This window comes from Pseudomonas sp. FG6 (assembly GCF_057809015.1).
The window spans coordinates 1-56,159 of sequence record NZ_JBMDJD010000026.1 but is presented as its reverse complement, the minus strand read 5'-3'; the positions used below and the strand labels follow the sequence as shown (position 1 = coordinate 56,159).

Annotated in this window: 55 protein-coding genes (1 of these 55 running past the window's edge); 32 read left to right on the top strand and 23 right to left on the bottom strand. The window is 62.8% G+C overall.

Going from position 1 to position 56,159, the window contains the following annotated elements; all coding sequences use genetic code 11:
• Positions 1–998 carry the 3' portion of an acyl-CoA dehydrogenase gene (locus ACODSJ_RS17550; protein ID WP_489102929.1) on the top strand. The gene continues 805 nt to the left of window position 1, outside the view, so only the last 998 of its 1,803 coding nucleotides appear in the window; its start codon lies off the left edge, out of view; it ends in the stop codon at positions 996–998.
• A gap of 77 nt (positions 999–1,075) precedes the next feature.
• Here the strand turns inward: ACODSJ_RS17550 and ACODSJ_RS17545 are convergent, their stop codons facing one another.
• Positions 1,076–1,378, bottom strand: coding sequence for a cell division protein ZapA (locus ACODSJ_RS17545; RefSeq protein WP_489102928.1), 303 nt, complete (start codon positions 1,376–1,378; stop codon positions 1,076–1,078).
• Positions 1,375–1,605 carry a hypothetical protein gene (locus tag ACODSJ_RS17540; RefSeq protein WP_489102927.1) on the bottom strand — a complete coding sequence of 77 codons (231 nt, stop codon included), beginning with the start codon at positions 1,603–1,605 and terminating at the stop codon, positions 1,375–1,377. The genes ACODSJ_RS17545 and ACODSJ_RS17540 overlap by 4 nt, the downstream gene beginning before the upstream one ends.
• Before the next feature lie 258 nt (positions 1,606–1,863).
• Between ACODSJ_RS17540 and ACODSJ_RS17535 the strand changes: the two genes are divergently transcribed.
• From ACODSJ_RS17535 to selO, 4 genes are all read left to right on the top strand, one after another.
• Entirely contained in the window at positions 1,864–3,489 is a 1,626-nt protein-coding gene (locus ACODSJ_RS17535; protein ID WP_489102926.1) for a methyl-accepting chemotaxis protein, read from the top strand.
• A gap of 284 nt (positions 3,490–3,773) precedes the next feature.
• Positions 3,774–5,516, top strand: a complete 1,743-nt coding sequence (locus tag ACODSJ_RS17530) for a potassium/proton antiporter (protein WP_489102951.1) — start codon at positions 3,774–3,776, stop codon at positions 5,514–5,516.
• A 34-nt stretch (positions 5,517–5,550) separates the two neighbouring features.
• Positions 5,551–8,913 (top strand): mechanosensitive channel MscK, encoded by a 3,363-nt coding sequence (gene mscK, locus ACODSJ_RS17525; RefSeq protein ID WP_489102925.1) that lies wholly within the window; start codon positions 5,551–5,553, stop codon positions 8,911–8,913.
• Positions 8,914–8,950: 37 nt separating this feature from the next.
• Positions 8,951–10,414 (top strand): protein adenylyltransferase SelO, encoded by a 1,464-nt coding sequence (gene selO, locus ACODSJ_RS17520; RefSeq protein ID WP_489102924.1) that lies wholly within the window; start codon positions 8,951–8,953, stop codon positions 10,412–10,414.
• 174 nt (positions 10,415–10,588) lie between these two features.
• Here the strand turns inward: selO and ACODSJ_RS17515 are convergent, their stop codons facing one another.
• The 3 genes from ACODSJ_RS17515 to ACODSJ_RS17505 all read right to left on the bottom strand — a co-directional run bounded on the left by ACODSJ_RS17515 (position 10,589) and on the right by ACODSJ_RS17505 (position 12,738).
• Positions 10,589–10,990, bottom strand: coding sequence for a helix-turn-helix domain-containing protein (locus ACODSJ_RS17515; RefSeq protein WP_489102923.1), 402 nt, complete (start codon positions 10,988–10,990; stop codon positions 10,589–10,591).
• 398 nt (positions 10,991–11,388) lie between these two features.
• Positions 11,389–11,667: a hypothetical protein gene (locus ACODSJ_RS17510; RefSeq protein ID WP_489102922.1), complete on the bottom strand. Its 279-nt coding sequence runs from the start codon at positions 11,665–11,667 to the stop codon at positions 11,389–11,391.
• Between the two features lie 165 nt (positions 11,668–11,832).
• Positions 11,833–12,738 carry a LysR family transcriptional regulator gene (locus ACODSJ_RS17505; RefSeq protein ID WP_489102950.1) on the bottom strand — a complete coding sequence of 302 codons (906 nt, stop codon included), beginning with the start codon at positions 12,736–12,738 and terminating at the stop codon, positions 11,833–11,835.
• A 202-nt stretch (positions 12,739–12,940) separates the two neighbouring features.
• Between ACODSJ_RS17505 and ycaC the strand changes: the two genes are divergently transcribed.
• Complete coding sequence (ycaC, locus tag ACODSJ_RS17500) at positions 12,941–13,567, top strand: isochorismate family cysteine hydrolase YcaC (RefSeq protein WP_489102921.1); 627 nt, start codon at positions 12,941–12,943, stop codon at positions 13,565–13,567.
• Between the two features lie 116 nt (positions 13,568–13,683).
• Positions 13,684–14,106 (top strand): thioredoxin TrxC, encoded by a 423-nt coding sequence (gene trxC / locus ACODSJ_RS17495; protein ID WP_489102920.1) that lies wholly within the window; start codon positions 13,684–13,686, stop codon positions 14,104–14,106.
• A gap of 150 nt (positions 14,107–14,256) precedes the next feature.
• Here the strand turns inward: trxC and ACODSJ_RS17490 are convergent, their stop codons facing one another.
• The gene (locus tag ACODSJ_RS17490) at positions 14,257–15,027 is read right to left on the bottom strand and encodes a ParA family protein (RefSeq protein ID WP_489102919.1); all 771 of its coding nucleotides are present in this window, start codon (positions 15,025–15,027) and stop codon (positions 14,257–14,259) included.
• Between the two features lie 360 nt (positions 15,028–15,387).
• Between ACODSJ_RS17490 and ACODSJ_RS17485 the strand changes: the two genes are divergently transcribed.
• The 21 genes from ACODSJ_RS17485 (at position 15,388) to queC (ending at position 34,419) form a co-directional block, all read left to right on the top strand.
• Entirely contained in the window at positions 15,388–16,107 is a 720-nt protein-coding gene (locus tag ACODSJ_RS17485; protein ID WP_489102918.1) for a beta-ketoacyl synthase chain length factor, read from the top strand.
• The gene (locus tag ACODSJ_RS17480) at positions 16,083–16,892 is read left to right on the top strand and encodes a lysophospholipid acyltransferase family protein (protein WP_489102917.1); all 810 of its coding nucleotides are present in this window, start codon (positions 16,083–16,085) and stop codon (positions 16,890–16,892) included. Before ACODSJ_RS17485 ends, ACODSJ_RS17480 begins: the two co-directional genes overlap by 25 nt.
• Positions 16,873–17,130, top strand: coding sequence for a phosphopantetheine-binding protein (locus tag ACODSJ_RS17475; protein ID WP_042727925.1), 258 nt, complete (start codon positions 16,873–16,875; stop codon positions 17,128–17,130). Before ACODSJ_RS17480 ends, ACODSJ_RS17475 begins: the two co-directional genes overlap by 20 nt.
• A gap of 12 nt (positions 17,131–17,142) precedes the next feature.
• Positions 17,143–17,397, top strand: coding sequence for an acyl carrier protein (locus tag ACODSJ_RS17470; protein ID WP_030140951.1), 255 nt, complete (start codon positions 17,143–17,145; stop codon positions 17,395–17,397).
• On the top strand, positions 17,394–17,939 hold the full coding sequence (locus ACODSJ_RS17465; RefSeq protein WP_489102916.1) for a COG4648 family protein: 546 nt from the start codon (positions 17,394–17,396) through the stop codon (positions 17,937–17,939). Before ACODSJ_RS17470 ends, ACODSJ_RS17465 begins: the two co-directional genes overlap by 4 nt.
• The gene (locus ACODSJ_RS17460) at positions 17,936–19,615 is read left to right on the top strand and encodes an ApeI family dehydratase (protein WP_489102915.1); all 1,680 of its coding nucleotides are present in this window, start codon (positions 17,936–17,938) and stop codon (positions 19,613–19,615) included. The genes ACODSJ_RS17465 and ACODSJ_RS17460 overlap by 4 nt, the downstream gene beginning before the upstream one ends.
• Before the next feature lie 188 nt (positions 19,616–19,803).
• Entirely contained in the window at positions 19,804–20,538 is a 735-nt protein-coding gene (locus tag ACODSJ_RS17455; RefSeq protein ID WP_489102914.1) for a glycosyltransferase family 2 protein, read from the top strand.
• Positions 20,535–21,479 (top strand): lysophospholipid acyltransferase family protein, encoded by a 945-nt coding sequence (locus ACODSJ_RS17450; protein ID WP_489102913.1) that lies wholly within the window; start codon positions 20,535–20,537, stop codon positions 21,477–21,479. Before ACODSJ_RS17455 ends, ACODSJ_RS17450 begins: the two co-directional genes overlap by 4 nt.
• Positions 21,460–23,004 carry an HAL/PAL/TAL family ammonia-lyase gene (locus ACODSJ_RS17445; RefSeq protein ID WP_489102912.1) on the top strand — a complete coding sequence of 515 codons (1,545 nt, stop codon included), beginning with the start codon at positions 21,460–21,462 and terminating at the stop codon, positions 23,002–23,004. Before ACODSJ_RS17450 ends, ACODSJ_RS17445 begins: the two co-directional genes overlap by 20 nt.
• Entirely contained in the window at positions 22,997–23,422 is a 426-nt protein-coding gene (locus ACODSJ_RS17440) for an acyl-CoA thioesterase (RefSeq protein WP_489102911.1), read from the top strand. The genes ACODSJ_RS17445 and ACODSJ_RS17440 overlap by 8 nt, the downstream gene beginning before the upstream one ends.
• Positions 23,419–24,012 (top strand): outer membrane lipoprotein carrier protein LolA, encoded by a 594-nt coding sequence (locus ACODSJ_RS17435; RefSeq protein WP_489102910.1) that lies wholly within the window; start codon positions 23,419–23,421, stop codon positions 24,010–24,012. Before ACODSJ_RS17440 ends, ACODSJ_RS17435 begins: the two co-directional genes overlap by 4 nt.
• Positions 23,996–26,338: an MMPL family transporter gene (locus ACODSJ_RS17430; RefSeq protein ID WP_489102909.1), complete on the top strand. Its 2,343-nt coding sequence runs from the start codon at positions 23,996–23,998 to the stop codon at positions 26,336–26,338. Before ACODSJ_RS17435 ends, ACODSJ_RS17430 begins: the two co-directional genes overlap by 17 nt.
• Positions 26,332–27,489 carry a cation:proton antiporter gene (locus tag ACODSJ_RS17425; protein WP_489102908.1) on the top strand — a complete coding sequence of 386 codons (1,158 nt, stop codon included), beginning with the start codon at positions 26,332–26,334 and terminating at the stop codon, positions 27,487–27,489. Before ACODSJ_RS17430 ends, ACODSJ_RS17425 begins: the two co-directional genes overlap by 7 nt.
• Positions 27,476–28,723: an NAD(P)/FAD-dependent oxidoreductase gene (locus ACODSJ_RS17420; protein ID WP_489102907.1), complete on the top strand. Its 1,248-nt coding sequence runs from the start codon at positions 27,476–27,478 to the stop codon at positions 28,721–28,723. The genes ACODSJ_RS17425 and ACODSJ_RS17420 overlap by 14 nt, the downstream gene beginning before the upstream one ends.
• 10 nt (positions 28,724–28,733) lie before the next feature.
• A complete protein-coding gene (locus ACODSJ_RS17415; protein ID WP_489102906.1) occupies positions 28,734–29,474 on the top strand; it encodes a class I SAM-dependent methyltransferase in 741 nt (246 codons plus the stop codon).
• Entirely contained in the window at positions 29,471–29,953 is a 483-nt protein-coding gene (locus tag ACODSJ_RS17410; protein ID WP_489102905.1) for a DUF3261 domain-containing protein, read from the top strand. The genes ACODSJ_RS17415 and ACODSJ_RS17410 overlap by 4 nt, the downstream gene beginning before the upstream one ends.
• A complete protein-coding gene (locus tag ACODSJ_RS17405; RefSeq protein WP_489102904.1) occupies positions 29,950–31,146 on the top strand; it encodes a beta-ketoacyl-[acyl-carrier-protein] synthase family protein in 1,197 nt (398 codons plus the stop codon). Before ACODSJ_RS17410 ends, ACODSJ_RS17405 begins: the two co-directional genes overlap by 4 nt.
• Complete coding sequence (locus ACODSJ_RS17400; RefSeq protein ID WP_489102903.1) at positions 31,143–31,610, top strand: hotdog family protein; 468 nt, start codon at positions 31,143–31,145, stop codon at positions 31,608–31,610. Before ACODSJ_RS17405 ends, ACODSJ_RS17400 begins: the two co-directional genes overlap by 4 nt.
• Positions 31,607–32,335 (top strand): 3-oxoacyl-ACP reductase FabG, encoded by a 729-nt coding sequence (fabG, locus tag ACODSJ_RS17395; RefSeq protein WP_489102902.1) that lies wholly within the window; start codon positions 31,607–31,609, stop codon positions 32,333–32,335. The genes ACODSJ_RS17400 and fabG overlap by 4 nt, the downstream gene beginning before the upstream one ends.
• Positions 32,335–33,561 (top strand): beta-ketoacyl-ACP synthase, encoded by a 1,227-nt coding sequence (locus ACODSJ_RS17390; protein ID WP_489102901.1) that lies wholly within the window; start codon positions 32,335–32,337, stop codon positions 33,559–33,561. The genes fabG and ACODSJ_RS17390 overlap by 1 nt, the downstream gene beginning before the upstream one ends.
• 156 nt (positions 33,562–33,717) lie before the next feature.
• Positions 33,718–34,419: a 7-cyano-7-deazaguanine synthase QueC gene (gene queC / locus ACODSJ_RS17385; protein ID WP_489102949.1), complete on the top strand. Its 702-nt coding sequence runs from the start codon at positions 33,718–33,720 to the stop codon at positions 34,417–34,419.
• Positions 34,420–34,462: 43 nt separating this feature from the next.
• Here the strand turns inward: queC and ACODSJ_RS17380 are convergent, their stop codons facing one another.
• Together ACODSJ_RS17380 and ACODSJ_RS17375 are read right to left on the bottom strand one after the other, a co-directional pair.
• Positions 34,463–35,341 carry a queuosine precursor transporter gene (locus ACODSJ_RS17380; protein ID WP_489102900.1) on the bottom strand — a complete coding sequence of 293 codons (879 nt, stop codon included), beginning with the start codon at positions 35,339–35,341 and terminating at the stop codon, positions 34,463–34,465.
• Positions 35,328–35,930: a helix-turn-helix transcriptional regulator gene (locus tag ACODSJ_RS17375; protein ID WP_489102899.1), complete on the bottom strand. Its 603-nt coding sequence runs from the start codon at positions 35,928–35,930 to the stop codon at positions 35,328–35,330. Before ACODSJ_RS17375 ends, ACODSJ_RS17380 begins: the two co-directional genes overlap by 14 nt.
• A gap of 378 nt (positions 35,931–36,308) precedes the next feature.
• Here ACODSJ_RS17375 and ACODSJ_RS17370 point away from each other — a divergent pair, with 378 nt between their 5' ends.
• Positions 36,309–36,596, top strand: coding sequence for a DUF6124 family protein (locus ACODSJ_RS17370; protein ID WP_489102898.1), 288 nt, complete (start codon positions 36,309–36,311; stop codon positions 36,594–36,596).
• Positions 36,597–36,629: 33 nt separating this feature from the next.
• Positions 36,630–36,884, top strand: coding sequence for a hypothetical protein (locus ACODSJ_RS17365; protein WP_489102897.1), 255 nt, complete (start codon positions 36,630–36,632; stop codon positions 36,882–36,884).
• Between the two features lie 170 nt (positions 36,885–37,054).
• On the opposite strand, the gene ACODSJ_RS17360 is transcribed toward ACODSJ_RS17365, so the two are convergent.
• On the bottom strand, positions 37,055–37,573 hold the full coding sequence (locus ACODSJ_RS17360) for a PAAR domain-containing protein (protein WP_489102896.1): 519 nt from the start codon (positions 37,571–37,573) through the stop codon (positions 37,055–37,057).
• Between the two features lie 359 nt (positions 37,574–37,932).
• On the opposite strand from ACODSJ_RS17360, the gene ACODSJ_RS17355 reads away from it, so the two are divergent.
• On the top strand, positions 37,933–42,006 hold the full coding sequence (locus tag ACODSJ_RS17355; RefSeq protein WP_489102895.1) for a dermonecrotic toxin domain-containing protein: 4,074 nt from the start codon (positions 37,933–37,935) through the stop codon (positions 42,004–42,006).
• A 74-nt stretch (positions 42,007–42,080) separates the two neighbouring features.
• On the opposite strand, the gene ACODSJ_RS17350 is transcribed toward ACODSJ_RS17355, so the two are convergent.
• Positions 42,081–42,971, bottom strand: a complete 891-nt coding sequence (locus ACODSJ_RS17350) for a LysR family transcriptional regulator (RefSeq protein WP_489102894.1) — start codon at positions 42,969–42,971, stop codon at positions 42,081–42,083.
• A gap of 147 nt (positions 42,972–43,118) precedes the next feature.
• Here ACODSJ_RS17350 and ACODSJ_RS17345 point away from each other — a divergent pair, with 147 nt between their 5' ends.
• On the top strand, positions 43,119–44,360 hold the full coding sequence (locus ACODSJ_RS17345) for an MFS transporter (protein ID WP_489102948.1): 1,242 nt from the start codon (positions 43,119–43,121) through the stop codon (positions 44,358–44,360).
• On the opposite strand, the gene ACODSJ_RS17340 is transcribed toward ACODSJ_RS17345, so the two are convergent.
• From ACODSJ_RS17340 to gbpA, 13 genes are all read right to left on the bottom strand, one after another.
• A complete protein-coding gene (locus tag ACODSJ_RS17340) occupies positions 44,357–44,815 on the bottom strand; it encodes a type II secretion system protein M (RefSeq protein WP_489102893.1) in 459 nt (152 codons plus the stop codon). The genes ACODSJ_RS17345 and ACODSJ_RS17340 overlap by 4 nt on opposite strands.
• Positions 44,812–45,918 carry a type II secretion system protein GspL gene (gspL, locus tag ACODSJ_RS17335; protein WP_489102892.1) on the bottom strand — a complete coding sequence of 369 codons (1,107 nt, stop codon included), beginning with the start codon at positions 45,916–45,918 and terminating at the stop codon, positions 44,812–44,814. The genes ACODSJ_RS17340 and gspL overlap by 4 nt, the downstream gene beginning before the upstream one ends.
• Positions 45,918–46,763, bottom strand: coding sequence for a type II secretion system minor pseudopilin (locus ACODSJ_RS17330; protein WP_489102891.1), 846 nt, complete (start codon positions 46,761–46,763; stop codon positions 45,918–45,920). Before ACODSJ_RS17330 ends, gspL begins: the two co-directional genes overlap by 1 nt.
• Entirely contained in the window at positions 46,760–47,287 is a 528-nt protein-coding gene (locus ACODSJ_RS17325; RefSeq protein WP_489102890.1) for a type II secretion system protein GspJ, read from the bottom strand. Before ACODSJ_RS17325 ends, ACODSJ_RS17330 begins: the two co-directional genes overlap by 4 nt.
• Positions 47,280–47,654, bottom strand: coding sequence for a type II secretion system minor pseudopilin GspI (gspI, locus tag ACODSJ_RS17320; protein ID WP_489102889.1), 375 nt, complete (start codon positions 47,652–47,654; stop codon positions 47,280–47,282). Before gspI ends, ACODSJ_RS17325 begins: the two co-directional genes overlap by 8 nt.
• Entirely contained in the window at positions 47,647–48,114 is a 468-nt protein-coding gene (gspH, locus tag ACODSJ_RS17315) for a type II secretion system minor pseudopilin GspH (RefSeq protein WP_489102888.1), read from the bottom strand. Before gspH ends, gspI begins: the two co-directional genes overlap by 8 nt.
• A 2-nt stretch (positions 48,115–48,116) precedes the next feature.
• Positions 48,117–48,572 carry a type II secretion system major pseudopilin GspG gene (gene gspG / locus ACODSJ_RS17310; protein ID WP_489102887.1) on the bottom strand — a complete coding sequence of 152 codons (456 nt, stop codon included), beginning with the start codon at positions 48,570–48,572 and terminating at the stop codon, positions 48,117–48,119.
• Between the two features lie 3 nt (positions 48,573–48,575).
• Positions 48,576–49,781 carry a type II secretion system inner membrane protein GspF gene (gspF, locus tag ACODSJ_RS17305; RefSeq protein ID WP_489102886.1) on the bottom strand — a complete coding sequence of 402 codons (1,206 nt, stop codon included), beginning with the start codon at positions 49,779–49,781 and terminating at the stop codon, positions 48,576–48,578.
• A gap of 4 nt (positions 49,782–49,785) precedes the next feature.
• Positions 49,786–51,258: a type II secretion system ATPase GspE gene (gene gspE, locus ACODSJ_RS17300; protein WP_489102885.1), complete on the bottom strand. Its 1,473-nt coding sequence runs from the start codon at positions 51,256–51,258 to the stop codon at positions 49,786–49,788.
• Positions 51,255–53,177 carry a type II secretion system secretin GspD gene (gene gspD / locus ACODSJ_RS17295; protein ID WP_489102884.1) on the bottom strand — a complete coding sequence of 641 codons (1,923 nt, stop codon included), beginning with the start codon at positions 53,175–53,177 and terminating at the stop codon, positions 51,255–51,257. The genes gspE and gspD overlap by 4 nt, the downstream gene beginning before the upstream one ends.
• Positions 53,178–53,185: 8 nt before the next feature.
• Positions 53,186–53,713 carry a type II secretion system protein N gene (locus ACODSJ_RS17290; protein ID WP_489102883.1) on the bottom strand — a complete coding sequence of 176 codons (528 nt, stop codon included), beginning with the start codon at positions 53,711–53,713 and terminating at the stop codon, positions 53,186–53,188.
• An 8-nt stretch (positions 53,714–53,721) separates the two neighbouring features.
• A complete protein-coding gene (locus tag ACODSJ_RS17285) occupies positions 53,722–54,255 on the bottom strand; it encodes a cytochrome b (RefSeq protein WP_489102882.1) in 534 nt (177 codons plus the stop codon).
• Positions 54,256–54,322: 67 nt separating this feature from the next.
• Positions 54,323–55,789: an N-acetylglucosamine-binding protein GbpA gene (gbpA, locus tag ACODSJ_RS17280; protein WP_489102881.1), complete on the bottom strand. Its 1,467-nt coding sequence runs from the start codon at positions 55,787–55,789 to the stop codon at positions 54,323–54,325.
• Positions 55,790–56,159 lie beyond the last annotated feature (370 nt).

Sequence of the window (56,159 nt, the reverse complement as noted above, 5' to 3'; positions counted from 1 at the left end):
TCGGCGATAACGGTGAATGCGTCGGCTACCTGGTGGGGAAACCGCACCACGGCCTGGGCTACATGTTCCAGATGATGAACGAGGCGCGGATCGGCGTTGGCATGGGCGCGGTGATGCTGGGTTACGCCGGCTATCTGTATTCCCTCGAATACGCCCGCGAACGCCCGCAGGGCCGGGTGCCCGACAGCAAGGACCCGACCACCGCCCCAGTGGCGATCATCCAGCACGCCGATGTGCGCCGCATGCTGTTGACCCAGAAGGCCTACGTTGAAGGCTCGTTTGACCTGGGCCTTTACGCTGCGCGGCTGTTCGACGACACCACCACCCTGGAAAGCGAAGCCGAACGCAGGCGCGCCCATGAACTGCTGGACCTGCTGACCCCCATCGTCAAATCCTGGCCCTCGGAGTTCTGCCTGAAAGCCAACGAGCTGGCGATCCAGATTCTGGGGGGCCACGGCTACACCCGCGAGTACCCGGTGGAACAGTATTACCGCGACAACCGCCTGAACCCGATCCATGAAGGCACCCACGGCATCCAGTCCCTGGACTTGCTGGGGCGCAAACTGGCGCAGAACGGTGGCGCCGGGCTCAAGCAATTGATCCGCCTGGTGGCCGGCACCAGCGAACGCGCCCAGGCGTTCGATTCCCTGACGCCCTTGCGCCAGCCGCTGGAAACACTGGTGGCGCGCTTGCAGACCGTCACCCTCGGCCTGCTCGCCGACCTTGCCCAAGGCCAAGTCAACAGCAGCCTCGCCAACTCGGCGTTGTACCTGAAGGTGTTCGGCCACATGGTGATCGGCTGGCGCTGGCTGGAGCAGGCGATTCGCGCCGAGGAAGGGCTGGCCCGCGGGAATCCGGCAGACAGCGACTTCTATAGGGGCAAGTTGCAGGCGGCGCGGTATTTCCTGACGTGGGAAGTGCCGAGTTGTCACCCTGAGCTGGCGATTCTTGAAGCCCGGGATGATACGTGCCTGGGGATGCGCGATGAGTGGTTCTGAGCAGGGGCTTGCAGTGCTACCGCAAGCCCCTCGCGAGCAAGCCCGCTCCCACAGTCAATGGGGCCTGCAGCCCCGCTTCAGGCCTGCTGGATCGTCTTGGAAATCACTTCGACCGTGGCGCTGACCTGCTCTTCATAACGTTCGAGTTCCGCCTTGTGCTGCTTCTGCATTTCGATCTGTTGCGAGCACAGGTTCATGGCCGCCAGTACCAGCAGCCGATCGCCGATCAGCGTCGGGTATTTTCTCTTGGTATCGGCCAGCGCGGCCTTGAGCATCGAAGCAGCGTCCAGCAGGGTCTGTTCCTGCCCGGCCGGCGCCTTGATTGAATAGTCTTCTCCCAGGATCGAGAGGACCGTTACCCCATCGGCTCCGTGCTTCATGCGCTGACAGACCCGTTGCTGGCGCGCTCGATCAGCGCCTGGATGCGGGCAGCGGTGGCGCCGTGCAGTTCTTCCTGTTCCATCAGGCTCAGTTGCAGACTCTCGTTTTCATCCTTGGCCTTGGCAAGTTCCGCGTTCAGGGTTTCATTCACACCGGCGAGAAGACGGTTCTGTTGCACCAGGTCGTTGACCAGTTGCTCCAGCTGACTGAGGGATGCTTCCAACATATTGATTTCCAGGCTTTTCCAAGGGGCGCGTACGATAAAGAAAAGTCATCGCCGATGCCATGGTTAGGGTGGCGGTGCTTCGCTCGCGAGTGGTAGAGACTCCGGACAAGGAATCTGGTTCCTGCCCTTCGTCGTGTCGCAAAACCTTCACTGCGACAAAAATACACAGACCCCTCAAGACTTTAGTCGCATGACCGATAAGTCATTAAGCAACCGTTAAACGCTGCGCACGAACACACTTCCTTCCGGTACTTCCCCATGTCTCTACGAAATATGAACATCGCGCCAAGAGCGTTCCTGGGCTTTCTCCTGATCGGTGCCCTGATGTTGGCCCTTGGGGTGTTTGCCCTGGCACAGATGAGCCAGATCCGAAGCTCCGGTGAAAACATCGTCGACAACAGCGTCCCCAGCCTCAAGGCCCTGGATGAGCTCACCCAGCTCACCCTGCGCGTGCGCGTGTTGTCCTACCGCTTGCTGGTCAACCGTGAAGCGGACATCCAACAGAAAACCGTCGCCCTGCTCGAACAACGCAACCAGCAGATCCGCACGGCCCAGGCAGGGTATGAGAAGCTCATCAGTTCTCCACAAGAGCGAGCCACCTACGATAAATTGGAGCAGTTGCTGGGGCAGTACCGTCAGATCGACGAGCGGATGCGGACCCTGTCGCGCAACAATCAGCTCGAAGAGTTGCGCGCCCTGATCAACAGCGAAGTGTTGGATAACTCCGAGGCGATGAACACTCAACTCGCCCAACTGATGGACATCAACAACCAACAGGCCGATGCGTTCAACGTGGGTGCGGCCAAACAATATTCGGAAGCCTTCAATTGGGTCGTCGTGCTGCTGATCGTTTCCACGGCCCTGACCCTGCTGTTCGCCTGGCTGCTAACCAACAGCATTACCAAGCCGATTGCCAATGCCCTGGGTGCCGCCGAGGAAATTGCCCAAGGTAACTTGACCCGACCGATCATCGTCGACGGCACTGACGAAGCCGGCCGCCTGTTGCGAGCGATGTCGACCATGCAGGAAAAACTGCGTGACACCCTGCAGCGGATTTCCGGCTCGGCCACGCAACTGGCCTCGGCCGCCGAAGAACTCAACAGCGTCACTGACGAAAGCGCCCGTGGCCTGACCCAGCAGAACAACGAAATCGAACAGGCCGCCACGGCCGTCAACGAGATGACCAGCGCCGTGGAAGAAGTGGCCCGCAACGCGGTGAGCACTTCCGAAGCGTCGAGAAACGCCACCACCTCCGCTGGCGACGGCCGCGACCTGGTGCAGGAAACCGTCAGCGCCATCGAACGCATGAGCGCCGATGTGCAAAGCACCGCCACGCTGATCGGCAACCTGGCCGATGAGTCCCGCGACATCGGCAAAGTGCTGGACGTGATCCGTGGCCTGGCCGACCAGACCAACCTGCTGGCCCTGAACGCCGCCATTGAAGCCGCCCGTGCCGGTGAAGCCGGTCGTGGTTTTGCCGTGGTCGCCGACGAGGTGCGCGCCCTGGCCCATCGCACCCAGCAGTCGACCAGCGAGATCGAGCGCATGATCGGCAGCATCCAGAGCGGTACCGGGCAAGCCGTGGACTCGATGCGCAACAGCACCGAACGCGCCGAATCGACCTTGAACATCGCCCGCGGTGCTGGCCTGTCCCTGGACACGATCAACACGGCCATCGTCGAGATCAACGAACGCAACCTGGTGATCGCCAGCGCCGCCGAAGAACAGGCCCAGGTGGCCCGTGAAGTGGACCGCAACCTGGTGAACATCCGCGACCTGTCGGTGCAATCGGCCGCCGGTGCCAACCAGACCAGCGCCGCCAGCGCCGAACTGTCGCGCCTGGCCGTGGACCTGAACAGCATGGTTGGGCGGTTTCATCTTTAAGCGAGGTAACGGTTGATCGCTCATCAACGGTGAGCGTTCAACCCCCTGGCTTTTGTGGCGAGGGAGCTTGCTCCCGCTGGGCTGCGAAGCGGCCCCGTCCTTAAAAGCGACGACTGCTTCGCAGCCGAGCGGGAGCAAGCTCCCTCGCCACGGTATTGCTGCGCTCTTGTATCCCCCATTCCAACCTTTTTTGACAGCATCACATTTCGACAGGTTAGAATCGCTGGCACGCAGACTGCATGGCCAGCCTGCGCCTGCCCTTCAGTTTTTCCGGAGTACTGCCTTTGACCGCGACGACCATCAACAGCCTGTTCTTGATCGGCGCGTTGCTGGTAGGTGCGAGCATCCTGGTCAGTTCTCTTTCCTCGCGCCTGGGCATCCCGATCCTGGTGATCATCCTGGCCGTGGGCATGGTGGCCGGCGTCGACGGCGCCGGCATTCTGTTCGACAACTACGCCACGGCCTACCTGGTCGGTAACCTCGCATTGGCCGTCATCTTGCTGGACGGTGGCTTGCGCACGCGGGTCTCGAGCTTTCGCGTGGCCCTGTGGCCAGCGCTGTCGCTCGCCACGATCGGAGTACTGATCACCACCGGGCTGACCGGGCTGGCGGCGGCGTGGCTGTTCAACCTGAACCTGATCCAGGGCCTGCTGATCGGCGCCATCGTCGGCTCGACCGACGCCGCGGCCGTGTTCTCCTTGCTCGGTGGCAAGGGTCTGAACGAGCGGGTCAGCGCCACCCTGGAGATCGAGTCTGGCAGCAACGACCCCATGGCGGTATTCCTCACCGTCACCTTGATCGGCATGCTTGCCAGTGGCGAAACCGGCCTGCACTGGAGCCTGCTGGGGCACCTGGTGCGCGAGTTCGGCATTGGCTCGTTGCTGGGCCTGGGCGGTGGCTGGCTGATGCTGCAACTGGTTAACCGAATCAACCTGGCCAACGGCCTGTACCCGATTCTCGTCATCAGTGGCGGCCTGGCCGTCTTCGCCCTGACCAACGCCCTGCACGGCAGCGGTTTCCTGGCGGTCTACCTGTGCGGCCTGGTGCTGGGCAACCGCCCGGTGCGCAGCCGCCACGGCATTTTGCACATGCTCGATGGCATGGCCTGGCTGGCACAGATCGGCATGTTCTTGGTGCTGGGCCTGCTGGTCACGCCCCATGACCTGCTGCCCATCGCCCTGCCCGCCCTGGGCCTGGCCTTGTGGATGATCCTGTTCGCACGGCCACTGTCGGTGGTGGTGGGGCTGTTGCCCTTCAAGGCGTTCCATGGCCGCGAGAAAGCCTTCATTTCCTGGGTTGGCCTGCGCGGCGCGGTACCGATCATCCTGGCGGTGTTCCCCTTGATGGCCGGCCTGCCCCACGCCCAGCTGTATTTCAACCTCGCGTTCTTTATCGTACTGGTCTCGCTGCTGGTACAGGGCACCAGCCTGCCGTGGGTCGCCAAGCTGCTGCACGTCACTGTCCCGCCGGAACCCTTGCCGATTTCCCGGGCGGCACTGGAAGTCCATGTCACCAGCGAGTGGGAGCTGTTCATCTATCGCCTCGGCGCGGAAAAATGGTGCATCGGCTCGCCCCTGCGCGACCTGAAAATGCCCGAAGGCACGCGCATCGCTGCCCTGTTTCGTGGCCAGCAACTGCTCCATCCGTCGGGTAGTACGGTGCTGGAAGTCGATGATTTGCTGTGTGTTATCGGCCATGAACACGACTTGCCAGCCCTTGGAAAACTGTTCAGCCAAGCGCCGCAACGGGGCCTGGATTTGCGCTTCTTCGGCGACTTCGTGCTCGAAGGAGACGCCCAGCTGGCAGCGGTTGCGGCCCTGTACGGGTTGCAACTGGACGGCATCGATCCGGACATGTCCCTGGGCCGCTTCATTGCCCAGAAAGTCGGCGGTGCCCCAGTGGTCGGCGACCAGGTGGATTGGAACAACACCCTGTGGACCGTCGCGGCCATGGACGGGAACAAGATCGGCAAAGTGGGCGTCAGATTCCCCGAAGGAAGTCGCCCGGGTCCCGGCTTGTTCCTCTAAACTGCTCCCACTTTCAATTGCTCGACCGGTCTCTATGCCTACCCTGCGCTCCTTTTTCGCCATCGCCCTGCTGGGCCTGAGTCTGCCCGTCTGCCCGCTGCAAGCGGCTGAATTGCCCACCAGCACCTCGGTGCAGGCCAGCCTGGACAAGATCGCCGACCGCAAACTGCCGGAGGCCGACCAGAAAGCCTTGCAGGCCGTGCTGCAGAGCACCCTGACGCAGCTGGGCAACAAGGCCGACTACGAGCAGAAGCTGGCCAGCCTCAAGCAACAACTGGCCACCGCGCCCAAGCAGAACATCGAGAACCAGCGCGAGCTGGCGCGCCTCAAGAGCACCGCCGTGGTGCCGGTGGCGCAACGTTACGCCAACCTGCCGATACCCCAGCTCGAACAGATGCTGACCGAGCGCGCCACCCAACAGAGCGACCTGCAAAAGGCCCTGGCGGACGCCAACAGCCTGATCATCACCGCCCAGACCCGCCCCGAGCGCGCCCAGGCGGAGATCTCCAATAGCCAGACCCGCATCCAGCAGATCAACGCCACCCTCAAGGTCGGCCGGGACGCCGGCAAGCCGCTGAGCAGCGAGCAGCGCGACCAGCTCAACACCGAACTGGTGGCCCTCAATGCGCTGATCCCGCTGCGTCGCCAGGAGTTGGCCGGCAACAGCCAGTTGCAGGACCTGGGCAACGGTCAGCACGACCTGCTGATGGAAAAAATCGCCCGCATGGAGCAGGAAATCCAGGACCTGCAAAACCTGATCAACCAGAAGCGCCTGGCCCAGTCCCAGCAGACGGTGACCCAGCAATCCATCGAGGCGCAGAAAGCCGGAGGCAGCAGCCTGCTGGCGACCGAAAGCGCGGCCAACCTGAAACTCTCCGACTACCTGCTCAAGAGCACCGACCGTCTCAACGAAGTCACCCAGCAGAACTTGCAGACCAAGCAGTTGCTCGACAGCGTCACCCAGACCGACGCCGCCCTGGACGAACAGATCAGCGTGCTCAAGGGCAGCCTGCTGCTCTCCAAGATTCTCTACAAGCAACGCCAGACCTTGCCGCGCCTGAAACTCGACCAGAACCTGGCCGACCAGATCGCCGACATCCGCCTGTACCAGTTCGAGGTCAGCCAGCAACGTGAGCTGCTGAACAATCCGGGCGCCTACGTCGACAGCCTCTTGGCGTCCCAGCCTTCGGAACAAGCCACGCCGCAACTGCGCAAGACCTTGCTGGAACTGGCCCTGACCCGGGTCGACCTGCTGGAGCGCCTGAGCCGCGAATTGAGCGCGGTGCTCAACGAATCCATCACCTTGCAGCTCAACCAGAAGCAGCTGCTCAGCACCGCCCAAAGCCTGCGGGCCACCCTTGAAGAACAGATGTTCTGGATCCCCAGCAACAAGCCGCTGGATTTCGAATGGATGCGGACCGTGCCGAACCGCCTGGAGAAACAGGTCGACTCGCTGCCCTGGGCCTCCAGCCTCAGCGAACTGGCCGACGGCCTGACCCAGCGGCCCCTGCTGTTCCTGCCCCTGGCATTGCTGATCGGTGCACTGCTGTGGCGCCGCAGGAGCCTGTATGCCCGACTCAACAAGGTTCACCAGGACGTCGGGCACTTCAAGCGCGACAGCCAGTGGCACACGCCCCAGGCGATCCTGGTCAACATTCTGCTGGCGATGCCGGTCGCCCTGGCGCTGGCCCTGTGCGGCTACGCCCTGCAGATCGACGCCCGCGGCCAGAACGCCAACCTCGGCGCGGCGCTGCTGCAGATCGGCCTGGCCTGGCTGATGTTCTACACCGCCTATCGGGTGCTGGCACCGGGCGGTGTCGCCGAGCTGCATTTTCGCTGGGAGAAACCCCAGGTCGAATTCCTCCAGGGCTGGATCCGCCGGCTCGGGCTGGTGGTGCTGGCCCTGGTGGCCGTGGTGGCGGTCGCCGAACTGCAACCTTCGGCCCTGGCCGACGACGTGCTGGGCATGCCGGTCGTACTGACCTGCTACGCGCTGATGGCCTGGCTGCTCAGCCGCCTGCTGTTGAGCAGCCCGACCCACCGCAATACCTCGCTGTTCCGCAAGGCCGTCGGGGTCCTGTTCACGGCACTGCCCATCGCGCTGTTCGTGGCGGTGTGCTTCGGCTACTACTACACCGCGCTGAAGCTCAGCGACCGGTTGATCAACACCTTGTACCTGCTGATGCTGTGGCTGGTGATCGAAGCCACCTTCGTGCGCGGCCTGTCGGTCGCGGCACGACGCCTGGCCTACCAGCGAGCCCTGGCCAAGCGCCAGGCCGCCAAGGAGGCCGGTGACGGCGAAACGGTGGTCGAAGAACCGACCCTGGACATCGAGAAGGTCAACGAGCAATCCCTGCGCCTGATCCGCCTGGCCTTGCTGGGCGGCTTCATCGCCGCGCTGTACTGGGTCTGGTCGGACCTGATCAGCGTGTTCTCGTACCTGGACAACATCACGCTCTACGAATACACCAGCGGTACCGGCGTCAACATGAGCATGGTGCCCATCAGCATCGGCGACATGCTCGGCGCGCTGATCATCATCGGCATCACCTTCGCCCTGGCGCGCAACCTGCCGGGTCTGCTGGAAGTGTTCGTGCTGTCGAAACTGAACCTGGCCCAGGGCAGCGCGTATGCCACCACCACGCTGCTGTCCTATGTCATCGCCGGGGTCGGCTTCGTCACCACCTTGTCCACCCTCGGCGTGAGCTGGGACAAACTGCAATGGCTGGTGGCCGCGTTGTCGGTGGGCCTGGGCTTCGGCATGCAGGAGATCTTCGCCAACTTCATCTCCGGGATCATGATCCTGTTCGAGCGCCCGGTGCGCATCGGCGACACCATCACCATCGGCAACCTGTCGGGCACGGTGAGCAAGATCCGCATCCGTGCGACCACCATCACCGACTTCGATCGCAAGGACATCATCGTCCCGAACAAGACCTTCATCACCGGGCAACTGATCAACTGGTCGCTGACCGACACCGTCACCCGCGTGACCCTGAAACTGGGGGTGGACTACGGCTCCGACCTGGACCGCGTCCGCGAACTGCTGCTCAAGGCCGCTCGCGATAACCCACGGGTACTGAAGGAACCGGAACCGATCGTGTACTTCCTGAACTTCGGCGAAAGCACCCTGGACCACGAGTTGCGCATGCACGTGCGCGACCTCGGTGACCGCAACCCGGTGCTGGACGAGATCAACCGCTTCATCAACCGCGAGTTCAAGAAGGAGCACATCAACATCTCCTTCCGGCAGATGGAAATCTATCTGAAGAACCTCCAGGGCCAGGAATACAAACTGGTGCCCGCGGAGCCGGATCAGAAGACCCTCGCGCCCGTGCCCTCGACCGTAGCCAACGTCAAACCGGTGCCCGAACCACCGCAAGATATACTCGACTGATCGCGCCGTGCCCGCAGGCATCGCGCCGGAGACGGCCATGAAAACGCTGGAGACCTTGACCTTCGATAACCGCTTCGCCCGCCTGGGCGACGGTTTCTCGGTCCATGTGCTGCCCGAACCCATCGACAACCCTCGGCTGGTGGTCGCCAGCCCCACTGCCATGGCGTTGCTCGACCTGGATCCGGCCGAAGCCGAAGCCGCGCTGTTCGCCGAGATCTTTGGCGGGCACAAACTCTGGGCCGAGACCGAGCCGCGGGCGATGGTGTATTCGGGGCATCAGTTCGGCCACTACAACCCGCAACTGGGGGACGGCCGCGGGTTGTTGCTGGGCGAGGTGTACAACGCCGCCGGTGAACACTGGGACCTGCACCTCAAGGGCGCCGGCCAGACGCCGTTCTCGCGGATGGGCGACGGCCGCGCGGTGCTGCGCTCCTCGATCCGCGAATTCCTCGCCTCCGAAGCGCTGCATGCCCTGGGCATTCCCACCACCCGCGCCTTGTGCGTGATCGGCTCGGACACCCCGGTGTGGCGCGAGAAGCAGGAACGCGCGGCCATGGTGCTGCGCCTGGCCCCCAGCCATATACGCTTCGGGCATTTCGAATATTTCTACTACACCAAGAAGCCCGAGTTGCAGGCGACCCTCGCCGAGCACGTGTTGAACCTGCACTTTGCCGAGTGCCGCGAGCAGCCGGAGCCGTACCTGGCGATGTTCCGCGAAATCGTCGAGCGCAACGCCGAACTGATCGCCAAATGGCAGGCTTATGGCTTCTGTCACGGCGTGATGAACACCGACAACATGTCGATCCTGGGCATCACCTTCGACTTCGGCCCGTTCGCCTTCCTCGACGACTTCGATGCCAATTTCATCTGCAACCACTCCGATGACCAAGGCCGCTATTCGTTCAGCAACCAGGTGCCCATCGGCCAATGGAACCTCAGCGCCCTGGCCCAGGCCCTGACGCCTTTCATCAGCGTCGAAGCCCTGCGCGAAACCCTCGGCTTGTACTTGCCGCTGTACCAGGCCCATTACCTGGACCTGATGCGCCGCCGCCTCGGCCTGACCCGCGCCGAAGAAGATGACCAGAAACTGCTGGAACGCTTGCTGCAACTGATGCAAAACAGCGGCGTCGACTACAGCCTGTTCTTCCGCCGTCTGGGCGAGCAAGCCCCCGAACAAGCCATCGCCACCCTGCGCGACGACTTCGTCGACCTCCAGGGCTTCGACGCCTGGGGCGAGCTCTACATCGCCCGCGTCAACCGCGAAGGCCCCGTTGACCAGGACCAGCGCCGTACCCGCATGCACGCCGTCAATCCGCTGTATGTGCTGCGTAACTACCTGGCCCAGACCGCCATCGAGGCCGCCGAAGCAGGCGACTACGACGAAGTCCGCCGCCTGCACACCGTGCTGAGCAAGCCGTTCGAAGAACAACCGGGCATGGACCGCTACGCCCAACGGCCCCCGGACTGGGGCAGGCATTTGGAGATCAGTTGCTCGTCGTAAAGGTTGGAATCAACTTCCTGCCAAACACCCCCCCCCTGTGGCGAGGGAGCTTGCTCCCGCTGGGGCGCGCAGCGGCCCCAAACCTAAAAAGCGACGACTGCTTCGCAGCCGAGCGGGAGCAAGCTCCCTCGCCACATAAAGCAGTTCGACATTGCAGAGTGCAGTGCCAAACCATCAAATGAAGGTTTCAACCGAGACACCGAAGCGCTCAGCCAACCAGCGGATCTGCCTTAAATTGAGCTGGCGTTTGCCGCTCAATATTTCCGATACCACCGACTGGGCGCCTACACCTGGCAAATCGCTCTGGCTCAACCGATGTTCGCGCATCAGATAACGAAGCGCCTCAACGCCACTTGCCTTGGGCATCGGCCGGTGTTGATGATCCCAGGCTTCGATCCATTCACCGATGATGTCGACCAGGCTCATCAATGGATGGGCTTCTTCTTCGCCAACCAATTCCAACAGCTCATCGAGAGCGGCGGCCAACCGGTCGTAGTCCTCTTCGCTCCTGGGCTTGCGCAGCAGGGGTGATACAAACTCCCAATGGGCGGCGACTTGTTCGATCAGTGCACTCATTCGTTTTTCCATCTCATTTTGCTATGGACGAGTTAAACACAAATGGGGTTTATCGCAAATTGCGATACTCGCAGAAAGCATTACTGACGCTGCTTTTGTGGCGAGGGAGCTCGCTCCCGCTGGGCCGCGAAGCGGCCCCAAAACCTCAAAAGCGACGACTGCTTCGCAGCCGAGCGGGAGCAAGCTCCCTCGCCACGGGTTCAGGGTTGGCTGGGCGGGCGTCATCGCGAGCAAGCTCGCTCCCACAACGGTGGGGGTTGTCGCAATATCGCGGTCACAGCGTTTTTAATTGTGGGAGCGAGCTTGCTCGCGATAGCTATTTCAAACTCACTACAGATCTCCCAGCCTAGCGCTTGAACCTCAAGCCAATCCCTCGCCACAGAAATCTGTCGGCCTGCTCACCCCACCTTGTCATTCCCCTGCTCAGGCGTCTCGATCCCCGACTCTGCCTCTTCAGCCTCTTTTTCCTCCGGCTTGGCCGGTGGCTTTTTCTCGGGGTAGCCGGGCATGCCGCGGGCGTCGCTTGGGGTCAGTTCATCCCGCTCGTGGCGGCGGTCGATGGCGTAGGACGGGGCGGCGTTGGGGTCTTCGTCGCGGCCGGCGCTGCCGAGGACGAAGGCGTCATCGTTGGGGTTGTCCTGTGCCTGGGGGCGGGTTGGGTCTTGAGGATGGCTCATGGGACCTCCGGTGTTTGCGAACAGAGACGTCGTGTTTTTTGAGGCCTGGGCGCGCCTTCCGTGCGGCGCACCTGATGAATGGCAGACTTAATAAATACCTCTGAAAGCCGCGTGAAATGAAAGACCCTATGGGAGCGGGCTTGCTCGCTCCCACAAGGGATACCGCTAGGCCATATCACTGTGGCTGAATTCCTCAGCCAGGAAATCGATCAGCGTGCGCACCGACGGCAACAGTCCGCGTCGCGAGGCGAAGATCGCATGGACGATCCCGCACTTCGGCGTCCAGCCCGGCACCAGCTCCACCAGCCGACCGGCCGCCACGTCCTCGCGCACGACCACGGTGGGCAGGTGCGCGACGCCAATGCCCGCCAGCACTGCGTGACGCAACGCCAGCAGATCATCGGTGACCATGCGTGGCTCATGCCGGATGAGCGCGCGGGCACCGTCCGGGCCGAACAATTCCCACTGGTATTCGCGCTGCGCCGCGCCCCAGTGCACGCTTGGCAAGCCGTTGAGATCGGCCACGGAAGGCGGTGAAGACAAGCGCTCCAGAAACGCCGGGCTCCCCACCAGGCATTGGGTGCTGTTGCTCAGCACCTTCATGACCATGTCGGTGTTTTCCAGCGGCGGGAAACGCACCCGCAAGGCGATATCGAACCCTTCGTGAAGCAGGTCCACCCGGCGGTTGGTGCTCTCGATGAACAACTCCACCCGCGGGTACTTGAGCATGTAGCGGGTCAACATCGGCCCGACCCAGCTGTTGAGCAGCGCCGTCGGGCAACTGATGCGCACCAGCCCCTGGGGCTCGGAACGGTTGCGCTCGATTACTTCGGCCGCGCTCTCGGCCTCGACCCGCATCGCCAGGCAGCGCTGGTAATAAGCCTGGCCAATCTCGGTCAACGAACAATGGCGGCTGGTGCGATGGATCAACCGTACCCCCAGGCGCTCTTCGAGCTGGGCGATACGCCGGCTGAGCTTGGACTTGGGCATGTCCAGCGCTCGCCCGGCGGCGGCGAAACCACCGTGCTCCACCACTTGGGTGAAGTAGTACAGCGTATTGAGGTCTTCGATGATCGTTCTCCAAATAGAACGCTAAGGCGAATTTTCGCAGTCTAGCGCATCAAAGGTGCGAGTTTTAATCTACACCCATCGAAACGCAACACGGAACGAAGCCGGCGCTGGCGCCGGACGAACCACAGATTGATCGCTGTACCGCATTCAGAACCTGACCACGCCGAAGCATTCGGCCACCCAAACTTATGAGGACTACGCCATGACCACTTCCTACAACCGCCTCGACAAAGATAACGCCGCCGTTCTGCTGGTGGACCACCAGGCTGGCCTGCTGTCGCTGGTACGCGACATCGACCCGGACCGTTTCAAGAACAACGTGCTGGCCCTGGCCGACCTGGCGAAGTACTTCCAATTGCCGACCATCCTCACCACCAGTTTTGAAACCGGCCCCAACGGCCCGCTGATGCCAGAACTCAAGACCCTGTTCCCGGAGGCGCCGTACATCGCCCGTCCCGGCCAGATCAATGCCTGGGACAACGAAGATTTCGTCAAGGCGATCAAGGCCACTGGCAAGAAGCAGCTGATCATCGCCGGCGTCGTCACCGAAGTCTGTGTAGCGTTCCCGGCGCTGTCGGCCCTGGCTGAAGATTTCGAGGTGTTCGTGGTCACCGATGCGTCCGGCACCTTCAACGAACTGACCCGTCAATCGGCCTGGGACCGCATGTCCTCCGCCGGCGCCCAACTGATGACCTGGTTCGGCCTGGCCTGTGAGCTGCACCGCGACTGGCGCAACGACGTGGAAGGCCTGGCGACGCTGTTCTCCAACCACATCCCGGACTACCGCAACCTGATGACCAGCTACAACACGCTGACCAACGGCAAGTAACAGCTACACCGATATAACCCCTGTGTGCGAGCTTGCTCGCTCCCACAGGGGTTTTGTGGTGTTTCTGCATATGGTGTTCAATCTGCGTTAACTATCTTTTCCCGGAGCCTGACCCCATGCTGATCCCCTGCCCCCATTGCAACGGGCTCAATCGCATACCCGCCGAACGCCTGGGCGACCAGCCCAAGTGCGGGCGTTGCAAAGCCCAGGTGCTGCTGAGCACGCCGTTCGAACTCACCCAAGGCGACTACGCCAGCCAGATCAAGGGCGACCTGCCGTTGCTGGTGGATGTGTGGGCTGACTGGTGTGGGCCGTGCAAATCCTTCGCGCCCGTATTCGAACAGGCGGCCAAGCAAATGACGGGCAAATGCCGGCTGGCCAAGCTCGACAGCGAGGCCAATCAGCAATTGTCGGCGCAGTTGGGGATCCGTTCGATTCCCAGCCTGATCCTGTTCAAGGACGGCCGGGAGGTGGCGCGCCAGAGTGGGGCGCTGCCGTTGCCGCAGTTGATGAATTGGTTGCGCAGCCAGGGGATTTGAAGCCATGAGATAACTGTGGGAGCGGGCTTTGTGGGAGCAAAGCTTGCTCGCGATCCAGGCGCTGCGGTCCTCAAGAGACCGCGGCGTTTTCATCGCGGGCAAGCCTTGCTCCCACACAGTTGCTCCCACATGGGTTTGCACAATCCGGAATCAGGCGCTTTCCAACAACCCATGCAACTCCATGAACTGCTGGGTCAGTTTATGCCGCGGGTCCAGGTGGATCAGCGGCAGGCTGGCCTGGTGGGATTCGCGCATGCGCACGGAGCTGGTCAGGTACACCGGCAAGACCGGCAGGCCTTCGGCGATCAGTTCATCGAGGATCTGCTGCGGCAGGCTGGCACGGGCCTGGAACTGGTTGACCACGATGCCTTCGACTTCCAGGCCTTCGTTATGGTCGTCCTTGAGCTCTTCGATTTCCGCCAGCAGGCCATACAGCGCCTGGCGCGAGAAGCTGTCGCAATCGAAGGGGATCAGCACCCGGTCGGCGGCGATCAATGCTGAAACCGCGTAGAAGTTCAGGGCCGGCGGGGTGTCCAGGTAAATCCGGTCGTAATCCTCCTCCAACTCTTCGAGCAGTTTGCGCAGCTTGTTGATCTTGTGTTTTGCCTCCAGCTTGGGCTGCAGATCGGTCAATTCCGCCGTGGCAGTGATGACGTGCAGGTTGTCGAACGGCGTTTCGTAGATGTCCACCTTGTTCTTTTTCGAGAAAGGCCCCGACGACAGGGTCTGCTTGAAGAAGTCGGCAATCCCCATGGGGATGTCATCGCCGGTCAGTCCCGTCAGGTACTGGGTGGAATTGGCCTGGGCATCCAGGTCCACCAACAGCGTGCGATACCCTTCGCTGGCACTGACCGCCGCCAGATTGCAGGCGATGCTGGACTTGCCCACACCACCTTTCTGATTGAACACCACACGTCGCATGACAAAACCTCCGTGTATCAAAGATTACCGAGTGTAGTAGGCCGCGATACCGCTTCGCTACCTTCTGCGTAGGATGGACTACAGCGAACAGTGGCTTTCCCAACGATTCAGGCGTCACTTCACGCAGAAAAATACAGAAACAACTGACAGACACGCTCAAGAGGATCGCAATAATGGTCCATGCCTGCATAGAGCGAACCAGCCGGTACATTTCGCTGGGCAAAATGTAACCAGTGTTTGCTACAAGCCAACCGCACCGGGATAATGCGCGCCACTTGGGTCGCAAGACCATGCAGGGTTGGACGCGGGTCAAACCACTGGACCGTGACAATAAAAGCCCGCAGGGGTGGGATGTAGTTTGTGATCAATTTCAGTATCGCCCAATGGCGCGCATGGGCCCCTGGGCTCGAAAGCGTGGACGATTGGCAGGCTTGGAGCCGGCAGCCGGTCATATTGCCGGCCAGCGATGCCGCCCCTGACGTATCGTTCCTGCCCGCCATGCAGCGTCGACGCCTCAGCCGCCTGGCGCGGATGGCCTTCAGTGTCGGCTGGCCGCTGGCCGAGGGCCGCCCGGACCTACCGTTGGTCTTTATTTCCCGCCACGGTGAAACCCCGCGCACTTTTGAGATTCTCAAGGACCTGGCAGCGGACCAGCCCTTGTCGCCGACCCAGTTCAGCCTGTCGGTGCACAACGCCGTGATCGGCCTGTGGTCGATCATGCGCGGCGAAACCAGCGAGATGACAGCCCTGGCCGCCACGGGCGACGGGCTGGAGCATGGCGTGCTGGAAGCCGCCGCGCTGTTGAACGAAGGTTCGCCCGCGGTGTTGCTGGTGATCACCGAAGAACAACCTCCCGAGGTCTACGCACCGTGGGTCAATGACGTGCCGTTTCCCTACGCGATGGGCCTGCTGCTGACACCAGGCGACGACTGGCAACTGGAACTGTCCGCACCGGACGGTCAAATGTCAGGCGGCGACTGGCCCCATGCCCTGGACCTGTTGCGTACGCTGCTGAACAACGAAACCACCTGCCAACATGCCTGGAAGAATCGTGTATGGACCTGGCAACGCAACCGGTGACCGGTAAACCTCGCGACGCCTACTACTGGCGCCTGCTCGCGACCGCAGCAAGCTTTGCCCTGTTCGGGCTGGGCGGGCTGTGCCTGCGTTTGCTGGTGTTTCCGTTGCTGGCCTGGTTGCCCGGTGACGCCCAGGCCCAGCGCCAACGGGCCCGCCGCACGGTCGGCCGGCTGTTCTGGTTCTTCATTCGCTTCATGGCCCGCACCGGGGTGCTCACCTACCAGATCGATGGTGCTGAACGGCTCGGGCGCCCCGGCCAGATGATCATCGCCAACCACCCCTCGCTGATCGACGTGGTGTTCCTGATCGGGCTGGTGCGCGACGCCAATTGCGTGGTCAAGCAAAGCCTGTGGGACAATCCCTTTACCCGGGGTCCACTGCACTCGACTCAATACATCAGCAACGATGGCAGCATGGACATGCTCGATGCCGCCAGCGAGGCCCTCCAGAGCGACCAGACCTTGATCGTGTTCCCCGAAGGCACGCGCACCCAGCCCGGCCAGACACCCGCCTTCCATCGGGGGGCCGCGGCCATCGCGCTGCGGGGCGCGAAAACCCTGACGCCGGTAACCATCAAGGTCAGTCCCACGACCCTGACCAAGGCCGAGCCCTGGTACCGAATTCCACGCCGCCGCGTGCACTTCAGTTTCCATGTGGGGGCCGATATAGACCCGCAGGCGTTCGCCGCGCTTGGCCCGCCGCCCCAGGCGTCGCGCCGGCTCAACGACTTTTTGCATCACTATTTCATCAAGGAGCTCGCTGACGATGAGCGATCTGCACCGTGACATCAAACAGCTGATCATCGACGCCCTCGGCCTGGAAGACATCGGCATCGACGACATCGGCGACCACCAGACCCTGTTCGGCGAAGGCCTGGGCCTGGACTCGGTGGATGCCCTGGAGCTTGGCCTGGCGATCCAGAAACAGTACGGCATCAAGATCGATGCCGACGCCAAGGACACCCGTAACCATTTCAGCAACGTGGCAAGCCTTGCGGCCTTCGTCACTGCAAAACGCCCCTGAGACCCCCGGACCATGCAAACTCGTGACGACATTTTCAACACCCTGCGCGATGCCCTGGTCGAGCTTTTCGAGCTGGACCCCGAGCGTGTGACGCTGGAGTCGAACCTGTACCAGGACCTGGAAATCGACAGCATCGATGCCGTCGACCTGATCGACCACATCAAGCGCCAGACCGGCAAGAAGATTGCCGCCGAGGAATTCAAGTCGGTACGCACCGTCAACGACGTGGTCGAGGCGGTCTATCGTCTGGTCCAACCGGCCGCATGACCCGGCTGATCGGTCTCGGCCTGCTGCTGGCGGGCCTGCTGTACCCCTTTGCGGTGTATTTCGGCATGGAGCACTTCGCCCCGTGGCAGTTCGGCCTGCTGCTGGGTAGCCTGTGGCTGGCCCGGGCAATGCTCGGGAAAGGCGGCCCCGGCGGTCGCTGGATGGCCGCCACGGCAATCATGTTCTGCGTGCTGCTGGCGTTGTTCGACAGCCCGCTGCTGTTGCGCTGGTACCCGGTGTTGATCAGCGCGTTCATGCTCGCGCTGTTCAGCTTGAGCCTGAAATACGGCCCGCCGATGATCGAACGCCTGGCACGCCTGCGCGAGCCCCAGTTGCCGGCCAAGGCCGTGGTGTATACCCGCCAGGTCACCGTCGCCTGGAGCGTATTTTTCCTGTGCAACGGTTTGCTTGCCGCCGCCCTGACCCTGTGGGCGCCGCTGAGCTGGTGGATGTTGTACACCGGCCTGATTTCCTACGGATTGATGGGGCTGATGTTTGCCATTGAATGGCTCATACGACAACGGGTAAGAGGCCGCCCATGAATTGGATAACACTTGAGCGCATACTGCTCAAGGCCCTGCCGGAACGCGCTGTCGCGGTCGAGCCGGCGTTGAATCACGCGCAACTGCGCGACGCGGCCCTGTGCCTGGCCGCCGGCCTGCAAGCCCGTGGCGTGCGGCATGTGGCCGTGCACCTGGAAGACGCCGCCGACCTGGCCGTGGCCCTGCTGGGTGCCTGGCGCGCCGGGGTGCGCGTCTTGCTCCCGGCCGACCTGCAAGCGCAGACCCGCCAACGCTGGGCGGCGGACGTCGACCTGTGGCTGACCGACCAGCCCGGCGACACCCAGCCCGGCGACGTACAACAAACGCCGATGGCCCCTGCCCAGCTGGACCTCGACCACTGCTGGCTGAGCCTGTGCACCTCCGGCTCCAGCGGCGAGCCCAAGCGCATCGAGAAAAATCTGCGGCAGTTGAGCAACGAAGTCCACGCCCTGGAACAACTGTGGGGCGCCGACCTTGGTCCGGCCTGCATGCTCGGCAGCGTGGCCGCCCAACATATCTATGGGTTGCTGTTCCGCGTGCTGTGGCCGCTGTGCGCCGGGCGCACGTTCATGCGCCGGCAACTGGCGTTCCCCGAAGACCTGCAACGTGCCAGCCGCGAGCACCCGGCGTTCGCCTGGGTCGCCAGCCCGGCGCTGCTCAAACGCATGGGCGACAACCTCGACTGGCCCGCCTTGAGCAGCGTGCGCCGGGTGTTCTCCTCCGGCGGCGCCTTGCCGGCCGAGGCCGCGCAGCGCTTGCAGCAACGCCTGGGGCAATGGCCGACGGAGATTTTCGGCAGTTCGGAAACCGGCGGCATCGCCTGGCGCCAGGGCGGCGGACTGTGGCAACCCTTTGCCAACGTCGAGCTGAGCCAGGACAGCGATGGCGCCTTGCTGATCGCCTCGCCCTACTTGCCCGCCGGGCATGTGGAACACACCGCCGATGCGGCACGAATCAACGAAGACGGGCGCTTCGAGCTGCTCGGACGGCTGGACCGCATCGTCAAACTTGAAGAAAAACGCATCTCCCTGCCAATGCTCGAACACGCCTTGATGAGCCATGACTGGGTCAGCGAAGCGCGGTTGGGGGTGGTGCAGGAAAATCGCGCCTCCCTCGGCGCACTGGTGGTGCTGAGCGAAACCGGCCTGCACGCCTTGCGCAACCTGGGTCGGCGCGCCGTGACCGAGGCGCTGCGCCGACACCTGGGCGGGCATTGCGAGCCGCTGGCCTTGCCCCGACGCTGGCGCTGGCTACGGCAACTGCCACTCAACGCCCAAGGCAAGCTGCCCCAGGCCGAAGTCGAGGCCCTGCTGCTCGCGCCGCGCCCCAAGGCGGCGCAAGTGCTGGAACAGGTCGAAACCGACGGTGAATGGAGCCTGCAACTGGCCGTGCCCCCGGACCTGGCGTACTTCAGCGGCCACTTCCCCACCGCGCCGGTGCTGCCAGGCGTGGTGCAGGTCGACTGGGCCGTGAGCCTGGGCCGGCAACTGCTCGACCTGCCCCCCCGGTTCGTCGGCATGGAAGTGCTGAAATTCCAGCAACTGATCCGCCCCGGCGATGAGGTCCAACTGCACCTGCGCTTCGACCGCGAGCGCGGCAAGCTGTACTTTGCGTACCGCAATGACACGGCGGCGTGCTCCAGTGGGCGGATTGTGTTGGAGATGAGCGATGACTGACAGCACCGTCCTCCTGTGGCGAGGGAGCTTGCTCCCGCTCGAGTGCGAAGCACTCGCCATCTGCCTGTGTCGTTGCACAAATCCTGGGGTTGCTGCGCAACCCAGCGGGAGCAAGCTCCCTCGCCACACAAAGCTCACTGGTCACAATCAGCTCATTTGCCACAAAGTGCCTGAGGGGAACAGAACACATGCATAACCCCTGCGCCGTCATCCCCGTCTACAACCACGAAACCGCCATCTCGGCCGTGGTCCAGGCCTTGCTCGCCAATGGCCTGCCGTGCGTGCTGGTGGACGACGCCAGCAGCCCGGCCTGCGCCGCCGTGCTGGAGCGACTGGCCGAGGGCGAGCAGGTGCATCTGGTCCGGCTGGCGGTCAACCAAGGCAAGGGCGGCGCGGTGATGACCGGCCTGCGCGAGGCTTCGCGGCTGGGTTTCAGCCACGCCTTGCAGGTGGACGCCGACGGCCAGCACGATCTGGGCGATGTGAAGACCTTCATCGAGCAATCCCGCGCCCACCCGGACGCGGTGATCTGCGGCTATCCGCACTACGACGCCAGCGTGCCGAAAGGCCGCCTGTACGCACGCTACCTGACCCACGTCATGGTCTGGATCAACACCCTCTCCTTGCAGATCCGCGACTCCATGTGCGGCTTTCGGGTCTACCCCCTGGCGCCGACCCTGGCGCTGATCGACTCGACGAACATCGGCAAGCGCATGGATTTCGACTCCGACATCCTGGTGCGCCTGGCGTGGCGCAACCAGTCGATGCGCTGGCTGCACACCCGGGTTCACTACCCCCAGGACGGCGTCTCGCACTTTCGCCTGTTCCACGACAACGTGCTGATTTCCAGCATGCACACCCGGTTGTTCTTCGGCATGTTGGTGCGCTTGCCGCTGATTCTCTGGCGACGGTGGCGAGCATGAGCCCTCAGGCAGACAAGCAGCACTGGGCCGACCGCCAGGAGCGCGGCAGTTTCTGGCTGATGAAGCTCACCGCGTTCGCTGCCAAGGTGCTCGGCCGGCGCCTGCTGAGCCCGCTGCTGTATGGCATCGTCCTGTATTTCTTCATTTTCGGCCGCAGCGCACGGCACGCGGCCTGGCAATACCAGCAACGCCTGGCCGACTGGAGCGCACGTCCCGAGCTGCGCCCGACCCACTGGCGGGTGTTCGGGCAATTCATGGCCTTTGCCGACTCGCTGCTGGACAAGCTCGACGTCTGGAACGGCAAGCTGAGCATCGAACAGATCGAAATCGTCGACACGGCACTGCTGCGCCATCACCTGCGCGACGCCCGCGGGCAAATGCTGGTGGGCGCACACCTGGGCAACCTGGAGATGTGCCGGGCCCTGGCCGAGCTGGGCGAGAAGGTGACCATGAACGTGCTGGTGCACACCAAGCACGCCGAGCAGTTCAACCGCTTGCTGGGCGAAGCCGGTGCCACGCACCTGCGGCTGATCCAGGTCAGCGAGCTGGACCCGGTGATCATGTTGCAACTGAGCGAACGCCTGGAACGCGGCGAGTGGCTGGCGATTGCCGGCGACCGCGTACCGCTGCACGGCGGGCGCAGCGTGACCGTGGACTTCATGGGCCACCCGGCCGCCTTTCCCCAAGGCCCCTGGCTGCTGGCCGGCCTGCTGAAATGCCCGGTCAACCTGCTGATGTGCCTCAAGCACGAGGGACGTTACCGCGTCACCCTCGAACCGTTCGCCGACGCCGTGACGTGGAAACGCAACGAGCGTGAACAAGTGATCGCCCACTGGGCCGGCCGCTACGCCGATCGCCTGGCGCAGTACTGCCTCCAAGGCCCCCAACAGTGGTTCAACTTTTACCCTTTCTGGAAGACCGATGACGAAGCCCACTCTTGAGCCGGTAACCTTCGGCGAACGCCCCTTGCGCATCGAAGATGTGCTGGCCCTGTCCAACCGTCTGGCACCGACACAGTTGCAGGATGACCCGGCGTTCCGCCAGCGCATCGCCAAGGGTGCGCAGTTCCTCGATTCCTTGCTGGACAAGGAGGGCGTGATCTACGGCGTGACCACTGGCTACGGCGATTCCTGCGTGGTGGCCGTGCCGTTGCACCACGTCGAGGCGCTGCCACGTCATCTGTACACCTTCCACGGCTGCGGCCTGGGCAAGTTGCTGGACGCCCAGGCCACCCGTGCCGTGCTGGCGGCGCGCTTGCAGTCGCTGTGCCACGGCGTGTCCGGGGTGCGTGTGGAATTGCTGGAACGCCTCCAGGCCTTTCTCGAACACGACGTCCTGCCGCTGATCCCGGAAGAAGGTTCGGTGGGCGCCAGCGGCGACCTGACGCCGCTGTCCTACGTTGCCGCGACCCTGTCCGGCGAACGGGAAGTGCTGTTCCGTGGCGAGCGCCGCCTGGCCGCCGATGTGCACCTCGAACTGGGCTGGACCCCGCTGGTGCTGCGGCCCAAGGAAGCCCTGGCGCTGATGAACGGCACCGCCGTGATGACCGGCCTGGCCTGCCTGGCCTTCGCCCGCGCCGACTACCTGTTGCAACTGGCGACCCGCATCACCGCGCTGAACGTCGTCGCGCTGCAAGGCAACCCGGAGCACTTCGACGAACGCCTGTTCGCCGCCAAGCCGCACCCGGGGCAGATGCAAGTCGCCGCATGGCTGCGCAAGGACCTGGCGATCGACGCGCCGACCGCGCCGCTGCATCGCCTGCAGGATCGCTACTCCCTGCGCTGCGCGCCCCACGTTCTCGGCGTGCTGGCCGACAGCCTCGGCTGGCTGCGTTCGTTCGTTGAGACCGAACTCAACAGCGCCAACGACAACCCGATCATCGACGCCGAAGCCGAGCGCGTGCTGCACGGCGGACACTTCTATGGCGGGCACATCGCCTTCGCCATGGACAGCCTGAAGAACCTGGTGGCCAACGTCGCCGACCTCTTGGACCGCCAGCTCGCGCTGCTGGTGGACGAGCGCTACAACCATGGCTTGCCGAGCAACCTCTCCGGCGCCAGCGCCGAACGAGCGATGATCAACCATGGCTTCAAGGCCGTGCAGATCGGCGCCAGCGCCTGGACCGCCGAAGCCTTGAAAAACACGATGCCGGCCAGCGTGTTCTCGCGCTCCACCGAGTGTCACAACCAGGACAAGGTAAGCATGGGCACCATCGCCGCCCGGGACGCGATCCGCGTGCTGGAGCTGACCGAACAAGTTGCCGCCGCCACCTTGCTGGCCGCCAACCAGGGCGTGTGGCTGCGCAGCCGTGCCGAAGACGCGCGGCCACTGCCACCGGCCCTGGCCGCCATGCATGAAGCGTTGGCCGAGGATTTCGCCCCAGTCATCGAAGACCGCGCACTGGAAGGCGAACTGCGCCTGTGCCTGCAACGCATCGCCGAGCAACACTGGAGGTTGCATGCGTAGCCAAGGCGTTTTGCACGTCGACACCCACATCGTGGTGCCGTTTTTCGACGTCGACTCGATGAACGTGGTCTGGCACGGTCACTACGTCAAATACCTGGAAGTGGCCCGCTGCGCGTTGCTCGACCTGATCGGCCACAACTACAACGACATGCTCGAATCCGGCCATGCGTGGCCGGTGATCGACCTGCAACTGCGCTACGTGCGCAGCGCGGTGTTCGGCCAGGCGCTGACTGTTCGCGCCAGCCTGGTGGAGTGGGAAAACCGGCTGAAGATCAACTACCTGATCAGCGACGCCGCCACGGGCGAGCGCTTGACCCGCGCCAGTTCGGTTCAGGTGGCGGTGGACGTCGCCAGTCGCGAAATGCTGCTGGCCTCGCCACGGGTCTTTGTCGAAGCCGTTGAAAGGAAGCTGCCATGAAGCGTCTGTCTCTCTGGCTCTTGCTGTGCTGCCTGGCGCCGCTGGCCCAGGCGTTCGACCTGCAACAACTGAGCGACCAACTGGCTCGCCCGGACGTGATCCACGGTCAGTTCATCCAGGAAAAACACCTGCGCGCCCTGCCCCAGCCGCTCATCAGCAAGGGCCATTTCGTGCTGGCGAAAAACCATGGGCTGCTGTGGTTGCTGCAAACACCGCTGCAACAGGACTACCGCATCACCGGCCAAGGCATCGCCCGCCGGGACGGCGACGCCTGGCAGATGCTGCCGAACAAGAGCGCCGGTGCCGAACAGAACCGGCTGTTTCTCGCGGTGTTGCAAGGTGACAGCAGCGGGCTGCAACGGGATTTCGAACTGAGCCTGTCGGGCGAACCGCAGCAATGGAAACTGACGCTGACCCCGCGCTCGGTGCTGCTCAAGCAGGTGTTCAACCAGATCAACATCGACGGCGGCGAACTGGTGCAACGCATCGAGTTGCAGGAAACCCAAGGCGACAGCACGGTGCTGCGCATGCAGGACGCCACCAGCGCACAACCCTTGAGCGAAGCGGAGCAACATGATTTTGCCGAGTGAACGGATGCCGCCCCGGCTGTTCCTGCTCTTGCTGCTGGCGGTGCTGGCGCTGGCCGGTTGGCAGTGGCGCAACGGTGCGCCGCTGTCGGCCAACCTCATGGAACTGGTGCCGGGCACGTCGCCCGATGCCCTGGAGCTCATCGCCGAACAACGCATGCAGGAACCGCTCAACCGCGACGTCTTGGTGCTTGTCGGCCACACCGACCGCCAGCAAGCCATCGCCCTGGCGCAAACCCTGGGTGAGCAATGGCAGGCCAGCGGCTTGTTCGACAAGGTGCAGTGGACGTTGCAGGCTGACTTGCCGGCGCTGCGCACGCAGCTGCTCAACGGCCGCGTGGCGATGCTCTCGGCGGCGGACCGGCAACAACTGATCGACCAGCCCCAGGCGTTCATCCAGCAACGGGTGCAGGCGCTGTTCGACCCGTTCAGCGGCTTCAGCCTGGTGCCCAGCCAGGACGATTGGCTGGGCCTGACCGGGCGTATCCAGAACAGCCAGCCACAACGCGGGGCCATCAAATTCGACGTGGGCAGCGGTGCGTTGGTCGCCGACGCCGATGGCAAAAGCTGGGTGATGCTGCGGGCCCGTTCCCGTGGCAATGCCTTCGACATGAACCTGCCGTTGCAGGTGGCCGAGCTGTTGCAACAAAGCCGGGATCAAGCGGCACAGGCCCAAGGGCAACTGCTGGCAGCCAGCGGCTTGCTGTACGCCGCCAGCGGCCAGCAACAGGCCTCGCGGGAGATCACCTGGGTCGGCGGCGGCGCGACGGTTGGCATCTTGCTGTTGCTGTTGCTGGCCTTCCGACGCCTGCGGGTGTGGCTGGCGTTCGTGCCGGTGCTGGTGGGCATGTTGTTTGGCGCGGTGGCGTGCGTCGCGCTGTTCGGACGCATGCATGTCATGACCCTGGTGCTGGGTTCCAGCCTGATCGGTGTCGCGGTGGATTACCCGCTGCATTACCTGTCCAAGAGCTGGAGCCTCAAGCCATGGCGCAGTTGGCCGGCCCTGCGCCTGACCCTGCCAGGGCTGAGCCTGAGCCTGGTGACGACCTGCATCGGATACCTGGCCCTGGCCTGGACGCCGTTCCCGGCCCTGACCCAGATCGCCGTGTTTTCTGCCGCCGGGCTGGCCGGTGCGTACCTGAGCGCAGTCTGCCTGCTGCCAGCGCTGCTCAAGGGTACGAACCTGCGCCCGGCTCAGTGGCCGCTGCGACTGTGCCAATACTTGCTCAAGGCCCGCGAGGCACTGCTGGCGCGGGTGCGCACGCCGATCCTGCTGGCGCTGCTGTTGACCTTCTGCGCCGGCGGCCTCTGGCAGCTGACCACGAAAAACGACATCCGCCAATGGATCGGCACGCCCCAGCACCTGACTGACGAAGCCCGCAATATCGCGCGCATCACCGGGTTCCAGCCCACCAGCCAATTCTTCCTGATCCGCGCCGATGACCAGGCACAGCTGCTGGAACGCCAGACCGCCCTCAATGAGCGACTGGACCAACTCATCGGCCTGGAAAAACTCCAAGGCTACCTGTCGCTCAACCAACTGCTCAGCCCACCCGCCGAGCAACAGAAGGTCCGTGAGGCCCTGGCTCGCTTGCCGGCCTTCTGGCAACCGCTGCTGGACCTGGGCGTGCCGCTCACGGCGTTGCAAGCGGAGCTGGCGCAATTGCAGGCCTTGCCGGTGCAAGACATCGATGCGGCGCTGAGCGGCCCCCTGGCCGAACCGTACCGCACGCTCTGGCTGGGCCCCACCGTGCAAGGGGTCGCGGCGGTGGTCAGCCTCCAAGGCTTGAACGACTCCACGCTGCTGCGGGTACAGGCGGTGGACCTGCCCGGCGTGCAATTGGTGGATCGCCTGGGGGACCTGAACCGGGTCTTCGCCGCCACGCAAATCAGCGCCGCGGAGCTGAAACTGGCCTCTTGCGTGTTGATCGTGCTGGTGCTGATCTGGCCGTTCGGCGTCGGCGCCGCCCTGCGCATCGTCGCCCTGCCGCTGCTGGCCGCGCTGTGCAGCCTGGCGAGCCTCGGCTGGATGGGGCAGCCGCTCACGCTGTTCAGCCTGTTCGGCCTGCTGCTGGTGACGGCCATCGGCGTCGACTACGCGATCCTGATGCGCGAACAGATCGGCGGCGCCGCCGTGAGCCTGCTGGGTACCTTGCTGGCAGCGCTCACCACCTGGCTGTCGTTCGGCCTGTTGGCGTTGTCCAGCACGCCGGCAGTGAGTAACTTCGGCCTGGCGGTGAGCCTGGGGCTGGCGTTCAGCTTCATGCTGGCGCCCTGGGCCGGGCACGGTGCCCACGCGGCCGACGCTGCGGAGCCGAGCCCATGCTGACCTTGGCGTTCTGGCTGATGGCCCTGGGGTTGTTCGCCTTCGCGACGCTGATCGGGCGCCGCGTCGGGTTGATCCCGATTGTCAGCCAGTTGCTGCTGGCCACGCTCGGCTTGCCGTTGCTGATGAGCTTCTGGGTCGAGCCGGGCTGGCAGCTCAGCGGCGCACAACTGGTCTCGCCGACGTGGCTGAAGAACCTCTACAGCCTCGCATTTGCCCTACTCCTGGGGCACATCCTCAGCGACGTGATCGACCTGCGCCTGGACCGCCAGAGCGTGAAGATCGCCGTGCCAAGCTTCATCGTTCCGTTTGCCTGCGGCCTGGCCACCGCGTTCTGGCTGTTGCCGGCGCAGCCTTGGATCAGCTCGTTGGCGGTGGGGCTGCTGTTCGCCATCACCGCGATACCGGTCTTGTACCTGTACCTGCAACACATCGGCTACCCAGCCACTGCCACCCGGCGGCTGGTGCAAACCGCAATCCTGATCGACCTGGCCTGCTGGAGCCTGTTCGGCCTGGCCCAAGGCAGCCTGCACCTGTCCAGCCTGTTGCTGCCCTTGGCCTGCGCAGCGGCGCCGCTGCTGTTGCGCCTGGTTGGCCTGCGCCAGCCGTTGCTCTACAGCGGTGTGTTTTTTGCCCTGCTGGTGGTGGCCGAGCACTACCGGCTCAATGCGCTGATCGTCGGCATCGGCTACCTGCTGTGCATGGCCGCGCTCAAAGTGCCGTTGCAACTGCCGCTCGACGGTGCCTGGATGCAGGGTTTGCAGACCTACCTGGCGATCCCGCTGATCCTCACGTTCGGCATCGTGCAGATCAACGTCCACGGCGCCCTCGACAGCCTGGGCTGGGTTCAGTTGGGGGCGTTGCTGCTGTTGCCCATTGCCAGCAAACTGCTGGGCAACTGGCTCGGCCTGGGCTGGGCCGGCGCGTCGTTCGCCGGCGCCAGTCGCTGGCGCGAAAGTGTCTTGCTGAACATTCGCGGCTTGAGTGAAATCGTCTTCCTCAACCTGCTGTTGCAACAACAGCTCATCAGTGCGGCGCTGTACTTCGTGCTGATGCTGATGGGCCTGATCGCCACCTTGTTGCCGGCCCTGGCCGGTTTGCACCGTATCCCCTCGATTGCCGTCCCGGCCAGGAGCTCAAGTGCCAAGCATTGAAATGGAATGTCGCCAGGTCGTCGTCATTGGTGCGGGCCCTTCCGGGGCTATCGCCGCCGCGCTGCTCAAGCGCAAGGGGCATGACGTGCTGGTGATCGAGCGTCAACATTTCCCGCGGTTTTCCATCGGTGAAAGCCTGCTGTCCCATTGCCTGGACTTTGTCGAAGAAGCCGGCATGCTCGATGCGGTGAATGCCGCCGGATTCCAGCGCAAGAACGGCGCCGCGTTTGCCTGGGGCGAGCGCTACAGCGCGTTCGATTTCGGCGACACCTTCAGCGCCGGCAAACCCACCACCTTCCAGGTGCAACGGGCCGACTTCGACAAATTGCTGGCCGACCAGGCCGCGCTGCAAGGCGTGGAAATCCGTTACGGCCAAGCGATTACCAGCGCCGACTTCAGCCTCGCCCAACCCCAACTGGGCGTGCAGCGCGAAGACGGCAGCGAGTACCGCATCGAAGCCCAGTTCGTGCTCGATGCCAGCGGTTACGGCCGGGTCTTGCCACGCCTGCTGGACCTTGAGGCACCGTCGAGTTTCCCGGTGCGCCAGGCCGTGTTCACCCACGTCGAGGATCGCATCGATGCCCCGGGGTTCGATCGGGAAAAGATCCTGATCACCACCCATCCAAGTAAACGCGACATATGGTTCTGGACCATCCCGTTCAGCCACGGGCGCTGCTCGGTGGGGGTGGTGGCCGCCGCCGAACATTTCGCTGGCCGTACCGACGACCTCGACGCCTGCCTGCGCGGCTTCATCGACGAAACCCCGAGCCTGGCCACCGTGCTGCAAAACGCGCGATGGGACACCCCGGCGCGCGCCATCGGCGGCTACTCGGCCAACGTCAAGGCCCTGCACGGCCCCGGCTTCGCCCTGCTGGGCAACGCTGCTGAATTCCTCGACCCGGTGTTCTCTTCCGGCGTGACCATCGCCATGCGCTCGGCGAGCATGGCCGCTGGCGTGTTGCATCGGCAGTTGCAAGGCGAAAGCGTGGATTGGGAGAGCGAGTTCGCCGAGCCGCTCAAGCGCGGCGTCGACACGTTCCGCTGCTACGTCGAGGGTTGGTACGCCGGTACTTTCCAGGACGTGATCTATTACACCGAAGGCTCGGCCGACATCCGCCGCATGATCAGTTCGATCCTCGCCGGCTATGCCTGGGACTCGCTCAATCCGTTTGTCAGCGAACCCAAGCGACGCCTGCGCATGCTCTCGGAAATCTGCGCGAGCCCGACGCCATGAGTAAACGACCATGAGCTACCTGAGCGACAGCTACGTCGAAGAGACCCGTTTCGGCTTCTGGTTCTTGCGCAGCCACACCTGGCAGCACCACGTATTGCGGGTGGCGATCAACGACCTGCGCAGCCTGTTCGACGCGCCGCTGCCGGCCCACCCGGTGCTGCTCGACGCCGGCTGCGGCCAGGGCAAGTCGTTCCAGTACCTGCGCCAGGTGTTTGCACCGCAACGCCTGATCGGCGTGGATGCCGACCCCCACAGCCTGGACCTGAGCCGGGAAGAAGCCGCGCGCCAGGACATGACCGTGGAGTTGATCGGCAGCGATTGCGCGACATTGGCCGTGCCCGATGCCAGCGTCGACCTGTTGTTCTGCCACCAGACCTTCCATCACCTGGTGGAACAGGATAGAGCCCTCGCCGAGTTCTATCGCGTGCTCAAGCCCGGCGGCTACCTGATGTTCGCCGAGTCCACCGAGGCCTACATTGACACCTGGGTGATCCGCTGGCTATTCCGTCATCCCATGCACGTGCAGAAAAGCGCCGCACAGTACCTGGAGATGATCCGTGGGCAGGGTTTCCAGTTCGACGCCCACAACGTGTCCTACCCCTACCTGTGGTGGAGCCGCGCCAAGGACTTCGGCCTGCTGGAACGCTTTGGCCTGCGTCGCCCCAAGCCGTTTGGCGAGCGCGAGGAAACCTTGGTCAACGTGGTGGCGCGCAAGCCCCTCGAACAGGCACTTGAAGAGGTCGCCGAATGATCCGTGCCCTGTTGATCGGCTGCCTGTTGCTGCTCAGTGCCTGCGCCAGTCATGCGCCGTTGCCCGAGCGCACGCCGACCCTGACCTTGCCCCTGCAACTGCACATCGAGCGGACACTGGCCGGCCAACGCCAGGACTGGCTGCTGGTGATCCAACGCGAAAGCACGGGCATCCGCTGGTCGATGATGGACCCGCTGGGCATTCCCGTGGCCCGTCAGCGCCTGGTCGATGGCCAGTGGCAAGCCGACGGCCTGTTGCCGCCCAACGCCGAAGCCCGCGAGCTGTTCGCCGCGCTGCTGTTCGCCCTTACACCCGAAACCGAACTGCCGGGCAACTACCCGGCCGCCCGGCAGCAGGCAGGGCAACGGAGCCTCGACGGTCGTTGGCAGGTGCGCTACACGCAGCCACTGAAATTCGAAATGAGCCTGCCCCAAGGCCCGCGCTATCGCATCACACCGTTGACCGAGAACGCCCCATGACCGCCTATTTGAACGCCCTTGGATTGATCTGCGCCCTGGGCCGCGACAAACACAGCGTGGCGCGCAACCTGTTTGCCGGCGATTGCTCGGGCGTGCGCCCCGTGGAAGGCTGGGTGGCCGAACGCGCATTGCCGGTCGCGGCGGTGTCGGGCGAACTGGCGCCCATCCCCCCGGCCCTGGCCCCGCAGCGCAGCCGCAACAACCAGTTGCTGCTGGAAGCGGCGCTGCAGATTCGTGCCGACATCGACCAGGCCATCCAGGCCTACGGTCGCAGCCGCATCGGCATCGTCCTGGGCACCAGTACCTCAGGCATCGATGAGGCCAGCGACGGCATCGCTCACTACCTGCGCGAGCAACACTTTCCGGAAGGTTACGACTACCAGCAACAGGAGCTCAGCGCGCCGGCGAATTTTCTCTGCGACTGGCTGGGCTTGAGCGGTCCGTCCTACGTGATCTCCACCGCCTGCACCTCCAGCGCCCGCGCCCTGATGAGCGCCCGTCGCCTGCTCGACCTGGGCCTGTGCGACGCGGTGCTTTGCGGCGGTGTGGACAGCCTGTGCAAGCTGACCCTCAACGGTTTTTCAGCACTGGAAGCCGTGTCGAGCGAGCGCTGCAATCCGTTTTCGGTGAACCGCAGCGGCATCAACATCGGCGAAGCGGCGGTGCTGTTTCTCATGAGCAAGACGCCGGGCGATGGGGCTCCGATTGCCTTGCTCGGTGACGGCGCCAGTTCCGACGCCCACCATATTTCCGCGCCCGAACCCAACGGTCGCGGCGCTCGCCAGGCGATGGAAAAGGCCCTGCGCTGCGCAGGTCTTGCGCCGGAGCAGATCGACTACGTAAACCTGCACGGCACCGCCACTCAACACAACGACGCCATGGAAAGCCTGGCGGTGGCCGGGTTGTTTCCGGCAGGGGTGCCCTGCTCGTCCACCAAGCCCATGACCGGCCACACCCTCGGTGCAGCCGGCGCCCTGGAAGCAGCGTTCTGCTGGTTGAGCCTGAGTGCTGAAAACAGCGCCCAAGCCTTGCCGCCCCATGTCTGGGACGGCCAGGCCGACCCCGCGCTGCCGGCGCTGGACTGGGTAGACGCCAACACCCGCTTGAACCCGACCTCACCTCGCCGCCTGATGAGCAACTCGTTTGCCTTCGGGGGCAACAACGTCAGCCTGATTATCGGAGACGCCCCATGATTGACTGGCCGCTCGCCGAACTGCTGCCGCACGCCGGCGACATGATCCTCATCGACCGGATCCTGTCTTTCGATGACGAACAGATCCACACCCACGCCACCGTCAAGCCCGGTGGCCTGTTCAACCTCGACGACGGCAGCCTGCCGGCCTGGGTCGGCATCGAACTGATGGCCCAGAGCGTCGCGGCGTTCGCCGGTTGCCATGCCCGCCAGCGCGGCGATGCCGTGGAGCTGGGCTTTCTGCTTGGTACCCGCAAGTTCGAATGCAACGTCGAAGCCTTCCCGGCCGGCGCCGAGTTGACCATTCACGGGGTGCGCTCCCTGGAAGACGACAACGGCATGGGCGTGTTCGAGTGCCATATCCACGCGCCCGGCATCCATGCCTCGGCCCGGCTGAACGTGTTCCGTCCGCCCCAGGCTGCCCAATACCTTCATGAACCGTCCGCAACAGGAAACCTGCCATGACTGAATCCGTACTGGTCACCGGCTCCAGCCGTGGCATCGGCCGCGCCATCGCCCTGCGCCTGGCCCAGGCCGGGCACGACATCGTGCTGCACTGCCGCAGCGGTCGCACCGAGGCCGAGGCCATCCAGGCCGAAATCCAGGCCCTGGGCCGCAACGCCCGGGTGCTGCAATTCGACGTGTCCGACCGCGCCGCCTGCAAAGCCATTCTCGAGGCCGATGTCGAAACCCACGGGGCCTATTACGGCGTAGTGCTCAACGCCGGCCTGACCCGTGACGGCGCCTTCCCGGCCTTGAGCGAGGACGATTGGGACAGCGTGATGCGCACCAACCTCGACGGTTTCTACAACGTGCTGCACCCGGTGATGATGCCGATGATCCGTCGTCGCGCCGCCGGGCGGATCGTTTGCATCACCTCGGTTTCCGGGCTGATCGGCAACCGTGGCCAGGTCAACTACAGCGCCTCGAAGGCCGGGCTGATCGGCGCGGCCAAGGCGTTGGCAATCGAGCTGGGCAAGCGCAAGATCACAGTCAACTGTGTCGCGCCGGGGCTGATCGACACCGCCATGCTCGACGAAAACGTACCCGTGGAAGAATTGATGAAAATGATCCCCGCCCAGCGCATGGGCACTCCGGAAGAAGTCGCCGGCGCGGTGAACTTCCTCATGTCCGCCGAAGCCGGCTACATCACCCGGCAGGTGCTGGCCGTCAACGGAGGCTTGTGCTGATGAAACGCGTCGTCGTCACCGGCATGGCCGGCATCACGTCCGTGGGCAGCGACTGGCCGACCATTGCCGCCAACTTCGCGGCCAACCGCAGCGGCATCCGGCGCATGGATGAGTGGGATCGCTTTAGCGAGTTGAACACCCGCCTGGCCGGGCCCATCGATGACTTCCAGGTCCCGGCGCACTGGACGCGCAAGCAACTGCGCAGCATGGGCCGGGTCTCGCGCCTGTCGGTGAGCGCGGCGGAACGAGCCCTGGCCGACGCCGGCCTGCTGGGCGACGCGTCGATCAAGGACGGGCGCATGGGCGTGTCCTGCGGTTCGTCCACCGGCAGCACCGACGAGATCAAGGCCTTCGGCAACATGCTGCTCAACAGCGTCGCCGAAGGGCTGAACGCCAACTCCTACGTGCGGATGATGCCCCACACCACCGCCGCCAACATCAGCATCTTCTTCGGGCTGACCGGGCGACTGATCCCGACATCCAGCGCCTGCACCAGCGGCAGCCACGGCATCGGCTACGCCTACGAGGCGATCAAGTTCGGCCGCTTGCCCATGATGCTGGCCGGCGGGGCGGAAGAACTGTGCCCGACCGAAGCCATGGTCTTCGACGCGCTCTACGCCACCAGCCTGAAAAACGATGCGCCGCACACCAGCCCGCGTCCCTACGACAAAGACCGCGATGGCCTGGTGATCGGTGAAGGCGCCGGCATACTGGTCCTCGAAGAGCTGGAACATGCCCTGGCGCGCGGTGCGCGGATCCATGCCGAGATCGTCGGCTTTGGCAGCAACGCCGACGGCCAGCACGCCACCCGCCCGGAACTGGTCACCATGCGCCGAGCCATGGAACTGGCCCTGGAAGACGCCGGCCTCAGTCCCTCGGCCATCGGCTACGTCAACGGCCACGGCACCGCCACCGAACAGGGCGACATCGCCGAAACCCTAGCCACCAGCAGCCTGTTCGGCGAACACATGCCCATCAGCTCGCAGAAAAGCTTCCTCGGCCACACCCTCGGCGCCTGCGGGGCCCTGGAGTCCTGGTTCAGCATCGAAATGATGAACAGCGACCGGTACGTGCACACCTTCAACCTCGACGAAGTCGATCCGCAGTGCGGCAAGCTCGATTACCTGCGCAACGAATTCCGCTCGATGAGCAACGAATACGTGATGAACAACAACTTCGCCTTTGGCGGCGTGAACACCTCGTTGATCTTCAGGCGCTGGCGTTGAACCTGGGGAACAGAGCCTGCTCGCGATAGCGGTAGGCCTGTAAAAACTCGGAAAGCGGAACACCTCATTTCCGAAACTTCCCACACCAAATAGCTTGAACTACGCGCTAGGGTCACCCTTCCAACCACAAAGTCGGGAATTCCAAGGATGAAGGAAGTGACCAACAAAGCCGTGATCGTTTTCAGCGGCGGCCAGGACTCCACCACCTGTCTGATCCACGCGCTGCCGAACTATGACGAAATACACTGCATCACCTTCGATTATGGCCAGCGCCATCGCGCCGAGATCGAAGTAGCACAGCAACTCGCCAAAAAGCTGGGGGTGACCGCCCATAAAATACTGGACGTCACCGTGCTCAGCGAACTGGCGATCAGCAGCCTGACACGCGACAACATACCGGTGCCCAGTGCAAACAGCGGGGCACCGGGCCTGCCCAATACTTTCGTACCGGGCAGGAATATTCTGTTTTTGATCCTGGCTTCCATTTATGCCTATCAAGTCGGGGCGGAGGCGGTGATTACCGGTGTTTGTGAAACGGACTTCTCTGGCTACCCCGACTGTCGTGACAACTTTGTCAAAGCAATGAACAACGCCGTTGAATTGGGCATGGATTACAAGCTGCGTATAGAAACGCCGCTCATGTGGTTGAACAAGGCGCAAACCTGGGCGTTGGCGGACTACCACCATCAGCTGGATTTGGTTCGCCAGGACACGCTGACTTGTTATAACGGAGTGAAAGGCGGTGGCTGTTCGGATTGTGCAGCCTGTCATCTTCGCGCAAAGGGGCTGAAGGAGTTCCTGGATAACAAAGACCACATTACGGCCAGCTTAAAAACAAAACTAGGAATTTCAAAATAATCTCTAACCGAGTGAGCTGCCGTTAAACAGCTCACTCGATACGTCAAGACACTTCGGCCTTTGCCAAGTATTTTTTAAGTAGCGATCTAGCCCCGTAGGCAGGCAAAACATTAAACACAGCAAAAGCCATCTTTATCACAATTTGAACATATACAATCCCTAGTATTTCCGCATTGCTCATCTTCCCAAAAAACGCAATAAAGCAAAAAAGAAAACTATCTATAACCACCGCAAAAAACGTGCTAAAGAAAACCCTTAAAAACAAGAATCTGGAATTCGTAAGCTTTTTTATCCGACATAAAATATAAGAATTCACATATTCCGAAACCAGAAACGAAATCGAGGAAGCTATTAATGCAGATACCACATGACTTATTACCTGATCAAAAGGAGCATCGAGCTGCCATCCTGACAAGCCTGGAAGCCCGTTAGTAATACTTAAAAGCGCAAGAATCAATGCATTGCTTGCAAACGCAAACCAAATGGCTCTCCTAGCAAGTCTAAGCCCATAGGACTCATTCAAGATATCCACCACCAGAAACGTAAGGGGATATAGAAATACGCCCGGCGTAACAACCAAATCGAAATTCTCGATATACAGGAGCTTGGCGGCGGAAACATTAGTAAAAACATATAACGCAAAAAGCAATAAATTCAGGACAACATAAATCATCCATGAGCGCTCATGACGATCGCTAAACTCATATGTTGTCGGTGCCGCCCCGCCGGAATAATACTTCTTATAGACCTCCTTGATTTCCCCTCGGCTCAAATTATCTACAATTTCACTCCTCATCACCTCCGCCAATTTTATCTTGATAATTTTCCCTGTCGAAACAACCATAAATACTGCAAGGCTTTTACCTTTTTCAAAACCCAACAGTTTGTACTTATCAGCCCCTAGCGCATTACTGCTTGTCATTGAACCGTTCCTCGACCACTTCCCCCACAACAACAAAAACATCAGATTCAAAATCCGCCCCAGCAACAATGTTCAAACGACGGCAAATTTTGTTATATACAAGCATCTCTCCGTGACCATCCGTGGGTCCCTTTCGCACTATTAACAAATCTCCTGCCTCATTCGCTCCGTAAATTTCTGCCTCCAGCAGTACAGCGATGAGATTACGAGCAGCTCCAAAATAATAAGTCAACGGATGCGAGACAACTAACTCGCCAATCCTTTTATCTAAATTCCGAATCAGTTGACTTTCCTTGATCACCGGCACTGCTGCCGGGTTCATATTTCCATGCAACGAAATACTGCTTTCAATGACTTCCTTTTCGGCAAAATCAACTGTTTCGATTTCCTTATAAGACACACCAAAAAAATCAGATATTTTACGGACGGTGGTTTGCTGCACATTAACCACCCTCCCCTCCAGAATATTATAGATCGTCGTCCTGGTGACACCGCTTGCCTGAGACAGGGAGACTCTTGTTTCCCCGCGACTTTTGATAAGATATTTAAGATTATTTTTTAAGTTTTCAATCCTGTCTTTTTTATACATACATCCACCACATCCTTATAGCTTATCTCCCTGTACCACTCTGCGGTAAGGGTGAATCTTTACAAGCACAGCATCCTACACACCTCAACCCCAACAAAAAATAGTCAAACAGTACATCAGACAACCGGAATATATCTCCAGCCCAGCAATGAATATATCCACCAACAGCAATAAAGACCATTCCTACAATGCAAACACAACAAGACTACAGGTAGCACTTACATGTATCATTTATTTACACAGCTGTTAAATATATTGATTAATAGCGAGGACTTTTCTGGTAATAACTTAGCTGACCGTCCGCTCATGTCGCAGCCAAGGCAATCCTGACTCCTCAATGAGACTGACGCCTCCCAAACCCTTGCAAGGAGCTCGAGCATGAAAAAGGCCGCCCACGCTTATCGACGAACACCGGACCATCCCACCCCAGTCTTCACCGTCATCCCTAACATCGATACCCGCTCACTGCTCTGCCACGCTTGCGAAACCCTCGCTTCGCTGAACGTCATGACCACCGACCTGGCCGACGAACTCGAAGGCTCGCGCCGCAGCGTCATATTGGCGGTGCAGCAACTGACCGAGTTGGGCGAGCTGCTGGTCAATCGAGCGCTGGACAACCTCGAACCACCAACAGGCCTCGAAGCCGCTTTGAACAACCAGCGCTGAACATGCGCCCCTTTACTCCAAGGAGATTTCGTCATGGACAGATACATGCCCACCACCGGCATCGATTGCACCATCGCTTCGCTACTGATCGACACCCAGGCACCGCTGGACGTACTGCACGAAACCGCCGCCCAACGCGTTCGAGCCGTCACCCAATTGCTCGAACACCTGGCCTTCGAAGGTGGCGTCCACAGCGAATTGGCCCGGGTATTGGTAATCGCCTTGCGCGATGGCTGCGACTTGATGGACGTCGTGGGGCGGCGATTGCAAATGCAACTGGTGGCCTAAAGAAAAAGGGCGCCTTGCGGCGCCCCTTAAAACCTATTAAACAGACGAGCCTACCAAACGAACGAAAGTTGAGTTCAACGGTGGAAACGGCTTGCTCGCGAAAAGGCCGGCACAGCCAACATCCAGGCAAGCAGGCCTACCGCTTGACGAGCAAGCCCGCTCCCACAGGCTCATAGTCCCTGCGAATGCAGGCGATGAACCTGCGCCAGTTGGAGAGCAGGCAAGAAATCCGCTGCCATCGGCACGCCTTCACGCACGATGATCATGAAACGTCGCTGAAGCGTGTTGACGATCTCGTCGCCATTGCTCAGGCGGCTGCCCACCAGGGCGACGTTGCTATTGGCCTCCCCGGCGGTCGTGAGGATGCGGGCCGTGCTGCCGTCGGCATACACGACCAGATCGCCTTTCTGCGCTGCCCGTACTTTCCAGCCGTTATCCAAAGTGAACTCCAGCGGCGAGGTCGCTTGCTGGACCGTGCCGCCGTGACGGGTCTGGCTGCCTTCGGTGGCCACTCGGTAAATGGCGATGGGCGGATGAGCTTCGACGTAGGCCTTTTGTCGACGGATGAATGACAAGACTTTTTCGTCGCAGCCATCCCATTGCTGTTGCACCCGGTACAAGTCATCCAGATGACGGAGATGTTCCCGAGAGATTTCGTTGGTGTAGGGGGCCTGCAAAGATGGGGGCATTTCCAGGGGCCTTATTCAGGGGCTTCAGGCGGTTTCCCTTGCCGCCGGGAAGGGACGCCGAGCCGGGCGATTCGGAATGATGAATGAGACGTTGCAGCCCTGGCGCGTCGCAACCCCCACCGCGTGGTAGCTGGAACGAATAGGAAACGTCGCAACCAGAAATGCTCGTTTTCCTACAACCCTTGGGAAAGCCTCCCGCAGCTCCACCCGGCCTTTCCTGCGCAACGAACAATGCCTGTCGAAAGTTTCGGCAGCGCCCGTACACCGCCTGACGACGCTGCATGCGGTATCTATGTACCGCACCCGCTCAACGCTTGCCCAATACGTTGTTTCCTCCGAAAACCTCCCAGGAAGAGAACATGCTGGAGAACGAATCGTTACAGACCGCTGGCGACCTGCTGATACACCAACTCAATGCTTCGCAGCAGCAAATGATCCGACTGAACGAAGCCTTCGCGCAGCCCTCGAAAGTGATTGCGCAGCAGTTGGACGACGCTGTCAGAACAGCCTTCCCCGCGCTGGCGGACAAGGTGGCAGCAAAAGAAATACTCGTGTGCCGGTTGCAAGACGAAGCCATCCCCCCATCCGAGCGAACAACCGACGCGCCGGCCTTTCAACGCAAGGTGACGCAAACCATCGCCCTCGACAGACTGTTCTGGCAGGTACTGGCTGGGAAGATCAATGCACGCGAGTTCTTCGACGATTTGCGCAACATCGACATCGTCACCGATCAAGACTACGTCACGGACATGCCCGCCGCCTTCAACAGCCGGGATGCCAAGCACGCCATCGAGCGACTGGTCAGCATCACCCCGGCGTCGTGTCAGCAGCGGCTGGCAAAAGCGCTGGACGACTTCTGGGATAACCCGCCCGCGCCCAACCGGGACCGCACCGTCAGCGAATGGCTGGCCGATGAATTGGGTGCGCAACTCAAGGCACAGGCCGATCTCCACCGACTGGACGGAGCTCTGAGCGCGCCGCTGTACAAAGCGGTGGCGGACCATGCCTTGTCAGCACCGGACGCAGCGTCACGCGCCACGCTGGCCGCACGTGACCGGCCCGGGGTTTTCAGCCTGAGCGTCACCCCCAAAGGGTGGTGGTCCAGTGTGCCGAGGCCGGCGGCCGTGGTGCTGACACAGCGCGACAACGCTGCAGATCCGGGAAACACGATGCTGTACCGCCCAGGAAATCCGCTGGAGATCTACGCCGATCTGAGTACGTTAAAGAACAGCCTGACGGGGGACGAGGACCCTGCCCATGACGGGGTGAGTATCACTCCAGTTGAGGAAGACTTTCTCGCCCACTTGGTCGCCGACCTGCGATCGGTGCAGAAGGCCGCCGTGAGCGAGGCGTTATTGAACGGACCAGGTGAAGACGAGGCGATCAACGCCTGGATGACCCGGGTGGATGATGCGGCGAACCTCAGGGACAGGCTGGACCTGGCAGGCGCCATGGACGAGCGTGCGTTACGGCTGTATCAGAAAAAACTGGACGATTGGCTGCGCGGCAATCCGAACATCACCGGCCGTGATCGCGTGGCCTGGTGGAGGGCGGTGCAGAACCTGCAGACCGCCCTGGAGGACACGCCGCAGCCGCCGGACCCGGTGACGCTAGCCAGCCCTGAGGCGCTTCGGGACCGGACCCGTACCTTGCTGGCCGGGTTCATCAAGGACAGATACAGCCCGGTCGACCCGGACCAGGTGTCCTTGAGTATCCGCAAGCAGATCATCGACCCGAATGCGCCGACGGGCGAATCGCCGTTTGGCTCCGGGGTCGCGCTGGGCCGGGTGAAAGCGATCATCGATGACCGTCGCTCCCTGACGGAGTGGGCAATGGCCAACCTGACGCCGGACGAGCGCAATACGGCTCACGCTACCGTGGAGGGGCCGTTGACCTTTGCGCAGATAGTGGACGTCATCGAGCGGGCCAACGTCGGCTCCCGGCTGCCCGCCGCATTGCAACTCGCCGCCCGGGCGCATCAGGGCGAATGGATGTCCCTGAAAGGCAAGCACATGCGTGCGCAAGCATGGGCAGCGCACATCTCGGGCGATTTGAGGCACGACCGGGACAACACCGGCCTGAACCTGGTACTGGCCGCGCTGGACAGCCCGACGCCCGAGGGACGCCGCCAGGTCAACGGTCATGACGTGGTGGTCAGGCAGATCCAGTGGGGCGACAGTGTGCTGAAAGAGCTGCTGGTATTCGGCGTCAAGACGTTCGCCAGCCGGCCGTCGCTGACGCTGTATACGCCGGGCGCGCCGGACGGAAAAGTGTTCAGGGACATAGACGCCGGAAGCGACCGGGAGCTGGAAGCCGCGCTGGTCAGGACGCTCACCGCCACGCTGGAAATGACCCGCTGGCTGATCGCGCAACTGCCACTGGCGGAACAGGCCGATCCGTTGGCGAGCCTGGTGCCGGCTTCGGAAAACCTGACCCTCGACGAAAAGATCAAGAAGGTCACACAGCCCACCTTCTCCTGGATAAGGCACCGGGTCCAGGACGACTTTGCGTTAAACGTCGCCTCCCCCGTGGTCAAGGGCGACCTGCTCAAAGCGCTGCACGAGACGCAGATCACTCACGCGCTCAAGACGGCCGATGCGCTGACGGTGACGAATGCCGAGCGTGATAGCACGGCCGCCCAGGAAGGGCGCAGGCAAGGCGTCGCATTGCTGACCGGCGCGATGGCGATGTTCTATGCCGGTCGCCTGGGCGGGGTACTGGGACGGGCGGTCCTGCCCGTCATGGCCGGGGGCGCTGCGGTGGCGGCCATCGAGGATGAGGGCGGCAGCTTGAGCCAGTGGACCGCTGATTTTCTCAGCGGGCTGGGGGAGGTCATGGCTGAAGCCGGACAGGATGTGATCATGGCCCGCGCGGCACGCCGCCGCAGCAGCCGCCCGCCGCTGTCTTCCCTGCCCCGAATGCCTGACCCGGAGATGGGACCGTTCCTGCTCAAGGGTTTTGACGGCACGGGCCTGGTGCCCGAAGGTCGCAGTCTGTACCGGGACGCAACCGGCCAAGGCTATTTGAAGCTGGGAAATGACTACTGCAAAACCGCGATCCAAGAGGGCCTGCGGATCATCTACGCGCCGGACAATCGCACTCATCAACGCACGGTGACTTGGAACCGTGGCCACTGGCAGATCGAAGCACCAGCACGGCTGCTCGGTGGGGGAGCCCTGCACAGCCTGCTCAACCGGACTCCAGAAACTCCACAGCAGAAGACTTGTAACGCATTGGTAGAGGGCGTGCTCGTCGAGCATCACTGGCCCTCCCGGGACACGGTGAACACGGCCCGGAAGGTCATCAACGCGATGCCCGAAGAACTCGCCGAGCGCATCTTGCGCGAGAGCATGAATGACATCGCCCTACGTGACATAGACGCCTATCGCGCTCGCATCAGCCAGATAAACAAAGGACTCCTGGGCTTCGCGTCACATAAGAACGCCCACGAAAGCCTGATGCACAAATTCAACGTGTGGCAGGCCGTCGATTACTGCACCCGAGACATCGATGCACAAGTAAAAGGGATTCAGCTCACGGCCCCTCAGAAGATAAAAATATTCGACATGACTTTGCCCCTCAAGAACGAGCTTTTCGACAGCGAAGGCAACTTCAGGATGATGATGTCGTCCCTGCCGGATAACCTCACCGGCGCCTTGTTCATCACCATCATTCCTGAACGGGGCAAAAAGAAAGCCGCCATGACCAAGATCCAGAACGACATTCATGAGGTGGTCGAAGCGGCGGAAAAGCGCGTTTGGGAGGAGCTGGGGGTGCTGTTTTCAGGAGAGGGCCCGGACGTGCAAGCCGCCCGGGAAAACTATAAGAAGAACCCGGATCACTTCCAGGAATATAAAAAACAAAAGCTCACGGCCTTCAGGGACGAGATGAAGAAACGCCACAAGCCCGGGCTCCTGACAGAAATCCGGAACAACAAGATTCCTTATGTCATCGCCAACAAGGGCAAGTCACAGCGAAAGACCCTGTTGGTCACCGGCGAGGACATCAGCAACTTTACGAAGAACCTCTCGAACTACGACACGTTCGATATCGAAGTCGTGACCCAGGTGCCGACGAAAAAGGTCTCCGGCAAAACACCGCCAACCACGACGCCCGTCGTCCTGGCGCAAACTTCGCCCCTGACAGACAAGTTCACGGTGAACATCAGTACCCTGGCCGAAACACAGATGTCCTACGACAACTTCCCCGAGGCAGCCCGGGCCAAGGTCAGCGAAATCATGGATGACATTCGCGCCGGCAGGGCAACCACCAAAAGGATCAACCGTTATTACTGGTACGACATGGCGCAGTTGTCACCCGGCAGTGGCAGAGGCGCGTGGCGCGCCGCGTTCGAACGCAAGGGCGACACGTGGACCCTCCAAGGGTTCTATGACTATCACGTCAACAAACCTGCGACGGTCTGGGAAGGCTAGCCAACGGGACGTCCACGGCCAGTCTAAGGGCGCCTTTCGGCGCCCTTATCACGCCTCTCCGACTAGACCGGTAGCTATTGCGGGCTGCGCGTCAGCAATTCCATGAACGCCTTGGCCATCGGCGAGCGCTGGTCCTTGCGCTGCACCAACCACACCGCCGACACCGCCGCCGGATCGAGCAGCGGCCGGTAGACCACGCCGTCGATGCGCATGCGCTGGTAAGACGCCGGCAGCACCGAAACCCCCAGCCCCGCCGCAACCAAGCCGATGATGGTCATGGCTTCGCCGGCTTCCTGGGCGAAATGCGGGCTGAAGCCGGCGTCACGGGCCAGGCCCAAAAGCTGCGCGTAGAGGCCGCTGCCATAGCTGCGGGGGAAAAACACGAACGGCTCATGGGCCAGGGCCGAGAGAAACAGCCCCTCTTCATTGCCCTGGGCCAGCGGATCCTTGGCGCTGAGCACCGCCACCAGCGGTTCGCGGCTGAGCTCGATTTCCACCAGGCTGTCGGGCAGCGGCAACGGTCGCATGATCCCCACTTCGATCGTTTCGTCCACCAGGGCATCCGCCACTTGGGTGCTGCTCATCTCCCGCAGGTTCAGGTGCACCGCCGGGAAACGCTGGCGGAACGAAAAGATCGCTTGGGGAATCGTAGAGTTGAATGGCGCCGAGGAGGTGAAGCCGATTTTCAATTCGCCCAGCTCCCCCAACTGCGCGCGACGGGCCACGTCGGCGGCCTTGTCGACCTGGGCCAATACTCGGCGCGCTTCGTCCAGGAACAGGCGCCCGGCCTCGCTCAACGCGACCCGACGATTGGTGCGCTCGAACAACCGCGCGCCGATCTCCTGCTCCAACGCCTGGATCTGCTGGCTCAAGGGCGGCTGGGAGATGCCCAGGGCCAGCGCAGCACGACCGAAGTGCAGCTCTTCGGCCACCGCGATGAAGTAACGCAAGTGACGCAATTCCATGGGGCATCCAATAAGTCGAGAAACGTCTTAAACAGGTCGAACAATATATTGGATAGAAACATTAGCCGGCTATATGCTTTTTTCACTGCTTGCCGTGCTCCTGCGAGGTCCATCGTGAAAACCGCTGTCGCCCCACTCGCCCATGAAATCCACCCCCGTGTGCAGAATGATGCCGTCGGACTGAAGGACGTCTACATCGAGAAAGGCACGCCGATGTTCATGCGCACGGTGCTGGCGCTGTTCAGCGGTGGCTTCGCGACCTTCGCCCTGCTCTATTGCGTGCAACCGATGATGCCGTTGTTGTCCCGGGAGTTTTCCATCAACGCGGCGCAAAGCAGCCTGATCCTCTCGGTGGCGACCGGCCTGCTCGCCGTCGGCCTGCTGATCACCGGTCCGATTTCCGACCGCATCGGCCGCAAGCCGGTGATGGTCGCGGCGCTGTTCGCCGCCGCACTGTGCACCCTGGCCAGCGCCATGATGCCGACCTGGCAAGGCGTGCTGGTACTGCGCGCCCTGGTCGGCCTGTCGTTGAGTGGGTTGGCGGCAGTGGCGATGACCTACCTGAGCGAGGAGATCCATCCCAAGCACATCGGCCTGGCGATGGGTCTGTACATCGCCGGCAACGCCATCGGAGGCATGTGCGGGCGCCTGATCACGGGCGTGCTGATCGACTTCGTCAGCTGGCACACCGCGATGCTGGTGATTGGCGGGTTGTCGCTGATCGCGGCGGCGGTGTTCTGGCGGATCCTGCCCGAATCACGCAACTTCCGGCCGCGCTCGCTGCATCCACGCAGCCTGCTGGACGGTTTCACCCAGCACTTTCGCGATGCCGGGCTGCCGCTGCTGTTTCTCGAAGCCTTCGTGCTAATGGGCGCGTTCGTGACGTTGTTCAACTACATCGGCTACCGCCTGCTGGCCGAGCCTTATCATCTGGACCAGGCCTTTGTCGGCATGCTCTCGGTGGTGTACCTGTCGGGTATCTACAGCTCGGCGAAGATCGGCGCACTGGCCGACAAGCTCGGGCGGCGCAAGATGCTCTGGGCGACCATCGCGCTGATGCTGGCCGGCCTCGCCCTGACCATGGCCACGCCGCTGCCGCTGGTGATCCTGGGCATGCTGGTGTTCACCTTCGGCTTCTTTGGCGCCCACTCGGTCGCCAGCAGCTGGATCGGCCGCCGCGCCCTCAAGGCCAAGGGCCAGGCATCTTCGCTGTATCTGTTCAGCTACTACGCCGGATCGAGTGTGGCAGGGACGGCCGGCGGCATGGCCTGGCACCTGGGCGGTTGGAACGGCGTTGGCCTGTTCATTGGCAGCTTGTTGCTGGTGGCCTTGCTGGTGGCGGTGAAGCTGGCGAAATTGCCGGTGTTGCCGGGGAATGTGCAGGTTTAGTTGTGCCGCAAAACCACCCGCGCAACCAACACGCTCTTCTCCACCTCCAAAGTCAGCGACTGCAACATCGCCCCCTCGCGCTCTTGTTGATCCAGCCACAGGAGCAACCGATTGGCCTCACCGCTGACGGCCAGTCGCAACGAATCGCCATCGACCTCCATCTGCCCAATCTCCAACCCTGCTGCCGTGGCGCTGTCATTGACTCGCACCGACAGCGGCCCCTCGGCAATGATCGCGGCCTGCGCGGGCTCGGCACGCTGGATGCGGACGCTCAGTTCGGCTTGCTGCCGATAGTGCCGTTCGGCGATCTCCAGCCGTTGCCGCGTGGGTTGCCAGATCGACAGGTAGCCCATCACCAGCAGCACCAAGCCGGCCATCCCCAGCAACAACTGTTGCTCACGACGTGAACGTCGCCCCCAGCCCTGCTTCAGGCTCAGCCATGCATTGACGTTCATTCCTGGTTCTCCAGCGTCACGGTGGCATGCACCTGGTTGTTCTGTTTGCTGGCGCTGCCCAGGATGAGGGGCAGGCCGTTCTGTTGACCGCGCTCGCGCAGTTGTTCGAGCTCGACGAAGCTGTGGGCCGTCAGTTGGATTTTCCAGCCCTCGTCGTCACGAAAATCGATGCGCTGTACCTCGACGTTGCTGGCGCCAATGACCTGCTCCGTCAGGCGGACCAGGCGAGTGACCTGGGTGTCCCGGGGTTGGCCGCGACGCCCTTGCAGCGCCTGGAATTGCGCCGCCAGGTCGACGATGCGCACCTGTTCGGGGTACAGCGACCTGAACCGCTGCTCGCTCTGGGCATACAGGCGCCGAGTTTCGCTTTCCAAATAGCGGACGCGGATTTCACTGAACGCCCAGGTGAGCATCAACCCACCCAACGCGACCACCGCCGCTCCCCGCCATGGCAAACGCTGGCGACGCCGGCGGAACTCCCCCTGCAACAAGTCGATGGGGTGTCCGCCGGCGCCCAGCAGCCACTCATCGATGCCCGGGCAATCGCGCCCCTCGTCCAGCCAGTGGAGGTCTTCGGGCAGGTCAGGCTTGAGCGCCGCCAAGGCCCGGACAGACAACGCCACCCGCGCCGGCAAGGCTCCGCCCAGCAACCAGCGACCGAACCAGCGCACACCATAGGCGGCGTCGCTGGGCAGCAGGTCGGCGTCGACGTGCACCGCACGGACATCGACACCTTGTGCCGCCAGCAGCGCCAGTAACGCCTGGAACCGGGCCCGGCCAGTCACCATCAGCGGATAACGCTGCTGGCGGTCCCGGCGACCGCTGCCAATGTGCAGCGCATCGAGGTCTTCACTCAGTTGTTCTTCGATGGCGAACGCCAGGGCCTGGGGCCGGGGCTGGCGCCGGGAGGGCCACGGATCGCTGCGCAACCAGCTGCACATTTCCATCGGCAACAGCACGTCGACGTCACGCCCGTGCAGTTCGCGGGCAGCCTCGTGCAAAGGCAGGCAACGCCGCTCGCCCGTTGGCGACCACAGGCAACAGGGCCAATGGGCGCTGGGGTCGCCCAGGCCCTCGGCGGTCAGGTAAAGCCAGGTTTTCATCAAGGAAGCTCACTGGGGCTGAAGGGTAAGAAACGCCGCTGGCGAACGGTCCAGCGGCCGCTGGCAACGTCGTGCTCGACATCCGAGGCCAGCCGCAGACGGCTGCCGCCGCGCGTCACGCTCACGGTGATGCGAAACCAGCGGCTGCCCACACCCAACCCGTGGCTGCTGAGGCCCAGGCCGGACACCAAGGCGTCATGGGTGAACGCCTGGACGCTGGCATAAGGTTTGTCGCAACGCTGGCTGACGAGCGCCTGGGCCGGCCCGGCCTCCATGCCATCGAGGGTCATCAGCAATAGCTGCGGCGCGGTGTTGACGTTCAGCCGCGCCTCTTTGGGCAGCAGCGTCACCCAAGGCTCCAGGCGCCTCAAAGTCTGCGCGTCGATGCCGGGCAGCAGGCGCAGTTGACTCAACTCCTGCACCGGCCCGACCTGGGGCAATGACAGCGCTGGCAGATCCAGCAAGGCCAGCAGTCGACGCCAACGGCCCAGGGTGACTTGATCGACTTGCCCCAAGGCCAGCAGCGGGGTGAGGTTCAAGCGTCCGGACAAGTCCTCGATAGCGATATTCATCTGCGCGTCTTCCGCGGCGAAGGCAGGTCCGAGCCGGGCCCAGTCCTGGCTCAGGTCGACGGGTCCGGCGGTCGTTATTTCACTGCCTTCGAGCACCTGCTGCGCCCAGGCTTCACCCGCCAGCCCGAGTTGACGCAGTTGGATCTGTTGCAGCTGCTGCGCGCTGCCCTGCACCAACAGGCGATGGCTGCGCAGCATGCCGCCGGTGAGCAGCAGCGCCAGGCTCATCACCAGCAGCACGCTGATCAGTGCCACGCCTCGTTGGCGGTTCATGGCAACGATCCAGGCAACAGCAGCACGCGACGGACCTGCTCGAAACGCCCGGTCGACAGCATCAATTCCAGGGCCAGTGGCTCGTCCACGGTTTCGCTGCGCCAGCCCCGCTGCGGATCGAACAATCGCCAGCTCAACCCGCGCACGTCGTCGAGCAGTTTCTGCTGCTGCGCGGTGTCCGTGCCTTCACCGCGACTGTCGCGCCACAACGCGGTACCTTCGAGCCGATAGGTCACGGCTTGTCGTTCGCTGCGAGGCTGGTCCAGGGGATTGCGCCAGTGACTGCGCTGCAGTTGCAGCCCTCCCGGCGCGAGCACGACGGAATCGGTCACGACCTGCCAGGCATCGCGCTCGATCACCCCCACGGCACGCTGCAAGGCCCTGAGGTCGCGCTCATGCTGGGCGGTTCCCTGTTGGGTGCGCACCACCCCATCGAACAGCCGCCAACCGGCCAGGCCGAGCAAGGCAAAAATGGCGATGGCGATCACCAGTTCCAGCAAGGTGAAGCCCGACTGCTTATTCATCACGGGTGCGGATCCAGCCAGTGGTGCGATGCACGACGGACCCGCTGCCGACACGGCTGACCTGGATATCCACCTGGAGCAGGCGCGGATCGCTCGACGGGGCGATGCGCTGTTGCAGCGTCCAGTCCCGCTGGGCCAGGCGCCGGGTCAGTCGCTGTTGCCCGACGGGCGTGGCGGTGTGCAGGCGCAGTTCGCTCAAGTGGTTGTCCGCCAGCCAGGCACCGAACAGACGCTCCTCCAGGCCAGCGCTTTGCTTGAGCACGAACTGGCTGGCCGACAACACGGCCGCTGCCAACGTGGCGAAGATCGCCAGGGCCACCATGATTTCCAGCAGGGTAAAGCCCTGGCAGTCACGTGCATCAGTCATCGATCAACGGCTCTGCGATGCCATCGCTCGATACCCGCGAAATCGTCTGGCCGGCGACCTTGATGAATAACCTGAAGGGGCTGATTTCGTCACTGCTGAGCAGCAGCAATTGCGGTGCACCTGGCCCATCGTCGAGCCTCATCGCATAGCCGTCCTGCTCTAGCCCGAATGTCAGCTCCCCGGGCAACCGATGCGCAGCTGCGACATCGGTCCAGCCCTGGGCTTCAAGCCGCACGACCTGATAACCGCGAGGTTGCACGCGCACACCGTATTCCTGCCCGTCCAGCACCGCTCGTTCGCGCAGTTGCTGCACCAGCCGACTGAAGTCCTGGGCTTGCTGGCGAGCCTCGCGGGCCGGGCTCGGGCCGATGGCGAAACTGACCATGCCTGCCACGACCCCGATCAACACGATAACGACCATCAGCTCAAGCAAGGTGAAACCCCGGCAACGACGTCCCATGCTCAATCGGCCCAGTTGCCGATGTCGGCGGCAAACCCGTCACCACCCAACACGCCATCGGCGCCCAGCGAGTACAGGTCGTAGCTGCCATCGCGCGCCTTGAGGCCAGGATTGAGGTACTGGTAGGGTGTGCCCCAAGGGTCGATCGGCAGGCTCTTGAGATACCCCTGGGGGTTCCAGTTCTTCGCCGCGGGCGTACCGGACGGACGCTTGCTCAATGCCTCAAGGCCTTGCTGGGTCGAGGGGTAGTGAAAGTTGTCCAGGCGATACATTTCCAGGGCCGTGGCAATCGCCTGGATGTCGGTCCGGGCGGCGGTGGTCTTGGCTTGATCGGGCCTACTCATGAACTGCGGCACCACGATGGCGCCGAGCACGCCGATGATGACCACCACCACCATGATTTCGATGAGGGTAAAGCCGCGTTGAAGACGCGAAGGTCGGTTGTGTTGAAGCTTCATGGATCAATTCACCCATTGGTTGAGACTCAGGATCGGTAGCAGGATGGCCATGACGATCAGCAGCACGACGCCGCCCATCAGCACCAGCATGGCTGGCTCGAAAAGGCTCACCACCAGGGCCATGCGCGCCGCGAGGCTGGCCTCCTGCTGTTCGGCCGCGCGGGCCAGCATGTTGTCGAGTTCGCCGACCCGTTCGCCGCTGGCGATCATGTGCAGCATCAGCGGCGGGATATCACCGCTCAGTTCCAGGCCACGGGTCAGGGTTCCGCCCTCGCGGACCGAACGGGCGACGTCGGCCATGCGGGCGCGGATCGTCAGGTTGCCGATCACCTGGGCGGCGATGTGCAAGGCCTCCACCAACGGCACGGCACTTTTGCTGAGGATCGCCAGGGTGCTGGCGAAACGGGCCGCTTCCATCGCCCGCAGCACTTCGCCCAGCAACGGCAACCGCAGCAACAGGCGATGCCAGCGCAGGCGCCACACCGTTTGGCGCAGGCTCCAGCGCCACAGGCCGACCACGGCGACCAGCGTGCCGAGCAGCCCCAAGCCATGGCGATGCAAGCCGTCGCTCACGGCGATCAGCGCCTGGGTCAGCGCGGGCAACGGCTGGCCGCTGTCGACAAAAATCTTCACTACATCCGGCACCACGTAACCGAGCAGGAACGCAACGATCACCACACAGGCGAACATCAGGATCAGCGGGTACACCAGCGCCAGTTGAATGCGTTGGCGCGAGGCCTGGCGCGCCTGGGTGTAGGCCGCCAATTGTTCCAGCACCTGGCCCAAGTGGCCGGATTGCTCGCCGGCCGCCACCGTGGCGCAGAACAGCTCGGGAAACGCCCGTGGAAACGTCCGCAGCGCGGTCGCCAACGCGTGGCCTTCCATCACCCGACTGCGCACCGCCGACAGCAGGTGAGCCACGCGCCGCTTCTGACTCTGTTGCGCCACCGCCCCCAGCGATTCTTCAAGGGGCAGGCCGGCCTGGATCAGGGTCGAAAGCTGCAGCGTCAGCAACGCCAGGTCAGCCGGGCTCAAGCGTCCCCCCGCGTGCCGGACGCCTGTGGTCCGTGGCTCGGCGGCGTGCAACTCGCTGGGCAACAAGCCCCGCTCGCGCAGCAACTGGCGCGCGTGGCGGGGGCTGTCGGCTTCCACGCGGCCCTTGCAGCGCCGGCCCTGGGCATCTTCCGCCCGATAATCGAAGGTCGGCACGGGGCTAATCCTCCTGGGTGATGCGCAGCAGTTCGTCGACGCTGGTCAAGCCTTCCAACACCCGTTGGCGCCCGTCCTGAAACAGGCTGCGGGAAGTCTTGCGCGCCTCGAAGGCCAGCGCCTGCTCGGCGGCGCCCTGATGAATCAGTTGCGAAAACGTGGCGTTGACGTTCACCAGTTCGTAGATGCCGAAGCGCCCGCGATAGCCTTTCTGGCACTGATCGCAACCTTGGGCCTTGAACAGCCGTGGCGCGGCGTCGGCGGCAAGCCCCAGGCGCCGGCAAAGGGCGGCGTCGGCCACATAAGGCGTCTTGCAGGCCGGACAAAGGGCCCGCAACAAACGCTGGGCGACGATGCCGGCCAGGGACGACGCCAGCAGATAGGCATCGACCCCCATGTCCAGCAACCGCGTGACCGCGCCGACGGCGGTGTTGGTGTGCAGGGTGGAGAGCACCAGGTGACCGGTCAGGGACGCCTGGACGGCGATTTCGGCGGTCTCGCGGTCGCGTATCTCGCCGACCATCACCACGTCCGGGTCCTGGCGCAAAATGGCCCGCAAACCACGGGCAAACGTCATGTCGACCTTCGGGTTGACCGGCATCTGGCCAATGCCCGGCAGGTGATATTCGATGGGGTCTTCGACCGTGAGGATATTGCGGCTCTGGTCGTTGATGCTGCTCAACGCCGCGTACAGGCTGGTGGTTTTCCCCGAGCCCGTGGGGCCGGTCACCAATACGATGCCGTGGGGTTTGCCGAGCAATTGGCGCAGGCCGGCCAGGGTGTCGTCGGGCAGGCCCAGGCGTTGCAGGTCCAGGCGCCCGGCCTGCTTGTCGAGCAAGCGCAACACCACGCGCTCGCCATGGGCCGAAGGCAGCGTGGAAACCCGCACATCGACCTCATGGCCGGCCAGGCGCAACGCCATTCGCCCATCCTGGGGCACGCGCTTCTCGGCAATGTCCAGGCGCGCCATGACCTTGATGCGTGAGACCAGCAGCGTCGCCAACTCGCGACGCGGGCGCAGTATTTCCTGCAACTGGCCGTCGACGCGCATGCGCACCGACAGGTACTGCTCGAACGTTTCCAGGTGCACGTCGGAAGCGTGCTCACGCACCGCTTCGCTGAGCAGCGCGTTGATCAGGCGGATGATCGGCGCATCGCCCTGTTGTTCCAGCAGGTCGGTGGTCTGCGGCACTTGGTCGACCAGGCTGAGCAGGTCCAGTTCTTCGTCCAACCCCTGGGCCACCTGCTCGGCGGCGCGCTGCCCCTGGCGATAGGCGCTCGCCAGGCGCGTGGCGAATTGCGCCGGCTCCAGGATCTGGATCGGCAACTCGCGGCCACACAGGCGCCGAACCTCGGCCATGGCCGTCAACGGCGTATCGCGGCGCATCACCAGGCTCAAGGTCGCCCCCTCGCCTTCCAGCAGCACGCCCCAGCGCCTGGCGAAACCAAAGGGCAGCGAAACCTGGAGATCCGTCACAGGGCACCCGAACGTGGTTGTGGCTCGGCCGCCGACGCATCCGTGGAGGAATCGAACAACTGGCGGGGATCCCGGGGCAGCAGCAGCGAATTATTTTCCCGCGAACCGGGTTTACTCAGCTCCCGCAGCGCGTCGTAGCGCTGGCGACTGACCTCGGCCAGGTCTTCGTTGCTGCGCACGATGGTCGGGCGCAGAAACACCATCAGGTTGCTTTTGGTCTGGGTGTCGCGGGTCCAGCGAAACAGCGCGCCCAGGTACGGAATACTGCGCAGCAACGGCACACCGCTCTGCTGGGTGCGGACACTGTCGCGAATCAACCCACCGATCACGATGATCTCGCCATCGTCCGCCAGGATCGTGCTCTTCAAGGCGCGCTTATTGGTGATCAGGTCTGAGGAGTCGATGCCGGAGACCGACGGCGCGATGTCCGAAACTTCCTGCTCCACTTCCAGGCGCAACGTCGAGCCTTCGTTGATGTAGGGTTTGACCTTGAGGCTGATGCCGACGTCCTTGCGCTCCACGGTGGTGAATGGATTGTCCGCGCCGTTGCTGTTGGTGGCGTAGGAGCCGGTCTTGAACGGGACGTTCTGGCCGACGATGATTTCCGCTTCCTGGTTGTCCAGGGTCAGCAGGCTGGGGGTGGACAACAGGTTGCTGTGGGCATCGCTCGCCAGCGCCGAGACCAGCGCACTGAAGCGGTCGCCGCCGATGCGCAGGAAGGCGGCTTCCTTGGTTTTATCCAGTTTATTGGGGTCCAGCCCGATGATCGGGATGTCGGTGCCCGGAAAGTTGACAGCCCCTGACGCGCTGCCCTTGTTGACGCCCCACTGCACCCCCAACGCTTCGGAGATGTCCCCGGTCACCTCGACGATGGCGGCGTGAATGAGCACCTGCGCCCGGGGCTGGTCCAGTTCGCGGACGATGTTTTCAATGGTGCGGACCTGGGCCGGCTCGGCGATCAATACCAAGGCGTTCTGGCTTTCATCGGCCTTGATCATGAACGGGTGGGTGGCGGCGCCTTCCCGCAGGCCGGCGAGTGCCGGTGTGGTTTTCTTATCCTGCCCGACCGCTTCCAGCACTTCGGCCAGTTGCTTGGCATCGCTGTGGCGCAGGCGGATGACCCGGGCGTTGTCCTCGGAGGTGACGGGGGCAACGTCCAGGGTCCGGGCCAGGTCCACCAGGCGTTTTCGCACCGGCGCAGCGCCGATGATCACCAGGCGGTTGCTCCGCACATCGGCAATGACCAACCCTGCGGTATCCCCTTCGCGCTTGCCGGTGGAAGCCTCCATGATCGGCGCGATATCCCCGGCCCGGGCATGCTGCAATGGCAGCACCACATGGTTGCGGTTGCGTCCCGAGTCCAACTGCTGCACCACCGCGCCGATGCGCCGGACATTCGCGGCGGTGTCGGTGACCACCAACGCGTTGGACGACACCGAAGGGCCCATATAACCGTTGCCCGACACCAGCGGCCGCACCAACCCGGCCACATCGGCGGCAATACTCGAATGCAGTTCGATCACCTGGGTGACGAACTGCGAGGGCGTGGCGCTTGTCGCATCGGCGATGCCGGCACGCGTCTTGGCTTCACCGACCGGGGTGATCAGGATCCGCTCGCCTTCGTCGATCACGGTGAAGTTATGGGCATCGAGTACCGAGTAGAACAACCGACGCACGCCCTCGCGATCCAGCGCCTGGCGGGACATGACGGTAATGCGCCCCGACACCCGGGGATCGAGCACCACGGTCTTGCCCAGGATCGCCGAAAACTCATCGACCACGTCGCGCAGTTCCGCATTGTTCATCGCCAGCTGCCATTGCGCCTCTTCGGCCCGCAAGGCACCGGGGAAGGTCAGCGGACAAAACACGGCAACGCAGAACAGGACGCTCGATACACGGCCGCGGATAAAGCTGTTCATGAATTCGATCACTCTGATTGCCCGACCACCGGGCGTAGGTATTGCGCGGAATGAGGCGCCGCCGGGCGTTCGACGGCGGGGGCCAGCCGACGCAGCAAGGGCTTTGCCGCAGGTTGCAGGGCCAGCCGTTCTTCACGTCCGTTGCGCCACAACATCACGTGGTCGGCCTCGACCCGTCGCAGCACGCTGCCGCCGGGCAGGCGCTCCCCCACTTGGTACAGGCGTGGGCCGGCGGCGTCCGCGAGCAAGGCCCGCGACAGACCCGGACCGGCGACGAAGCTGGCTTGCAACGTCACCGGTTCAGCGCTCGGCGCATGGGCGCCTTCAGGCGCCAGGCCAAGCACCGTCGCCACGGCTTGTACGTTGGGTAAATCGCGTATCGCAAGTACCTTTGGCGCAACGTCCACCGGCACATCAAGATTCAACTGCTGGCGAAAGCGCCACTCTTGCCCTGCCAGGAACACCCCGTACAGCAACGGCACGAACACCCACGCCGCCGTCGTCAAACGGCTAGCGGGCCGAAAAGAAAAACGCATCTGCGCGCTCACTGGAGCATCGCCCGCGGGCGCTTCGCCAAGGACATCCGCCGCACCACCCGCCGACCACACAGCTCATGCCAGAGCACCGCGCACAGATGCAGGGCAATGAGCGCCGACAGCGCCCCGCAAGACAGGGTATGGACGGTATTGGCCAACGCGATCAACGACGGCTCGCCCAACGGCTGGGGGATCCGGACGAGGCCGAAGACACTGATGGCGCTTTTCATCATCAGCACGCCGCTCACCAGCACGACGCCGATGCTCAGGTAGATCAGCGCGTGCACCGCCGTCGCCAATCTCTTGCTCAACGAACGCGCCGCGTCCCGGGATCGCCGTTGGCATACGAACAGCCAGGCCCGCCAGGCAAAAAACGGAATGAACAGGGTCGTCAGCGACACATTGAGTGACCCGACCCAGTGTTCGGTCGAAGCCGAGACCGGGTAATACGCCACATAGAAGCCCGACACCAACGCCCACAAAATAATCACCGCAGACAACCAGTGCAGCAGCACCCGTCGACCGGAATAATGGGTATGCATTACCGTGCCCTCGTCTGAAGGCTCCAGGCTCCCCGTGCGGGTCGCCTGGAGCCATACCTGTCAGGACTTACAACTTGTCCCAAGCGGCTTGCCACGAGGCACCGACACCCGGCTCAAAGCCATTCGCGGTCGGGCTGTACTGCTTGCAATAGCCGGAGGCCGGGAACGGCTTGCACTCGAACACTTCGTCGGTCTTGGGTTGCAGCACTTTCGTGCCGGCGGTGTAGTCGGAGATGCCTTCAGGGAACACGAAGTCGTATTCGATGCCTGCGCCCTCGCCTGTCAGGGTGACCGACTGGGTGTCCTGGCGAGTGGTGCGCCCGTCTTCGGTGGTGCCCACCAGCGTCAGGGTGTGCGCGCCAGGGGCGGCGCCGCGCACGTCCAGGCTCAGGCCGGTATTGCCTTCACCTACGGTCTGCACGATACCCACCTGCTTGTTCTTTTCATCAAACAGCGTGGCTTCAAGGTTCATCCTGCGGTTCGTCTGCGCAGTGAGCGCCATGCTCACCCGGCCCTTGTCGAGGACGTACTCTGGCTGCAGGGAAGCGATTTCCAAGCTGGCGCTGGCGTCTTCCTGCATGTCCAGTTGCACTTCATAGCGGATCACACCGCTTTCTTTCTGCGCATACAGGCTGTTGGAGCCCTTGACCGGTGTGATGTTGCCGTCTTCGTCACGGATGCCGGCACGGATCTGGGTATGGGCGTTGTTGATGGCTTCGGCCAGTTTGAACGACCAGTTCTCAGGCTGGCCTTGCTCGGCGTTGTCGATGCGGATCTCGACGCTGTACTCGGCACTTTCACCGGTCGCGGAAAACGCCCGGGCCTTGACCTTGTCGCCCACCAGCAACGGCGTCGACGGCGCAATGCTGCCCACCGGCGTCCAACCGCCCGGCAGCGCGGCTTCGGCGAGGATGTTCACGTCCACCGGATTGTAGAAAGCGTTGTCGGTGTCACCCACCGTCCAGACCGCCAGGATGACGTGATGACCCGACTTGCTGTCCGGAATGACGCAGTCTTGCTTGGTACCCCCGACCGGGACCTGATGACCGCCATCCACGGTACAAAACGGCGTGCTGTCGAACGAGGCGCGCTTGAGCACTTCGTTCGGGTTCCAACCGTCGCGGGTAATGAAGTATTCGAATTTGGTCGCTGGGTGCGCCGCGCTGAATTGCCATTGAAAGGCAATGTTACGGTCCCTGATCTCGGTCAGGTGCCAACGCGTGGCGGACTGTGCATCCAGGGCCGAAAACCGGGCAATGCCACCACTGGCGATCTTGCCGTCGATGGGGCCTTGCAGCGGCCCGCCACCTGCTCCATTCGGGAAGCCCTTGAAGGTTTCGCCGGTACTCTGCGGCTCGTACTGCGCGCCGCCACAGTTCTTGTTGACACCTTTCTGGCACAACAGCGCACGAGAAGGCGGTACGTCGACGAAGCCATGAGCCAGCGCCCCCTGGGAAGCTACCATGGCCGAAAACAGAACTAACGACGATGCACACCCTGCTAACACACGATGCTTGTTAAAGTTGTTTTTCATATAAGTTCCAGACTAGTCATCAAAATAGAACGACGTATCACCGTCCTCTTGAAAGACCTGCCAGACCGGCACAGCACCTGGCCTTTCAAGTGCCCGGAACCTTATAGAAAGTTTAACGATCGCTATGTAGGACAAATCTCCCAACACAGAAGGAAAGATCTCCGAATCTATTTGTCTTACATAATTAGAGAAAACTCTTACAAAGAGAAATAGCTGTCAAACAGACACAAACAGACATACCAAGCCCATGCAATGATTCGGTTACTGGACTTGCCCCTACAAAACCGGACACCAACTCCCCGTTAAATTGATGCCGCCGCCAAACGCCTGAACTCCCTTGGTGAGCGATAGTTCAAAGCGCTGTGCGGAT

What these genes read in the sequence shown, in the direction of transcription:
- ACODSJ_RS17545 (WP_489102928.1), bottom strand. Translation starts at nt 1,378, where the DNA reads ATGAAGCACGGAGCCGATGGGGTAACGGTCCTCTCGATCCTGGGAGAA.
- ACODSJ_RS17540 (WP_489102927.1), bottom strand. Translation starts at nt 1,605, where the DNA reads ATGTTGGAAGCATCCCTCAGTCAGCTGGAGCAACTGGTCAACGACCTG.
- ACODSJ_RS17535 (WP_489102926.1), top strand. Translation starts at nt 1,864, where the DNA reads ATGTCTCTACGAAATATGAACATCGCGCCAAGAGCGTTCCTGGGCTTT.
- mscK (WP_489102925.1), top strand. Translation starts at nt 5,551, where the DNA reads ATGCCTACCCTGCGCTCCTTTTTCGCCATCGCCCTGCTGGGCCTGAGT.
- selO (WP_489102924.1), top strand. Translation starts at nt 8,951, where the DNA reads ATGAAAACGCTGGAGACCTTGACCTTCGATAACCGCTTCGCCCGCCTG.
- ACODSJ_RS17515 (WP_489102923.1), bottom strand. Translation starts at nt 10,990, where the DNA reads ATGAGTGCACTGATCGAACAAGTCGCCGCCCATTGGGAGTTTGTATCA.
- ACODSJ_RS17510 (WP_489102922.1), bottom strand. Translation starts at nt 11,667, where the DNA reads ATGAGCCATCCTCAAGACCCAACCCGCCCCCAGGCACAGGACAACCCC.
- ycaC (WP_489102921.1), top strand. Translation starts at nt 12,941, where the DNA reads ATGACCACTTCCTACAACCGCCTCGACAAAGATAACGCCGCCGTTCTG.
- trxC (WP_489102920.1), top strand. Translation starts at nt 13,684, where the DNA reads ATGCTGATCCCCTGCCCCCATTGCAACGGGCTCAATCGCATACCCGCC.
- ACODSJ_RS17490 (WP_489102919.1), bottom strand. Translation starts at nt 15,027, where the DNA reads ATGCGACGTGTGGTGTTCAATCAGAAAGGTGGTGTGGGCAAGTCCAGC.
- ACODSJ_RS17480 (WP_489102917.1), top strand. Translation starts at nt 16,083, where the DNA reads ATGGACCTGGCAACGCAACCGGTGACCGGTAAACCTCGCGACGCCTAC.
- ACODSJ_RS17475 (WP_042727925.1), top strand. Translation starts at nt 16,873, where the DNA reads ATGAGCGATCTGCACCGTGACATCAAACAGCTGATCATCGACGCCCTC.
- ACODSJ_RS17470 (WP_030140951.1), top strand. Translation starts at nt 17,143, where the DNA reads ATGCAAACTCGTGACGACATTTTCAACACCCTGCGCGATGCCCTGGTC.
- ACODSJ_RS17465 (WP_489102916.1), top strand. Translation starts at nt 17,394, where the DNA reads ATGACCCGGCTGATCGGTCTCGGCCTGCTGCTGGCGGGCCTGCTGTAC.
- ACODSJ_RS17460 (WP_489102915.1), top strand. Translation starts at nt 17,936, where the DNA reads ATGAATTGGATAACACTTGAGCGCATACTGCTCAAGGCCCTGCCGGAA.
- ACODSJ_RS17455 (WP_489102914.1), top strand. Translation starts at nt 19,804, where the DNA reads ATGCATAACCCCTGCGCCGTCATCCCCGTCTACAACCACGAAACCGCC.
- ACODSJ_RS17450 (WP_489102913.1), top strand. Translation starts at nt 20,535, where the DNA reads ATGAGCCCTCAGGCAGACAAGCAGCACTGGGCCGACCGCCAGGAGCGC.
- ACODSJ_RS17445 (WP_489102912.1), top strand. Translation starts at nt 21,460, where the DNA reads ATGACGAAGCCCACTCTTGAGCCGGTAACCTTCGGCGAACGCCCCTTG.
- ACODSJ_RS17440 (WP_489102911.1), top strand. Translation starts at nt 22,997, where the DNA reads ATGCGTAGCCAAGGCGTTTTGCACGTCGACACCCACATCGTGGTGCCG.
- ACODSJ_RS17435 (WP_489102910.1), top strand. Translation starts at nt 23,419, where the DNA reads ATGAAGCGTCTGTCTCTCTGGCTCTTGCTGTGCTGCCTGGCGCCGCTG.
- ACODSJ_RS17430 (WP_489102909.1), top strand. Translation starts at nt 23,996, where the DNA reads ATGATTTTGCCGAGTGAACGGATGCCGCCCCGGCTGTTCCTGCTCTTG.
- ACODSJ_RS17425 (WP_489102908.1), top strand. Translation starts at nt 26,332, where the DNA reads ATGCTGACCTTGGCGTTCTGGCTGATGGCCCTGGGGTTGTTCGCCTTC.
- ACODSJ_RS17415 (WP_489102906.1), top strand. Translation starts at nt 28,734, where the DNA reads ATGAGCTACCTGAGCGACAGCTACGTCGAAGAGACCCGTTTCGGCTTC.
- ACODSJ_RS17410 (WP_489102905.1), top strand. Translation starts at nt 29,471, where the DNA reads ATGATCCGTGCCCTGTTGATCGGCTGCCTGTTGCTGCTCAGTGCCTGC.
- ACODSJ_RS17405 (WP_489102904.1), top strand. Translation starts at nt 29,950, where the DNA reads ATGACCGCCTATTTGAACGCCCTTGGATTGATCTGCGCCCTGGGCCGC.
- ACODSJ_RS17400 (WP_489102903.1), top strand. Translation starts at nt 31,143, where the DNA reads ATGATTGACTGGCCGCTCGCCGAACTGCTGCCGCACGCCGGCGACATG.
- fabG (WP_489102902.1), top strand. Translation starts at nt 31,607, where the DNA reads ATGACTGAATCCGTACTGGTCACCGGCTCCAGCCGTGGCATCGGCCGC.
- ACODSJ_RS17390 (WP_489102901.1), top strand. Translation starts at nt 32,335, where the DNA reads ATGAAACGCGTCGTCGTCACCGGCATGGCCGGCATCACGTCCGTGGGC.
- ACODSJ_RS17380 (WP_489102900.1), bottom strand. Translation starts at nt 35,341, where the DNA reads ATGACAAGCAGTAATGCGCTAGGGGCTGATAAGTACAAACTGTTGGGT.
- ACODSJ_RS17375 (WP_489102899.1), bottom strand. Translation starts at nt 35,930, where the DNA reads ATGTATAAAAAAGACAGGATTGAAAACTTAAAAAATAATCTTAAATAT.
- ACODSJ_RS17370 (WP_489102898.1), top strand. Translation starts at nt 36,309, where the DNA reads ATGAAAAAGGCCGCCCACGCTTATCGACGAACACCGGACCATCCCACC.
- ACODSJ_RS17365 (WP_489102897.1), top strand. Translation starts at nt 36,630, where the DNA reads ATGGACAGATACATGCCCACCACCGGCATCGATTGCACCATCGCTTCG.
- ACODSJ_RS17360 (WP_489102896.1), bottom strand. Translation starts at nt 37,573, where the DNA reads ATGCCCCCATCTTTGCAGGCCCCCTACACCAACGAAATCTCTCGGGAA.
- ACODSJ_RS17355 (WP_489102895.1), top strand. Translation starts at nt 37,933, where the DNA reads ATGCTGGAGAACGAATCGTTACAGACCGCTGGCGACCTGCTGATACAC.
- ACODSJ_RS17350 (WP_489102894.1), bottom strand. Translation starts at nt 42,971, where the DNA reads ATGGAATTGCGTCACTTGCGTTACTTCATCGCGGTGGCCGAAGAGCTG.
- ACODSJ_RS17340 (WP_489102893.1), bottom strand. Translation starts at nt 44,815, where the DNA reads ATGAACGTCAATGCATGGCTGAGCCTGAAGCAGGGCTGGGGGCGACGT.
- gspL (WP_489102892.1), bottom strand. Translation starts at nt 45,918, where the DNA reads ATGAAAACCTGGCTTTACCTGACCGCCGAGGGCCTGGGCGACCCCAGC.
- ACODSJ_RS17330 (WP_489102891.1), bottom strand. Translation starts at nt 46,763, where the DNA reads ATGAACCGCCAACGAGGCGTGGCACTGATCAGCGTGCTGCTGGTGATG.
- ACODSJ_RS17325 (WP_489102890.1), bottom strand. Translation starts at nt 47,287, where the DNA reads ATGAATAAGCAGTCGGGCTTCACCTTGCTGGAACTGGTGATCGCCATC.
- gspI (WP_489102889.1), bottom strand. Translation starts at nt 47,654, where the DNA reads ATGACTGATGCACGTGACTGCCAGGGCTTTACCCTGCTGGAAATCATG.
- gspH (WP_489102888.1), bottom strand. Translation starts at nt 48,114, where the DNA reads ATGGGACGTCGTTGCCGGGGTTTCACCTTGCTTGAGCTGATGGTCGTT.
- gspG (WP_489102887.1), bottom strand. Translation starts at nt 48,572, where the DNA reads ATGAAGCTTCAACACAACCGACCTTCGCGTCTTCAACGCGGCTTTACC.
- gspD (WP_489102884.1), bottom strand. Translation starts at nt 53,177, where the DNA reads ATGAACAGCTTTATCCGCGGCCGTGTATCGAGCGTCCTGTTCTGCGTT.
- ACODSJ_RS17290 (WP_489102883.1), bottom strand. Translation starts at nt 53,713, where the DNA reads ATGCGTTTTTCTTTTCGGCCCGCTAGCCGTTTGACGACGGCGGCGTGG.
- ACODSJ_RS17285 (WP_489102882.1), bottom strand. Translation starts at nt 54,255, where the DNA reads ATGCATACCCATTATTCCGGTCGACGGGTGCTGCTGCACTGGTTGTCT.
- gbpA (WP_489102881.1), bottom strand. Translation starts at nt 55,789, where the DNA reads ATGAAAAACAACTTTAACAAGCATCGTGTGTTAGCAGGGTGTGCATCG.